Here is a 56,821-nt window from a genome sequence, read left to right as displayed (position 1 = left end):
TGCTGTGGTCCATGCCAGCCATGTTGCCGTGATCCATCCCGCCCATACCCATGTCCTCCATGCTGACCAGGGGGCGCGGGTCCAGCGGTGGCACTGGCGCGGACAGGCCAGGCTTCATCGCAAGGCTGCCGCGGGCGTAACCGGTACGGTCCATCGATTGAGCGAACACGGTGTAGGCGGTGTCAATCGGCTCGACAATCACGTCGAAGGTCTCGGCCACGGCAATGCGAAATTCGTCGACGCTCACAGGTTTGACGTGCAGGCCATCGGCCGCGACAACGGTCATTTTCAGGCCTGGAATGCGCACGTCGAAGTAGCTCATGGCCGAGCCGTTGATGAAGCGCAGCCGCAGTTTTTCGCCGGGACGGAACACACCGGTCCAATTGGCGTCCGGCGCCTGTCCGTTCATCAAGTAGGTGTAGGTGGCGCCGCTGACGTCGGCCAGATCGGTGGGATTCATCTTCATTTCAGCCCACATCTTGCGATCGGCAACGGTCGCGCCCCAACCGTTGGCGCTGACGTCGTCGATGAAATCGCCCACGGTGCGCTTGTGGTAGTTGTAGTAATCGGATTGCTTTTTCAGAGTCTTCATCAGGCTGGCCGGGTCTTCGTCGGTCCAGTCGGTCAGCATCACCACGTAATCGCGGTCGTACTGGAAAGGCTCCGGTTCACGGGCGTCAATCACCAGTGGACCGTAGACGCCGGATTGTTCCTGTAGCCCCGAATGGCTGTGATACCAGTAGGTACCGTTTTGTCGGACTTTGAATTGGTAGGCAAACAGCCCGCCGGGGTCTATGCCCTTGAAGCTCAGCCCTGGTACGCCGTCCATGTTGGCCGGCAACAAAATGCCATGCCAGTGAATGGAGGTGCTGTCCTTGAGTGCGTTCTTCACCCGCAAGGTGACCGTATCGCCTTCGCGCCAGCGCAGGAGAGGGCCGGGAAGGCTGCCATTGATAGTCATCGCGGTGCGCGGATTGCCGGTGAAGTTGACAGGGGTTTCACCGATGAACAGCTCGAAATCGCTGCCGGCCAGCACTTGCGGTTCGCCGGGGCTGGTGATCGCCCAGACGGACGGGCGCCATAATCCGAAACCGCTCAGCAGTCCGCCTGCGGCCAGACCTTTGACGAAGGTGCGTCGTGAAGTGTTGGAGTGCATGCCGATTATCCCGTCCGTCAGCCTGGTGAACTTGTCGACGAGACTAACGAACAGTGCCTTTCAACAGGCTGAGGCGAAGATTACAGTTTTGTCAGGTGGATGATGTTTACTGGCGCTTGGTAGGTTTGTCGGACGAGGCCACGGTGCCGCCGCTGCAGTTAATGTAGGACGACGACTTCAGCCAGCGCTGGTCAGGGTAGTAGGAGAACAGCAGCTGCCCGTCCTTCATCGAATCGATCAGTCGATGGGCAATCGCCGGCCGGACGGCCGGGCAACCGAGGCTTCTGCCGATCCGGCCGTTGGCCTTTGCCAGCACGGGACTGACGTACGGCGCGCCATGAATGACGATTGCGCGGTCGAAGGCGTTATCGTTGAAGCCCGGTTCCAGGCCTTCCATGCGCAATGAATAGCCGTTCTGGCCGCGATAGCTTTGCTGGGTCCGGAACAGGCCCAGGCTGGTGGCGAAGCTTTCGTTCTGATTGGAGAACTGGGTGGCCATGTTTTCGCCGCTGTTGCGGCCATGGGCAACGAGCTCCTGGAACAGCAATTTGCGTTTTTTCAGATCGAACACCCACAGGCGCTGTTCGGTCGAAGGCAGGGAGTAATCGATCACTGCTAGTCTCTGTGCCGGGGCTGCGCCTTGGACGCGGGTGCATTGGGTGGCACGGACTGCCAGGGCAATAACCTTGGCATTGGCATTTGGAGCAGCTTTGGCCAGCGCGACTTCAAGCGAATCGGCGTAGGCTGTTGAAAGGGAAGCCGACGTCAACAGCACAGCTGTGTACAGAAAGCCAAAGCGATGTAGCGCCATAAAAATGTCTCATCAGGAATATTTCGAGTCTAGCAGCGAGTTGGACGCTAGCCCTTTGATTGCGGGAGATTAAGGATTATCCATGGGTCAATTAACAAGGTTATTCGTCATAAGCCGTGTATTTTTTATGGTCTTTCTGATCAGCGGCACTGCGTTGGCGGAAACTTCGCCGATCATGCCGGTAACTGCGCCAAGCAGCCCAGCGGCCGCCGCACCGGATGATGTCGTCGGTCAAGCGATCCAGGCGGTGCTGGAACCGCTGCAATCTTCGTTCCCGCCGCTGCTCACTTCGCGCAAGCATCAACGGGTGGATGTCGGCCGGGTAGTGATGGATTTCTATTCCCATCGTCATTTTCGTGCCGCCTGGACGGACGGGCGGGACGTTGCGCAGTTAATCAAAAGCCTGAACGAAACAGAAATCGATGGCCTTGTGCCGACGGATTTCCGGGTGGCGGAGTTGGCCCAGGCACAGCTGGCGCTTAATGCGATTGCTCCGACTCCGGCGCAGGCGGCAGCTTTTGATCTCGCGGCTACTCGCACGTTCATCACCGCGCTGCTGCAATTGCGGCGTGGCAAGGTCGATCCGGCACGCCTGGATTTTCACTGGAATTTCGATCCGGTCGGTGTTGATCCTCGCGAGGACGTAAACGGCTTCTTCGCTGCCCTGGACGATCACGACGTGGCCCGCGCATTTGCTCAGGCGCCACCGCAGGAGGCGGTTTATCGCAACATGCGTGTGGCCTTGGCGCAGTTGCGCCAGGTCAGGGATGCCGGCGGCTGGCCAAAAGTGACGGAAGGGCAATCGCTCAAGCCCGGCATGGACGGTGTGGCAGTGACGCAATTGCGTGCCCGCCTGACGGCGGGTGGCTACCTGGAAGCGCAACCGGGCAAGCGCACGGATTACGACGAGAAAGTCATCGCGGCGGTGAAGAAGTATCAGGCTGAGCAGTATCTGGGCGCGGACGGTGTCGCGGGGGCGGCGACTCTGTCGGCGTTGAACGTGCCGGTGGAAGCGCGGATCGATCAGGTCCGGGTGAACATGGAGCGGGCGCGGTGGTTGCTGTACAAACTTCAGGGCACGTTCGTCATCGTTGATATCGCCGGATACAAGGTCGCGCTGTATCGCGATGGCCAACCGATCTGGCGCTCCCGGGTGCAGGTCGGCAAGCCGTTTCGCAGCACGCCGGTGTTTCAGTCCGAAATTACCTATGTCACGTTCAACCCGACGTGGACGGTGCCGCCAACGATTCTGGTCAAGGACATGCTGCCCAAGATTCAACAGAATCCGGGCTATCTGGCCGCCAACCGGATCCGGGCCCTCGACCGGGAGGGCAATGTGCTCGATCCGGCGGGCATCGACTGGTACAACGCTCGCGGCATCACGTTGCGCCAGGATGCCGGTCCGGAAAACTCCCTGGGCCAGGTGGTCATTCGCTTCCCCAACGATTACGCCATTTATTTGCACGACACGCCGCACCGCGAGTTGTTCGCCAAGTCCATGCGTGCCACCAGTTCCGGCTGTATTCGGGTGGAGAATCCGTTGCAGTTGGTCGAACTGTTGTTCAACGATCCGGTGCACTGGAACAGTGAAGGCATAAAAAAGCAATTGGCCAACGGCAAGACCGAAAACATCAAGCTGCCGGTCAAGGTGCCGGTGTTGTTGGCTTACTGGACGGTCGATATGAGCAACGATGGACGGGTGACATTCAAGCCCGACGTCTACGGCTATGATTCCCCCGTGTTACGCCGGTTGAACATGCCGACGGAGTTGCCCGCGCTGGACTTGCAGCAGGCGGCAACGTCTGTGGTTGTGTCCGGGCAGAACAACTGATCGCCCGGGAATAGCGGCGGTTAATCCGTTTAATAACGGCCAAACGCTCTAGTTCGGCCTTTGTGCTCCGTCGCAAATTTGCGAACTGGCAGCGCAAGGCGGTTGGCTCACGTGTTTAAAACTATCACAATGAAAGTAGGTCACAGGTGACCGGGCTAAATGGGATAGGAAATTCAAGATGGATGTTGTGCAAAAAAAATCGTCACTCACCGCGGGTCCACTTCATGTGCATGACCTTGATGAGTGCCGCAACATTCAGAAAGGAGCAGTGTTTATTGTTGCTTCAGGGGCGTCCGCCAAAGACTTTCCAGTGGAAAAGTATGCAGACGTACCCATGATCACCATGAACGGTGCGATCTCGAAGTTCGTTGGAACAGGGATCAAACCGTTTTTTTATGTGTGTACCGACCTGGGTTTTCCCCGGCAGCAACCCGACTTGTTTTCCCAGGCCATGTGTATCAGTGAGCGAGTCGCACTCGGGGAAGATCATCTCTGGGGCAATCAGGCCGAGCCTCAGGGTGAGTTGTATCTGCTGGGGCGGGCACCCAAACAGTCCTGGAGTGATTTGTTCCGCACGGATCAGGAGTTGGTCAGAAGTCGCAAGTTGGGCACCGGACGCACTCGCAGCCTGGGTTTCAGCAAGAATCTCAAACGCGGTTTTTTTGACGCTCGCACGGTGGCCTATCTGGCGTTACAGCTTGCCTATCACCTGGGGTTTACCAAGGTGGTTCTGGTGGGCGTCGACTTGAATGAAACGGTCAGTCGTTTCTACGAAAAGCCTGGCGCCATGACATCACCTTGCCGGCTCGATCAGCATTTTTATACGAGAATTCTGCCGTCGTTGGAGATTCTGTCGAAGTACGTCGTGAATGAAGACTTTCAGGTCTACAACCTGTCGCAGACTTCGAGGATTCCAGTGGAGCTTGTGCCCCGGGTGACGTTGGAACAACTCGACGCACTGATCTGACCGCGGTCGCAGGAGAATCGGGCTTAGGTGGTCGATAGCTCTCCTCGCAAAAACGTGACCAATGCCTGCTGTAAACCGCTCAGCGCTCCATCGCGGCTGATCAGCGCCAGTTCCGTCGGTGGCAGTGCCGGCAGATCGGTGCAGACGCTGTGTTCAGGCAATACCGCCGAGGCGGGCAACACCGAAATACCCAGCCCGCAAGCCACGGCGGCTTGAATGCCTGTCAGGCTATGACTGCCGAAGGCGATTCGCCAAGGCCGTTGCGCGACATCCAGCAATCGGATGGCGCGCTGACGATAGATACAGCCCTGCGGAAACAACGCCAGCGGTAATACGCCGTCGGTGGAATCAATATCCGCACCTTTGACCCACACAAGTGCTTCCGGCCAGGCGTCCCAGCAAGGGCCGCTGCCGGGTTCGCGCTTGACCAGCGCAATATCGATGTCGCCGCTGGCGAGTTGCTGTTTAAGGTCGGTGCTCATGCCGCTGACCGTTTCCAGACGTGCCTGGGGTTTCTCCCGCTTGAACCCGGCCAGAATGGTTGCCATGCGCCGGGCGTCGAAATCCTCCGGGACACCGATGCGCAGGATCTCCAGATCAACCTCGCTGGCCAGGGCTTCGACTGCTTGCGACGACAGCGCCAGCAAGCGCCGGGCATAGTGAATCAGCATTTCGCCATGCTCGGTGACGCTGATGTTTTGCCCGGTGCGATCGCGCAACAACAGGGCATGCCCCACCGATTCTTCGAGTTTGCGCAGCTGTTGACTCACCGTCGATTGTGTTCGATGCACACGCTCGGCGGCGCGGGTGAAGCTGCCTTCATCCACCACGCAAACGAAGGTTTTGAGCAGTTCGAGATCGAGCATGGCGATTCCTTTGATATTTGAATCACAACTAACAAGTGGCTATTAATTTAATTTCACACTATCACGCTGCGTTCATAAGCTGAAGATCACCGTTCAGAGGATGATTCCATGACACTGCAAAACACTCCACGCCCCGAATGGCTGACCTTCGATTGCTACGGCACGCTGATTCAGTGGGATGAAGGCTTGAAAGCCGTGGTGGCCGCTATTCTGCGCGACAAAGGCGAACATGCCGTGGATGTCGAGCGCCTGATCGAGGTCTACGACCGCCACGAGCATCGACTGGAGCAAATCCCGCCGCATCGCTCGTTCCGCGAATTGAGTACTCAAGGCTTGCAACTGGCCCTGGAAGAGCTTGGGCTGACGAGCGACCCACAAGACAGTCTGCGACTGGCCTCGGCCATCCCGCGGATGCCGCCGTTCCCCGAAGTCATTGCGACACTGGCGCAGCTCAAGGCCATGGGCTTCAAGCTGTGCATCGTTTCCAATACCGACGACGACATCATTACCGGCAACGTCGCGCAACTTGGCGGGCATATCGACCGGGTCATCACCGCCCAGCAGGCCGGCGCCTACAAACCCGATCCGCGCTTGTTTGACTACGCTCACCAACAGCTTGGTGTCACTCGCGAGCAGGCGGTGCACATCTGCGCCAGCCCGATGCTGGATCACACCGCCGCCCGGGACATGCACTTCCGGTGCGTCTGGATCGACCGTGGCACCGGCCGGCAATTGCTGCCGGATTATCGACCTGATGCGATATTGAACACGCTGGATCAGGTCGTGCCCTTGTTTAAATCCCTTGGCTGGTAACACACGGAGTCGTCGACATGGCACACACGCTTGCAGGCCGTTCCCGGGGTTCGTTTTACGCTGATCTCAATCTGGACTCAGAGGCTGTCATCACCGCTCGCACCGAGTTGGCGGCGTGCTTTCGACTGGCGGCGCGCCACGGTTTGGAGGAGGGCATCTGCAACCATTTTTCGGCCATGGTGCCGGGGCGCGACGATCTGTTTTTTGTGAACCCGTATGGCTACGCGTTCGAAGAAGTCAGCGCCGACAACCTGCTGGTCTGCGACTTTCACGGCCATGTGATCGACGGCGAAGGCCAGCCGGAAGCGACGGCGTTCTATATTCACGCGCGGCTGCACAAGCAACTGCCCCGGGTGAAAGTGGCGTTCCACACGCACATGCCGCATGCCACGGCGTTGTGCCTGCTGCAGGGGCCACCGCTGTTATGGTTGGGCCAGACTGCCCTGAAGTTTTATGGCCGAACGGCGGTGGACGAGCATTACAACGGCCTGGCCCTTGATGAATCCGAAGGCGACCGGATTGCCGGCGTCATGGGCAACGCCGACATCCTGTTCTTGAAAAACCACGGGGTGATAGTCGCCGGGCCGACCATTGCCGAAGCCTGGGACGATTTGTATTACCTGGAGCGCGCAGCACAGGTGCAATTGATGGCGATGGCAACCCAGCGGGAACTCAAACCCGTGCCCCATGAAGTCGCCCAGCGGGCCTATGAGCAAATGCGCCTGGGCGATGCCGAGAGTGCGCGGGCGCATTTGCACAGTGCGATGCGGCGATTGCAGCGTTCGGGCTGATGCGGCGCTGTATCAAGCCAAGCACGCGGGGCGCAATCGCTCGGCGGTGCTGTCGATGGAGGGAAATGTTGAGGCGCTGATGCGTCCTGACCGCTAAGTCGGAATTCGCCTCTGTTTCACGAAAGCAACACCTCGGCCAACCGGCGGTCCGCCTGTCGGGTCTTGTTCATTTGATCGTCTAGAGTTCCGATAGCTCTGCCAAATCCGGCAGATCTCCCCAACGCACGGACGATCGCCATCATGTTGATAACTCACGCATTGACAGCTGTTGCCATGACCGTTGTCACCGCAGCCATGTTTCCGCTGGCCAGTCAGGCTCAATCGAAAATCACACCCGAAGAAGCTCACGCCATTGGCGTCGAGGCCTACGTTTATTTCTACCCGTTGTTGACCATGGACATCACCCGCAAGCAGTTCACCAACATCGAGCCGGGCAAGGAGTTCGGCAAAGGCCCGATGAACATGTTTGTGAGTGTGCCGCAGTACCCGCCCGCGGATTTCAAAGGGGTGGTGCGCTCCAATTTCGACACTCTGTATTCCATTGCCTGGCTCGACTTGACCAAGGAACCGCTGGTCATCGCCGCGCCGGACACCGCCGGGCGCTTCTATTTGCTGCCGATGCTCGACATGTGGAGCGACGTTTTCGCCTCACCGGGCTGGCGCACCACGGGTACCGAAGCCGCGCAATTTCTGGTGACGCCACCGGGCTGGACCGGCACGGTGCCGGCCGGGCTGAATCATCTGCCGGCGCCGACGCCTTTTGTCTGGGTCATCGGCCGGACCAAAACCGACGGGGCGGCGGACTATGCGGCCGTGCACAAGATCCAGGCCGGCTACACCGTGACGCCGTTGTCGCGACTGGGCAAAGAAGCCGAGCCGGTCAGCGTAAAAATAGATTCGTCGGTCGACATGAAAACGCCGCCGAAGATTCAGGTCGACTCGCTGTCGGCGGCTGACTACTTCGCCTATGCCGCCGAATTGCTCAAAGTGCATCCGGCCCACAGCACGGATCAGCCAATGCTGGCGCAGATCAAACGCATTGGTATCGAGGCCGGCAAGTCGTTCGACATGGGCGCGCTGGAACCTGGAGTCAAAGCTGCGCTCGACACCGTGCCCGCAGAAGCGCAGAGCCTGATGAAGTGGAAGGTGGAAACCCTGGCGCGCGTCGTCAACGGCTGGTCGATGAATACCGACACCATGGGCGTCTACGGCAACTACTACCTTAAACGCGCGATCGTCGCCCAGGTCGGGCTCGGCGCCAACTTGCCCGAGGATGCGATTTATCCATTGAACATGGGCGACGCGGCCGGCAAGCCGCTCGACGGTACGAACCAGTACGTGTTGCATTTTGACAAGGGCGATACGCCGCCGGTGAACGCTTTTTGGTCGATTACGCTGTACGACCCTGAAGGGTTCCAGGTTGGCAATGCGCTCAATCGTTTTGCGGTCAGCAGCTGGATGCCGTTCAAGAACAACGCCGACGGCTCGCTGGACCTTTACTTCCAGAACGAAAGCCCCGGCAAAGACCTTGAAGCCAATTGGCTACCTGCACCCAAAGGGCCATTCAACCTGACGATGCGTTTGTACGGCCCCAAGGCGGAAGCGTTGAACGGTAAATGGAATCCACCGGCTGTCAGGCAGATTTAGCTCTCCGGCAGCAGGCAGCCGACGGTGTCTCACCATCGGCAAGTCTGCGAGGTCACAGCCAGGACAGCCAGGCATATGGAGCGTGGGTCATGAAAAAACTGCGAATCGCGACGTTCAACGTCAACGGCATGCGCGCCCGGTTGCCAAACTTGCTGGCCTGGCTCGAGCGCGAGAAACCGGACATCGCTTGTTTGCAGGAGCTGAAGTCGGTGGACAGCGCATTTCCTGCCGCCAAGCTTGAGGCCATTGGCTACGGTGCGATCTGGCAGGGGCAGGCGTCCTGGAACGGGGTGGCAATTCTGGCGCGGGATGCGCAGCCGCTGGAAAGTCGACGAGGGCTGCCGGGTGATGACAGCGACAATCACAGCCGCTATCTCGAGGCTGCCGTGCATGGGGTTCTGGTGGGGTGCCTGTACCTGCCCAACGGCAACCCGCAGCCGGGTCCGAAGTTCGATTACAAACTGGCGTGGTTCGAGCGACTGATCCGCTACGCCCAGGCACTGCAGAGCAGCGAGCACCCGGTGGTGCTGGCCGGCGACTACAACGTGGTACCGACAGACCTGGACATCTATAACCCGCGCTCCTGGCTCAAGGATGCGTTGCTGCAACCGGAGAGCCGCGAGTGTTATCAGCGACTGTTGGACCAAGGCTGGACCGACTCCCTGCGACATCTTTATCCGGAAGATCGGCTCTACACCTTCTGGGATTATTTTCGCCAGCACTGGCAAAAAAACTCCGGGTTGCGCATCGACCATCTGCTGCTCAATCCGGCCTTGAGTCCTTATCTGGTCGAAGCGGGTGTCGATGCGTGGGTGCGCAACGAACCGCATGCCAGTGACCATGCGCCGACCTGGATTCAACTGGGTTCGCGCAAGCGTCGTTGATTTGTCCTGCGCAGCGATTGGCTAAATCAATTGTCGTGCACAGCGGTTCATCCCTTATACATAGCGGCCATTGGCGGAGCGATCCGCCGCTTGCGTGCATAAGGACTGAACGATGAGCAAACCCCGCCTGACCAATCGAGCGCTGTACCTGCAACGGCTGGGCTTCGATGCGCCGCCGGCGCCGACCCTGGAGACCTTGCGTCAGCTCCAATTGCGCCACACCGGCGTGTTCCCGTTTGAAAACCTGACCACCTTGTCCGGCGAGCCGGTGCTGATCGATCTTGCGTCGATCGAACAAAAAGTCCTGGATCAGGAACGCGGCGGTTACTGCTACGAACTCAATTACCTGTACCTGACCTTGCTTCAAGAGCTGGGTTTCGATGCGCATGGCATCAGTGGCCGCGTGGTCATGGGCCAGCCCGAAGGCGCCTGGACAGCACGCACCCATCGCTTGAGTGTGGTGACGCTGGGTGGCGTGCGCTACATCAGCGATGTTGGCTTTGGCGGCATGGTGCCCACCGCGCCGCTGTTGCTCGACAGTCCCGCTGAGCAAACGACCCCTCATGAGCCTTATCGCATCGAACAACACGTGGACGGCTACACCCTTCGCGCCAAGGTCGGCGACGAGTGGCGAGCGATGTACATCTTCGACCTGCAGCGCCAGGAAGACATCGATTACAGCGTCGGCAACTGGTACGTCTCGACTCATCCGCAATCATCCTTCGCCAGGCAGCTGATGGTGGCGCGGACCGGGGAGGGGTGGCGTCGTACGCTCAACAACGGCAGCTTCGCCATCCACCGCATCGGCCACGACAGCGAGCGTCGGCAGGTGGCCGATTTGCAGGCGTTGCTCGGCGTGCTGGAAGGGGAGTTCGGTATTCGGGTGCCGACCAATGCGACGTTAATGCGCACACTCGAGGGTCTTATCCAGCCGGAATAGCACCATATCGTGTGCACAAGAAAGGGGCGGATTGAATCAATCTGCCCCTTTTTGTTGGCCTACGGCCGAGCATCGGGCTTCATCACACGATGAATTTCATTCAGGGCCTCCAGCAGTTTTTTCTCCAGGCTTTTCAACTCGGTGGCCGTGATGCCCGGTTTTAAATGCCCGGTCGTCTTCGGCTCGGTCGCTTTGTTCAGATCGCTGAGCAATGTCCGTCGCAGGATGTTGTTGATGACGGTCTGATAGCCGTATCCCTCAGTTTCTGCCAATTCGCGTGCCGCCTCGATGACCACTTCATCGAGCATGATGGTGATTCGGGTTTTGCCTTTGCCCGAAGCAACGGCCCCGCGCTTGGCATTGCTGAAGTCGTATTCGTCTTTCATGGATCAAGCCTCCAGATACTGGCGTCGCTCGGCTTTGCTGGCGAGGCGCGCAGAAATAATTCGAACGAAATTCGGATCACGATAGGTGTACGCAACGACCAGCGAACGCCCTTTGCCATCCAGCCCCATGGTCATCCAGCGTTGTTCGTCATGGTCTTCGTCCTGAAGGGTCAGGACGTGCTCGTCATGGAATACCGGTTCGGTCTCGGCGAGGCTGATGCCCTGGTGCTTGAGCTTGTTGGCTGCGTTCTTTGCCTTGTGGTACTGAATTTCGAATGACTTCATTATGCATACTTTATATGTATATGGAAGAAGGCGACCTCTACCGATGGTCGCCATGAATTCAAAAGCCTAGTGGCTGCAGGAGAATGGCTCGGCTGGGTGTATTGCAAGGAATTCGGCAAGGCAGGGACGCGGTGGCACACAGTCTGCATGACCGACCGTTCATAATTTGACGGGCAAGTTGTATACAACTCTATAGACATTTGTCCTGAGTCTTGCATACAGTGTGCGCATAACAAAAACCAGGGAACCCCCTAACATGAAAACGCCCCATGTTTCACACCAACGGCCCGAAGACGAAAACCTCGGGATCGGCGCGAATATGGCTTACGGCCTGCAACATGTTCTGACCATGTACGGTGGCATCGTTGCGGTGCCTTTGATCATTGGTCAGGCGGCCGGGCTGTCGCCGGCGGACATTGGTTTGTTGATTGCTGCTTCATTGTTTGCGGGGGGGCTGGCCACGTTGCTGCAAACCCTGGGTCTGCCGTTTTTCGGTTGTCAGTTGCCGCTGGTACAGGGCGTGTCGTTTTCCGGCGTCGCGACCATGGTGGCGATTGTCAGCAGTGGCGGCGAGGGTGGGTTTCAGTCGATTCTGGGGGCGGTGATAGCGGCGTCCCTGATCGGGTTGCTGATCACGCCGGTGTTCTCGCGAATCACCAAGTTCTTCCCGCCGCTGGTCACGGGCATTGTAATCACCACCATCGGCCTGACGCTGATGCCGGTGGCGGCGCGCTGGGCCATGGGCGGTAACAGCCATTCCCCAGAGTTCGGCAGCATGGCCAACATCGGCCTGGCCGCCATGACGCTGGTGTTGGTGCTGTTGCTGAGCAAGATTGGCAGCGCGACCATCTCCCGTCTCTCGATCCTGCTGGCAATGGTCATCGGTACGGTCGTCGCGGTGTTCCTGGGCATGGCGGATTTCTCATCCGTTGGCGAAGGTCCGATGTTCGGCTTCCCGACCCCGTTCCACTTCGGCATGCCGACTTTCCACTTCGCGGCGATCCTGTCGATGTGCATCGTGGTCATGGTGACTCTGGTGGAGACCTCGGCGGACATCCTGGCAGTCGGTGAAATCATCGACACCAAGGTGGACTCCAAGCGTCTGGGCAATGGTCTGCGCGCTGACATGCTGTCGAGCATGATCGCGCCGATCTTCGGCTCCTTCACCCAAAGCGCCTTCGCCCAGAACGTCGGGCTGGTGGCGGTGACCGGGATCAAGAGCCGCTACGTGGTCGCCACGGGTGGTCTGTTCCTGGTGATCCTCGGCCTGTTGCCATTCATGGGACGGGTCATCGCGGCCGTGCCAACCTCCGTCCTTGGCGGCGCCGGTATCGTGCTGTTCGGCACCGTAGCCGCCAGCGGCATCCGGACGCTGTCCAAGGTCGACTACCGCAACAACGTCAACCTGATCATCGTCGCGACCTCGATCGGCTTCGGCATGATCCCGATCGCTGCACCGAACTTCTACGATCACTTCCCTAGCTGGTTCGCCACGATCTTCCATTCGGGCATCAGCTCTTCGGCGATCATGGCCATCGTGCTCAACCTGACCTTCAACCACCTCACCGCCGGTAACTCCGACCAGCAGTCGGTATTTGCGGCGGGCACCGAGCGGGTCCTGCGTTATCAGGATCTGGCGGCGTTGCGCGAAGGGGATTACTTCAGCGACGGCAAACTGCATGACTGCGATGGCAAGGAAGTTCCGGTGGTCGAGGTGGACCACGGGCATGGCGAGCCACGGGCGGCGCATGCGAAAACCAGTGAGCATGTCTGACGTTTGAGTGAATGCAAAAAGGCCGATCCGTTGAATGACAGATCGGCCTTTTTCATTGTCGGTTTCTATTGCGCGCTTTGCGTCCAGCGGTCCATCAACGTATTGGACGGCAGTTGTTCATCCAACAGCTTTCTCGCCGTTTCCACCCCTGCCACCGGCAGCCCTTCAGGGTTCAACAAGCCAATTTGCACCAGCACACTGGCCTGGTCCCAGTAGATATGCTCGTGGTACAGCTTGTCCCCTCGAAACTTGATCACCCCCAGCATTGGAATCTCCACGTACTTCCCGGTCGGAGCCACGTTGGGCAGCATCCAGTCGATTTCGCTGCTGTGGGTGAAGCACATGATGAATTCGTCGACGATCTGCAGGGCGCCGATGGTGCGGGAGATGGGGATGAGCTTCATGTCTGGCGGATTGCCGTGGACAAAATGGTGTTGGTAGAAGCGGCTGAGTTCCCTGGCGCCGACGCCGCCGGTCATGGTCGGAATATGGTTGACGTAGGGTTCGGCGACCATGGTCGCCATGGTGGCGGGCACGTCGCGGGTGTCGAACTCGTGGCGGATGTGTTCTTCCCACAGGGCGGACAGGTTGAAGTGCGGGCCGATCTCGCGCTTGAGTGCGGCGATGCTGCGTTCATGGGCCATCAGCGAGGCCGGCTTGTCGTAGTGTGAACTTCCGGCCCGGGCGAAAGCGTGGTCGACGCCTGGGTAAACGTAGATTTCCGCTTTGTCGTTGCCGGCCAGGTGTTCACTGATCAGGGTGCGGGCACTGGCGTCGCAGTAGCCATCGTTTTCGGCAAAGTGCAGGACCAGCCGACCCTTGAGATTTTCCGATTCGTGCAACAGGTGTTCGATGCCCATGCCGTAGTAACCGACAGCGCAGGCCACGTCGGTGCGCGTGGCGGTCAGCCAGGCCAGTTTGCCGCCCATGCAGAAGCCGACATAACCCAGGCCCGGGCCTTCCACCTCCGGCAATGCACGCAGGGCTTTGAAGCTGGCGTCGATGTCGCTGACGGCCTTGTCCACGTCCAGGCGCTGGAACAGGTCGATGGCGACGGCGAAATCCGCTTCGGTGTAGCCCAGGTCAACGCCCGGCTGCAGGCGCCAGAACAGGTCCGGCACCAGCGCCAGATAACCTTCCTCGGCATAGAAATCGGCCACCGCGCGCATGTTGGCGTTGACCCCGAATATTTCCTGGCCGATCACCACGCCGGGGCCCTTGCCGCTGGCCGGCAGGGCCAGGTAACCGCTGAACGTGGCGCTGCTGTCCGTTGCCCGGATCTCAATCATTTTGCCCATGTCATCTTCCTCATTCGGTTATCAGGATTTATTGGCTGTCACGGTGTTGCTGAAACCACACGCGCGGCGACACGCCACGGTCGGGCCCGAGAATCGAAAAGCCGCCGTCCACCGGCAAGTCGACCCCGGTCATCCAGCCTGCACCCGGGCTGCACAGAAAGGCCACCACGCTGCCGATTTCATGGCCACGGCCGATGCGTCCGAGCGGGTGAAAGGGTGCCCCGACCCGGTCGGCCAGTTGCGGGTCGTTGTTGCTGAAGTCGGCGACGCTGGGCGACCAGGTCCAGGCCGGGGATACGCTCAGCACCCGGATCTGTTCCGGGGCCAGGGTCATGGCCAGGTTTTTCGTCAGTTGCAGGATGCCGGCCTTGGAAGCCGGGTAGAGCGCGCGCCCGGCCGCGCCGAACTTGCCGCCCGTGCTGCCGATGTTGATCACCACGCCGCCACTGGGCAGATGCACGGCCGCCTTCTGGGTAAAAATCGCCGCCGACACCAGATTGACGTTCAGGGTTTTCAGCCACTGTGCGCGGTCCGAGGCCAGCCCCTGATCGGCGTACAGGCAGGCGTTGTTGACCAGAATGTCGAGCCTGCCGAAGCGGGCCAGCGTGGCAGCGATGCACGCGTCGATATCTTCGTCGCGCTCCACGTCGCACGCTGAAAACCCGCAATCGAGTTCTTCCGCCAACGCTTGGCCACTGTCGGCGTTGCGTCCCACCAGCATCACCCGCGCACCTTCGGTCAACAACTGCCGGGCGATGTCCAGGCCCAGCCCTTGGGTACTGCCAGTGACAATCGCCACTTTGCCTTCGAGCATCATGCGAAATCCTCCAGTGCTGCCTCGACGTGGCTGATGCGGGCGATCAGCGCCATGCTCGCCAGCGAGGCCGTGTGTGTGCCGCTGTCCGCGCTGGCGCAGGCATCTGCCGCCACCGTCACTTCGAAACCGCAGTCCACGGCGTGACGCACCGTGCTTTCCACCACCGAGTGGGTCGCCACGCCCGCGATCAACAAATGCGAAGGATTGAACTGGCGCACCAGGCTTTCCAGCGGTGAGCCATAAAAGGCATTGATCCGGTTGTGGGTGACGACGAACTCCTGGCGGCTGACCTTTGGTGCCAGGGCGCTGTAGAACTCCGCGCCCCAGCTGCCTTCCCGGACAGCGCCAAGGCTGGCGACAGCGCGCAGGATCGGCGCGTTCTGGATCAGGTCGGCGTAGTCCGGGCGGAACGCCACGCGCACGTGGATGATCGGCCAGCCCTTGGTTCGCGCGCCGGCGAGCAGCCGCCCGGCAGCGTCGAGCAGCGCAGCGCGCACGAGGTCATCGGCCCCCAGCCCGACCCGAATCTTGCCCTCGGGGTGCAACACGTCGTTCTGATAGTGCAGGGCGATCAGCACCGGCGCGCTCATCACACGAACACCTCGAGGTTGGCGAACACATCGTTGCAGTTGATGAGGTCCACGCGCTTGAGCTGGATCTGCCAGCCACCGCTTTCCCGAGCGGCCAATTTATAGGTGTAGCGCCCGGCGAGCTGGCGTTGCTCCAGGCGCCATTCGCTGTACTGGAAGCTGGCGCTGACCACCAGCAAGCCCTGGGCATCGAGACCCTCGACCATCACGTTGCCCACCAGATGCGCGGTTTGGGTCTGCGGTTGCTGGGACCAGTTGCGGGCGTTTTCCACCCGGCGGATCCGCACCTCGCGCAGCATGCGGTTTTCCCAGAACAGCGAGATATGGTCGAACGGGTTGGCTTGCTCGTGCTTGTGCGGCACCCAGTACATGCCGGTGTCGGTGAACAGCTTGTCCCACTCCCAGAAACGCCGCTCATCCAGCAGGCGCGCTTCCTGGTAAAGAAACTGTTCGATCTGGCGCAGGGTCTCGACGGGAACCTGTGCGGGGGTCAATTGGCGGGTGTCGACGTCGATTCGGCGGTCAAGCAGCATGGGTGCTCTCCTTGGCGATCAGGGTGGCGGTCATGAACTGTTTCCAGGCGGCGAACTGGTTGCGCATCGGCAATTCGCTGGTGCCGTTGGTGGACACCGCGCCGTCTTCCAGCGGCTTATCGGTACCGACGTAGCGGTGCATGCTGATCCACTCGCCGCCGCGGGTCATGTTGCCTTCCTGGCAGCGAGCATAGACTTCGACGTCGTCGGGCATCACGTTGGAGGAGGGCGAGTTGATGACGTTGGCGTAGGTCAGTGCGCGGTCGAACACGGCATCCGGGGCGCCTTTACAGCGGAAGGTCTGGATCTCGACCATGGTCTGGTCCACGGCGATGGGGCGGATCACCCGGAACTGCATGAACACCGTGTGCGGCGAACCGCTGCCGTAGATCACCGTGTTGTGGCGGTTCATGCCGAGGATTTCCTTGGCGCGCTGGTCGCCGTAGGCCTGGCTCAGACATTCGAAGTGTGCGCGGGAGACCTCGTCGCGCTCGGCGGCGGCCGGGTCGAAGATCGCTTCCATGTAGCCATGGCCGTTGTGGTAGGCGCGCAGTTCGAGTTTTTCCCAGAAGTCATAAGGCTCGCCGTTGCCGTCCATGATCAGCAGCTCGAAGGGCATTTCACCGATGGCTTGGGCTTCGTCACGCGCAGCGTCTACCGACGATTCGTGGGTCACGCGGGCGTGCATGGTGTCGTGCAGGTTCTCGTAGAACACTTTCCAGTTGGAGCGCTGCTGAACGCGGAAGATACCGCCCGCCACCTCGACCTCACCGACGGGCGATCGATCGCAGAGGTTGTCGATGGAGGTGATGACGCCGCCCAGAAATGTTTTCAGGTCCGGTCCGAACGCCGCCTGGCTGGCAAACACAAAGCCGCGATAGGCCTCGACGCGAGCGACGCTGACCATGGAAAAATCCGGGTGCTTGGGGTCGTAGCAGGTGCCTTCGAAACCGCTCTTGAGCGGCGCCGACAAATGCTGGCCGTCGAGCTTGAAGGTCCAGGCGTGGTACGGGCAGCGGAAGAATTTGCCAACACTGCCGTCACCGTCAGCCACCAGTTTGGCGCCTTTGTGCGGACAGCGGTTGTACAGCACGCTGACCTGCTGGTTGGCGCCGCGCACCATGATCACGTCCTGATCGCCGATGCGCGTGGTGTGGTAGTCGCCGGGGTTCTTGACCTGGCTTTCATGGCCGACGTAGATCCAGGCGTTGCCGTAGATGCGCTCCATCTCCAGCTTGAACAGGGTCGGGTCGGTGTAGACGCTCTTGTGAACGCTGTCCTCGCGGATCAAGGCAGCGATTTGCTCGTTGGTCGGTATCACGGGATGTCCTCGGCTTGTCACAGATCGAGTACCAGCAGCGCGCTGCTGGCACGGGAGACACAGGTGCAGAAACTGCCGCTGGCGCGGTCGCGCTCCGACAGGCAGATGTCGCGGTGGTCGGGCTGACCGTCGATGACCTGGGCGACGCACACGCCGCAGTCACCCCGTCGGCAGTCGAACATCGGGTCGAGGCCGGCCTGAAGCATGGCGTCCAGTACGCTTTGCCCGGCGGCCACTTGCAGGTTCACGCCGCTTTCGCGCAGGTGCACCTCGAAGCCCTGGTCGCCGGCCATTTCCAGCGCGCCGCTGAACAGTTCGTAATGCAAGTGATCTTCTGCCCAGCCCTGTTCGCGAGCGCAGGCCAGCACGCTGTTGAGCAGGGCGGTCGGGCCGCAGATGTAGAGGTGCAGGCCGGGTTTAGGCGCAGCCAGAATCGCAGCGGCAGGCAAGCGCTTCTGCGGGTCGCCGTCGCTGATCCAGCAATGGTTGTCGAGGCAGGCGCGCGCTTCGGGCAGATAGGCCATCTGTGCTTCATCGCGACCGGCATAGTGCAGGGTGAAAGACTTGCCCGCCGCTTGCAGCGACCGGGCCATGCTCAGTATGGGCGTGATGCCGATGCCACCGGCAATCAGCAGCGCGTGTTCGGTGTTGTCACAGAGTGGGAAGTGGTTGCGTGGCGCATCGGCCAGCAGTTCATCGCCGACCTTGAGCGAGTGCACCCAGCGCGATCCACCGGTGCTCGTTTCTTCGAGCTGGACGGCGATTTCGTAGTGTTCGCCGTCGGGCAGGTTGACCAGCGAATAGGCACGGCGTTGAGCGCGGCTGCCAGGTACATGCAGCTCCAGATGGGCGCCGGCAGTAAAGCCCGGCAGTGGCTGGACGCCGCTGGACACCAACAGCACGCGGCGGATTCTGGGGGTCAGAGGCTCGATCTGTTGGACCCTGAGCGAGAGGCTGGACATACGCAATTCCTGTCTGAATTCGTAGCCACTGTATGAAGCCTGCGAGGGTCAAAAAAGCCGCAAACGGCAAACCGGTATCCACTTCTGGCGAGAGTGATTTTCCAGGAGCAATGCGTGCTCCTACGGGGTCAGGTGCTCAAGCAAGGCCCGCACGTGTTCGCCATCCACCCTGGCCAGATCGTCCAGCACCGCGAAGTGATGACACTCGGCAAGCTCGACAACGCGCACGGCCTGCCCAGCCTCGCGGCAGGCACTGGCGTACTCGCGCGAATGGCGGATCAATTCCGGCAACTCGTCCCCGCCCACGGTCACCAGCAACGGTGCGCCATCGCCGATCAGCCGTTGCGGGCTATAGCGCTGGATGTCGTCTGCGCTCAGGCGCAGCTTGTCGTTAAGCCAGCAGCGGCTGATGGGGTCAAGCTCCATCAGGCCGCTGATCGGCATGGCCAGGGTCACCAGCGGATGGCGGCGATACAGCGCGGTCAGATGGCCACCCGCCGAGTGCCCGCACAGCACCACCTGCTGACCGATGTTCAAGGCGTCGCGATGCGCCAGCAGATAATCCAGCGCCTTGCCGATCTGTCCGACGATGGTGCCCATGCTCGCTTCGGGCGCCAGGGTGTATTCCAGCAAGCCGACATTGAAACCGGCCTCGATCAGGCCCTCGGCGATAAAGGCGTAGTCGTCCTTGTCCGACGCCTGCCAGTAACCGCCATGAATGAACAGCAGCGTCGGCGCCCCGGCATCCGCCTGGGCGTACCAGTCGAAACGCTCGCGCATGGCAGTGCCATACGCCAGGTCACGCTGCCAGGCGTGGCTCGCGTAGGTCCGGGCACTGCGTTGGCGAAAACGCTGCATGATCTGTGGAAAATTACCCACGGCCGCGACGTTGTTGTAAGCCTGATCGAGGTCCATGTCCGTTCATACTCCCAGGTAGCGTTGCGACAGTTCGGGTTGTGCCGCCAGCTCCACTGGTGTGCCATCCCAGACCTGGCGCCCCTTCTCGATGATGTGATGGCGGTCGACCACCCGCGCCATTTCCTTGAGGTTCTTGTCGATCACCAGAATCGTCTCGCCCTCGGCCTTGAGGGTGGCCAGGCAATTCCAGATCTGCTCGCGGATGATTGGCGCCAGGCCTTCAGTGGCTTCGTCGAGAATCAGCAGGCTGGGGTTGGTCAACAGCGCGCGGCCGACCACCAGCATCTGCTGCTCACCGCCCGACAGGGTGCGTGACAGCTGGTCCTGGCGCTCCAGCAAGCGCGGGAACAGTTCATAGACCCGCGCCAGATCCCACTTGCCCCGCGTGGCGGTGGCCAGCAGATTTTCCCGCACGCTCAACGTGCCGAAGGCGCGTCGGCCCTCCGGCACCAGCCCCAGGCCGGCCTTGGCGATGCGGTAGGGCGCAGCGCCACGCATTTCCGTGCCATTGATGCGAATGCTGCCGGCGCTGGGCTTGAGCAAGCCCATGATCGATTTGACCGTGGTGGTCTTGCCCATGCCGTTGCGGCCGATCAGCGACACCACCTGGCCCTGCTCGATGCTCAGGTGCATGTCGAACAGCACCTGGCTCAAGCCATAGCCCGCTTTCAAACCTTGAACCTCAAGCATGTTCTTCTCCCAGGTAAGCGGCCCGCACTTGCGGGTCGTTGCGCACTTGTTCGACGCTGCCGGTCAACACCGTCTGGCCGTACACCAGCACCGTGATGCGGTCGGCGAGGGCGAATACCGCGTCCATATCGTGCTCGACCAGCAGGATCGCGTAACGGCCCTTGAGGCTGTGCAGCAGCTCGGTCATGCGCGCGGACTCGTCGGCGCCCATCCCGGCCATCGGCTCATCGAGCAATAGCACCGAAGCTTCCTGAGCCAATGCCAGGGCGATCTCCAGTTGCCGTCGTTCGCCATGGGACAGTTCGTGGACCGCATCTTGCGCGCGAGGGCCCAGGCCCACTTGCTGCAAGTAGCCCAGCGCCGGTTCCAGCAGGCGGGTGTCGCGGCTCAGCGGACGCCACATGCCGAACGCCTTGCCGTCGCGGGCGGCGATGGCCAGCGCGACGTTCTCCAGCAGGGTGAACTCGGTGTACAACTGGCTGACCTGGAAGGCCCGCGCCAATCCCAGGCGAGGACGTTGCCAGGCCGGTACGCGGGTGATGTCCTGGCCATTGAGATGGATCTGGCCCTGGTCGGGGAAAATCTCGCCGGCAATCTGCGCGATCAAGGTGGACTTGCCGGCACCGTTGGGGCCGATGATGGCGTGCAGTTCGCCCTTGGCCAGTTCAAGGCTGGCGCCGTTGGTGGCTTTCACCGCGCCAAAGGCCTTGTGCAGATCCCGAATCGATAGCTGTGCGCTCATGGGCGTGCCTCCACGGCGGCATTCGGTTTGATGGCAAGTGCCTTGGGTTTGCGTTGCAGCAGGCTGAGCAGCAATCCGTAGACGCCTTTCTTGCCGAACAGCACCACCAGCAACAGCAGGGGGCCGAAGATCAGCATCCAGTGCTCGGTCCACTGGCTCAGCACCTGTTCAAGTCCCAGGTAAGTGGCCGCGCCCAGCAGTGGGCCGAGCAGGGTGCCGACGCCGCCGAGAATCACCATCGCCATCAGCTCGCCGGACTTGTGCCAGGCACCCATGTCGGGGCTGACAAACAGCGCGTAGTTGGCCCACAGAATTCCCGCCAGACCACCGCCGGTGCCGGCGATCACAAACGCCGTGAGGCGATAGCGCAAGGGTTTGAGGCCGAGGCTGACGCTGCGCCGTTCACTCTGCTTGAGCCCGCGCAGGACAAAACCGAATCGCGAATTGACCAGCCGCCGGCACAGCAGCAACCAGCCCGCCAGCAAGACCACGCACAGGTAGTAGAAGTGGTTGGCGTCACCCAGGTCCAGCACGCCAAGGGTATTGCGCTCGTTGAGCAAAATGCCGTCGTCACCGCCGTACAGCGACAGCGAGCCGAGCACGAAGTAGAGCATCTGGCCGAACGCCAATGTGATCATGATGAACTGCACGCCGCTGGTGCGCAGCGACAGATAACCCACCAGCAGCGAAAGCAACGCGCACACCAGCAGCGCCAGTGGCCACACCACCAGCGCGCTGTTGCTGCCTTCCCAGCCCCACAACGGCATGCCTTGCGAGGTATGAAAGGCCACGATGCCGACGATATACCCGCCCAGGCCGAAGAACGCCGCGTGGCCGAAACTGACCATGGCGCCGTAGCCGATCAGCAGGTCCAGGCTGATGGCCGCCATGCCATAGATGGCGAGGCGGGTGAAGAAGCTGACCAGGTAAGGCTCGTGCAGCCAGTGGGCCAGCAGCGGCATGCAGGCGAAGGTCGCCAGGCACGCAAGGTCGATGATGAGGCGTGGTGACATAGGGTTCTCCTCAGGCGCGGGCCGGCAGCAGGCCGCGCGGGCGCACCAGCAGCACCAGGGCCATGACGATGTAGGCGCTGGCGGAAATCAGCCCGGCGCTCAGGGTGCCGCTGGTCTCGCTGGGCAGCAGTTGGTCCAGCAGCGGCGGGATGTAGGCACGGCCCAGGCTGTCGACCATGCCGATCAGCAAGGCCCCCACCAACGCACCGCGCACCGAGCCGACACCGCCGACGACGATGACCACGAAGGTGGTGATCAGGATCTTTTCACCCATGCCGATTTCCACCGACAGCAGCGGTGCCGCCATGAAACCGGCCAGGCCGCACAGCACGCAGCCGAACACGAAGACCAGGGTGTACAGCCGGGCGATGTTGACCCCCAGTGCGCCGACCATTTCATGGTCATCGGCACCGGCGCGAATCAGCATGCCCAGGCGCGTGTGGTTGATCAGCAGCCACATGCCGACCGCCACGATCAGCCCTGCGGCGATGAACAGCAGCCGGCTGACCGGGTACATCAATCCGGGCAGCACTTCGACAAAACTGGAATACCACTCGGGCGTGGGCATCGCCGGTGGGCTGCGGCCGAAGATCAGGGTCAGCAGTTCGTTGCTGAAAAACACCACGGCCAACGTCGCCAGCACCTGATCCAGGTGATCGCGATTGTAGAGGCGGCGCATGATCGCGGTTTCGATCAATGCACCGTAACAGGCCGAGCCGATCAGCGCGGCCAGGCCGCCCAGCCAGAACGACCCGGTGGCCATGGCGGTGTAGGCGGCACAGAACGCGCCGACCATGTAGAAGGCGCCGTGGGCCAGGTTGATCACGCCCATGATGCCGAAAATCAGGGTCAGGCCTGAGGCCAGCAAAAACAGCAACGCGCTGTATTGCAGGCCGTTGAGAATCTGTTCGAGCAATAACATGACTGCGTTCCTCACGAAAACGCCCCGCAGCGGTACTGCGGGGCGAGGACAGGGCTCAGGTGCCGGTCAGATCGAGCATTGAGCGGCGTAGCTGTCGACGTGGCGGGTCGCCAGGGTCCTGATCGGCACTTCGACCAGCTTGCCGTCGGCGCCGGTCTGCACTTGCAGCAAGTACCAGTCGATCACCGGGTGCTGGTTCTGGGCGAAGCTGAAGTCGCCGCGAATGGAGTCGAACTGGACGTTCTTCATCGCCGTGCGGAAGGCCGGCTGGTCCTTCAGATTGCCCTGGGAGGTTTTCAGGGCGGCACCGATCAGGCGTGCCGTGTCATAAGTCTGGGCCGCATACACCGTCGGGGCGCGCTTGTATTTTTCGGTGAAGGCTTTGATGAAAGCCTGGTTGGCCGGGTTGTCCGATTGCGGGTTCCAGAGGGTGACGACGTTGGTGCCCTTGGCCACATCGCCGACGGCGGCGAGCATGCGTTCATCCATGGAGAACACCGGCACCACCATCGGGATGTGCGCCGACAGGCCCGAGCCGCCGTATTGCTTGGCAAAGTTGATGCCGCCGCCACCCGGGTGAAACTGGAAAATCGCATCCGGCGTCAGTGAACGTACGCGCGCCAGTTCCACCGAGAAATCCAGCTGGTTGAGCTTGGTGTAGATCTCCGTCACCTCGCCCTTGAAGGTGCGCTTGAACCCGGCCAGTGCGTCACGGCCGCCCTGATAGTTGGGCGCCAGGATCACCATTTTCTTGTAGCCCAGTTCGTTGGCCGCGACACCGGCCATTTCGTGAGGGGTGTCGTTCTGGTAGGAGCCGACGAAGTAGTTGGCCATGCACTTTTCACCGGCCAGGGTCGAGGGCGCGGTGTTGTTGCTGACGTAGAAACCGTCCTTGGTGGCGGTGTTGATCACGGCCGCCAGCACGTTGGAAAAAATCACCCCGGTGTACAGCGAGATGCCGTCCAGGCTCATGCGGTCGGCGATCTGCTTGGCCTTGGCCGGTTGCAGGCCATCATCTTCCACGATGAGTTGCACCGGCACGCCGCCGAGCTTGCCGCCTTCCTGATCGATCGCCAGTTGGAAGCCGTCACGCGAGTCTTCGCCCAGGTAGCCGGCGGGGGTGGAAAGGGTGGTGATGAAGCCGATTCGGACAGGCTCCACGGCCTGGGCAGCCGTCGCTGCGCAGAGGGAGGTTGCCAGACATGCACGCAATACCAGGTTTTTCATGAGGCGGCCTATGAAGTAGGTCGTGCCAACGCACGGTAGATGTCGATGAGGGCAGTGATTCAGTATTCGGACGGGCCGATTGATTGTTGTTATGGGGTGCTGCGTCAGCTGTTGCTCTCGGTGAACTTCTCCAGGTAAAGGCGGCTTTGGTCCAGGCCGTGCTGCTGGCGCCAGTCCTTGATCGACTCGACCATTGGCGGCGGGCCGCACAGGTACAGGTCGAACGGCTGGTCGCGCATTTCGGCCAATTCGAGGTGTTCGGCGATGTAGCCGGTCTTGCCCGGCCAGTCGGGGTTTGGATTGCTGACCACGGGCGTGAAACGGAACCCCGGGATCCGGGCGGCATAGGCCTCGATGCGCGAAACCTCGCACAGGTCCTCGGCCTCGCGCACGCCGTAATACAGGTGCACAGGGTAGCCGCAGCCTTGCTGCTCGGCAATCTGGTCGAGCATGCCAAGGAACGCCGACAACCCGGTGCCGCCGGCGACCATCACCAGCGGCCGGTCGATATGGCGCAGGTAGAAAGCGCCCAACGGCGCTTCCATGTGGATCACGTCGCCGACCTGGCAACGATCGCGCACGTAGTCGGTCATCACGCCGCTGGGCAGCAAGCGAATCAGAAACTGCAGGTTGCTGCTGCCCGGTGCGCAGGCAAAGGAATACGAGCGCCGATGTTCGGTGCCCGGTACTTTCAGGCGAGCGTATTGCCCCGGCAGATAGTCCAGCGCCGCGCCCGCTGCGCCGACTTCCACGTGCACGATGGCGGTGGTCGGCGAGACCTGCCGCACCTCGCTCACAATGCCTTGCAGACTGCTCGGGCCGTTACTGCCGCAGAGGCTGGAATCGAAGTCGAAGTAGAAGGCCGCGTCCGACTGCACGCGCGTCTGGCAGGTCAGCACCTTGCGCTCGGCCAGGTCGCTGGCCGACAAGGCTTCATCGTCCACGTAGTCCTGGGTGTACTGCCCGGATTCACAGCGGCCCTGGCAGGTCGCGCAAACCCCTTCGCGGCAATCCAACGGAATCTTGATCCCGCTGCGCAGGGCCGCGTCGAGCAGGATTTCATTGTTCTGCACGTTGCAGAAGCGTGTTTTGCCGTCGGCGAAACTGAAGGCGACCTTGTACGTCATGAGCGTTAATCCGCAGGGTTCAGAGATGGTAGAAATCGAGCACGGAGTTGATCGTGTCGTTGAGCAGCACCACGTGTTTGCGGGCGATTTTCCAGCTCTCGCCGTCGGGGCGCAGACGGTACGTGGCGTGGCCGAAGAACTGCTCGGCGGTCTGCATGCGGTAATAGAGGGTGCTCCAGTTGACGCGCACCTCCAGCTCATCGTCCTGCAGCGGCGCGATGCGCACGTTGCTGATCAGGTGCAGGGTGCGCGGCATCGGAATGGTCGACGCCGCCTTGCCGGTACGAATGCGGAACACCCGGTCCTCCAGGCCGCCGCGGTTGGGGTAATAGATCAGCGACATGCCTTTTTTCGGATCGGTGGTGTAGACGTGTTCGGAGTCCCATTGCGGCAGGTGGAATTCGCTGTCGTCGCTGAACATGTCGAGGTAGGTGTCCCAGTCCTGGGCATCACAGGCCTCGGCCTTGCGGTAAAGAAATTGCTCGACGCGGTATTGCAGTTGCGAATTCATGTTCACACCTCACGCAGTTTCAACGGTTGTTGTTCGGCCGCTTTGCGCTCCAGGCCTTCAAGCAAAAAGCGCTGCCAGTTGGCGTGCTGGTTGACGTACAGGCCTTCATGGGTGAACTCGGTGCCGGTCAGGGCTGGAGCGATGCCAATGGTTTTGCTGTTGCGGGTCGGGCCTTCGACCCACTTGCCCTGACCGCGGGAAATGTCGCTCCAGCGCTCCAGGCGTGCCTGGAAGCCACGCTGGGCTTCACGGAACTCCACCAGGTCATCGGGGGTGCCCATGCCGGACACGTTGAAGAAGTCTTCGAACTGACGAATGCGGTTTTCCCGATCCGCGTCCGACTCGCCGACGACGCCCAGGCAGAAGCTGTTGATCTCGGTCTTGTTCCAGGCCAGCGGGCGGATGATCCGCAACTGCGAGCTGATCTGGTCGAGGAAGAACATGCTCGGGTAGACGTTGAGGTTGCGCAGGCGGTGCATCATCCATTCGGCTTTGCCTTGGCCGTGTTCCTCGACCAGGCGCGGCATGATGCTGGCGTAGCCCGGGCGCACGGCGGGGTTGGGCATGTCGCTGAACAGCACGCTGTGGCCGTTGTGGAAGGCGAACCAGCCGTCATCGGTTTCCTTGTCGCCCGCGCCCAGCTTGCTGTAGTCCAGGGTGTCGCTGGCGGTCAGGCCTTTCTCGGCGTTGACCTGCTGGCGATGCTGAACGGTGGCCACGTAGTTGTAGTGGACGGTGCTGACGTGATAACCGTCCAGACCGTTCTCGTTCTGCAGTTTCCAGTTGCCGTCGTAGGTGTAGGCCGACTTGCCCGGCAGCACTTCGAGCTGACCGGTCGGCGACTGCGCCACCATCATGTCGAAGAACACCTTGGCGTCACCGAGGAAGTCTTCGAGGGTGTCGGTGCCTTCCACGTTGAGGCTGACGAACACAAAGCCGTTGTAGCTTTCGATACGGGCCTTTTTCAGGCCGCGGGTGGCCTTGTCGAAACCTTCGGGGTATTCCCCCGGCGCCTTGACCTTCACCAGGCGGCCGTCGCTTTTGTAGCACCAGGCGTGGAAGGGGCAGGTGAAGGTCGACTGGTTACCTTTGCCGACGCGGGTGAGGGTGGTGCCGCGGTGCTGGCAGGCGTTGATCAGGGCGTTGAGACGACCTTCACCATCGCGCGTGATGATCAGCGGCTGACGGCCGGCGCGCATTGTCATGAAGTCGTGATTATTGGCGATCTCGCTTTCGTGGCAGGCGTAGATCCAGTTCTTCTCGAAAATCAATTCCATTTCCAGATCGAACAGTTCCGGGTCGGTAAACATATCGCGGGCAATGCGATAAACACCGTCTTGCGGGCGGAAGTCCAGGCAACTTTCTATATAACTTTTCCACTGTTCGACACTTCGTGCAGTTGTCATTTCCCAGTCCTCGGCCAATGGGCTAATTCACGCCTTCATTTAATGCCGTCGTAGCCGACAGGGTCTATCCGCTTATTAGTGGAAACTCATCCGGAAAATAAGCAGTCACCTCGGTTGTTGGCGATAGAACCCCCGTAATTACTGGTTGTTGCCGCGCCAAGCGGCTGAGCAAGTGGCTATTTGTCATTTAGTAACGGGATAGCCGCTGACGAACTTGTTGCGGCTTAATTTCAATCGAAGCACCAGCAGAGTGTCTCGCTTCAGGTCACTAAAAACTGCCATTACTCATGGCCCAGGGTTCTGTACCCGAAGTGCCTTCTATTCATGCGCTGCTCAATAAGCGGCAGGGGGAAGAAATAATATGTTGCATAAGTCGTGGCTAGTTCGGGGAGTTCAAACAGTTGGCTTGTTGACACCCTTATTGGCGCAGGCGGATGTCGTCAATGACAGCAAGCTGAGCCTGGGCACCCGTAACTTCTACATTGATCGGGACTTCAAGGGCGACAACCCGCCCCGTTCGCGAGTGGGCAGTTGGACCCAGGGTTTCGACCTGCGTTTCGCCTCCGGCTACACCGAAGGCCCGGTGCAGTTTGGTGTGGATGCGGAGGTGCAATACGCCTATCGACTGGACGGCGGTGGCGGGCGGGGCGATGACACCATCATCCCTTACAGCCAAAGCCGTCAGGAGCAGGCCGATGAATATGGCCGCGGCGGTGCAACGCTGAAAATGCGCTATTCGAAAACCGAGTTGAAAGTCGGTGAGCTGCGACCGTTTCTGCCGGTGGTGATCATTGACGACTCTCGCCAATTGGTCACGACCTATCGCGGTGGCCTGCTCGAATCCAAGGAGATCGACGGCCTGACGCTGACCGCCGGACGGCTGACGGAAATCGGTGCGCGTAACTCTTCCAACTACGAAAAGCTGTACCTGCAGACGGGCTCCGGTGTGCGCCACGGCAGTGACGGCCTCAACCTCGCCGGTGCCAGCTATGCCTTCACCCCGTCGCTGACCGGTTCTTACTTTTATGCGCAACTGGAAGACATCTACCAGCAGCACTACCTGGGCATCACCCATCTGGCAGACCTGGGTAACGGTTATGGCCTGAAGACCGACCTGCGTTACTTCAACAACAACGAAGAGGGCGACGCCCTTTACGGCGACATCGACAACAGCTCCTATGGCGCCATGACCTCGCTGAAAAAGGGCGGGCACCGGTTCGGCGTGGGCTACCAGCGCATGCTTGGCGACAGCAACTTCCCGACCCTGGGCGGTTATGTACCGCAGCCGTTTCTGGTGAACTGGTCGCGGGTGGGGTTCATCAAGCCCAACGAAAAATCCTGGCAGGTTCGTTATGACTACGACTTTGCCGCGATGGGCGTGCCAGGCCTGAATTTCATGACCCGCTACTTCAAGGGGACGTCGGTGGACCGAGGCGACAACCTCAGCCAGGCGGCGGAACAGGAACGCGACCTGGTGCTGTCGTATGTCGTGCAAAGCGGGCCGCTCAAAGGTGTGGGCGTGGAGGCCGGCAACGTCGTTTCCAAATTCAGCCACGGCAATGACTGGGTAGAGAACCGCCTGATCACGACCTACACATGGAAATTTTGGTAACGTCCTGCCCTGAAATGGCAAGCCGTTGTGCGCTGAAGTGACGCCTTGGGTAGCGTTTTACCCGAGGCGTCGACCCGTTATGGCACCCTGGCTGTGCACATCAACGCCGCGCAACGCGTTCAATATCCGGATAGTGTCCGATTGTTAGCCGAAAAGTGCGGATTTCGCCTGTTCGCACCGGCTGGGCATAGCCCTTGCAAACCCAATGAGAATACGCGCCGAAGAGCGTGTCGATGTCCATTGCCGTGGGTGTACTGACATGACCGAACCAAATGTTGTTCAGTTTCGAGATATCCGCATAGATCGCTACGACCTGGCCGGTGCCCGTGCGTGGATGGCCGGCATTTGCGGGCCGCATGAATTGCAGACCAGCCAGCCGAACCGGATTCAGTTTCACCACAAGGCCAATGTGTTCAAATCCATGTCCACGACCCTGGGTCGCATGGAATACGGCACCGATGTGACCATCGGCGTCGAGGACGCTGAACACCTCAACTGCTATAGCCTCAGCCTGCCGATTCGCGGCGAGCAGGAGCTGATCAAGGATGGCCGCCGGCTGCACTCCAATCAGGATCAGGGGCTGATCGTGACGCCCCACGAAACCCAGTCACTGAGCATGGCCGGTGACTGCCACAAGATTTCCGTGGTGATCACCCGCATGGCCATGCGCCAGACTCTGGAAGGCATGCTGCAACGTCCGCTGGACATGCCGGTGAAGTTCGATCCGGTGATGGACGCAGTCAACGGCGCCTCTGCCTCCTGGTGGCGACTGGCCCGTTACTACATCGATGAGATGGAGCGCGGCCATGACCTGTTCAATCAGGTGTTCTTCACCCGCGATATCGAAAGCGCGCTGATCAAGGGCCTCATTCTTTCCCAGCCCAACAACTACAGTGCCGAATTGCGTGAGCAACTGGGCGTGAAGTTGCCGTATTACCTGGTGCGCGCCAAAGACTTCATCGAAAGCAACGCCCGCGAGGACATTCACCTGGAAGACATCGAAGCGGCGGCAGGTGTGTCGCGCTTCAAATTGTTCGAGGGTTTTCGCAAGCACCTGGGCGTATCGCCCATGGCTTACCTGAAAAAGTATCGCCTCGGCGCCGTGCGCCAGGAAATCCTCGAAGACGCCTCGGTGCGCAATATCTCCGTGATCGCCATGTGCTGGGGGTTCTCGCATCTGGGCCGGTTCGCCAGCGAATACCGCAAGCTGTTCAACGAAACGCCCAGCGCCACCCTGCAACGCAGCGAAGCCCGTCGCAACCGGTCGCTTTGAAATGACGACTCTACACGCGGCCACCGCCAACAGTGTGGGCCTGAACTTGTCGCTGATGTGCCGCGAGCCGGTCTTCACCAGTCGCTCGGCGCAGGAAACCCAGCGCTTGATGAGGCAAGTGCTGGTGGAACATGAACTGGATTGGCCGCGGGGCGGTGTCGATACGGCGTTCTATCGTGGCCAGGTCGCCAGTTGCGAACTGTATGCGCTGCGCTACGGCGGCCAGGTAGAAATCCGCCCGCAGCCGTTCGAAGATTTCGTGCTGGTACAAATGCCGCTGCGCGGCAGCGCCACCCTGGAGTCCGACGGCATGAGCTATGGCGTCAGCCCTGGCGAAGTGGCGATCCTGTCCCCGCGTGAGCAGGCGCGAGTGGTGTGGGAGGAGGGCTGCGAGCAACTGATCCTGAAACTGCCGCGGGCGTTGCTCGACGCCAGCCAGAACGCACTGGGCGATGATTTGCCAGCGGGCTTCACCTTGGCGCCGGTCAGCCGCTTGCAACGGCCACTGGCGATGCGCTGGTTTCGACTGGTCAGCGAGTTGCTGGAGCATTTGCCCGAGGGCGAGGCGAGCGCGACACCTTCGCGCTGGTTGCAGCATCTGGAGCAAAGCCTGCCGCTGTTTCTGCTCAGCCATTGTGGCGTTGCGCAACACGACTCGCCTTCGCCACGACAGCCCACGCGCCAGCTGCAAAAAATCGACGCGTGTATGCGCGAGCACCTTGTCCAGGGCATTACCCTGGCTGAACTGGCGGTTGCCACCGGGGTGAGCATTCGCAGCTTGAACACTTTGTGCCAGCGCGAATACGGTCAAAGCCCGATGGATCGCCTGCGCGGATTACGCCTTGAAGCGGCCCGGGAATGCTTGCTGGCGAAGCCGCATTCCAGCGTGACGGAAGTGGCGCTGGAGTTCGGCTTCGGGCATGTGGGGCGATTTGCCAATTACTATCGGCAGCGGTTTGGAGAGTTGCCGAAGCAGACGATGAAGTCTCAGGCGTGAGCAGGAAACGCGAGCACAAAAAAACCCGCCATAAGGCGGGTTTTTTGTTGTCCGGAGATGTTGATCTCCAAACCTTATATGGCTCCACGACCTGGACTCGAACCAGGGACCCAGTGATTAACAGTCACTTGCTCTACCAACTGAGCTATCGCGGAATGGCGCCTATGTTACTGATTCAAAAAGAGAAGTCAAGCGCCTGATAGCTAGTTGACGGATTCATCGGGACAGACGGTGGTTTATCGGTGATTGGCGGTTACCGTAATCGTCCCAGGGGGCTAACATGACGACCCGGAAGTGGTAACACGCGCTGCCGGCCATTCGCCGAAAAGGTACGCGCCATGACCCGTTTGACCCCTACAACGTCTCGAAACAACGAGGTGCTCGCATGAGCATCGCTCAGATCAGTCTGCCCAAAGGGGTCGGCCCGCATGCCGAAAAACTCTTCGACGCGATCACTCAGGCTAGCACCGCCGATGAGTTGAATCGCGCAGGAGGCAAGGCCGAGGGATTTGTCCTGGGCCTGGAAAGCACCAAGGCGATCAAGAGCCAGGTCGCGGAATCGCTTTACGTCGCCTATGACGACGCCGCCAGCCAGCGCGCGACCGAGTTGGCTTAACCGCCGAAAGTGATCGTGCCCATCATCAGTTTGGCGTAGAGCGCCGTGGCGCCCAGTTGCACCAGCCACAGGGCCAGGCCGCCGAGAAACACGCCGGCAGCGACTTGCATCACCAGGTTGTTGCTGCGTTGTTTGGCCGGGGCGCGAGGAGTAAAGCGATCCAGGTCGTCAAGGTCATCGCGGTCTGCGCGAAGGTCATCGTTTTTCATGTGGGTTCTCTTTCGAATTCTCGGGTGTACACAAAACCTGCAGGAGCCGGCTTGCTGGCGAAGAGGCCATAACATTCAACATGGATATTGACTGATCGCCATCGCCAGCAAGCCGGCTCCTACAGCAGATAGCGTGCAGTTTAAGGGCTCGGTCGCCGCTTTGAGATTTATCTGCGACAAATAAAAAACGGGAAGCCCAATGGCTTCCCGTTTTTCGCATCACGGCGCGGTTCAGATCACCTGAACGATCGCGTCCGTCACAGCCTTGATGTTGCTCTGGTTCAACGCAGCCACGCAGATACGACCGGTGTCCAGCGCGTAAATGCCGAACTCGTTGCGCAGACGGTGAACCTGCTCAACGCTCAGGCCGGAGTACGAGAACATGCCACGCTGACGACCGACGAAGCTGAAATCACGCTGCGGTGCGTTTTTCGCCAGGGTCTCGACCATCTGGGTGCGCATGCCGCGAATGCGCAGGCGCATTTCGGCCAGTTCCGCTTCCCACTGGGCGCGCAGTTCCGGGCTGTTCAGTACCGCGGCAACGATGCTTGCACCGTGGGTCGGCGGGTTGGAGTAGTTGGTGCGGATCACGCGTTTGACTTGCGACAGCACGCGCGCGCTTTCTTCTTTCGATTCGCTGACGATCGACAGGGCGCCAACGCGCTCGCCGTACAGCGAGAACGATTTGGAGAACGAGCTGGAGACGAAGAAGGTCAGGCCCGATTCCGCGAATAGACGCACGGCAGCGGCGTCTTCGTCGATGCCATCGCCGAAACCTTGATACGCCATGTCGAGGAATGGCACATGGTTTTTCGCTTTCACGACGTCCAGAACGTTTTTCCAGTCCGCCGGGCTCAGGTCAACGCCGGTCGGGTTGTGGCAGCAAGCGTGCAGCACAACGATCGAACCGTTTGGCAGGGCGTTCAGGTCTTCCAGCAGGCCGACGCGGTTCACGTCATGGGTCGCGGCGTCGTAGTAGCGATAGTTCTGCACCGGGAAACCGGCGGTTTCGAACAATGCGCGGTGGTTTTCCCAGCTCGGGTCGCTGATCGCCACAACCGCGTTCGGCAGCAGTTGCTTGAGGAAGTCGGCACCGATTTTCAGCGCGCCGGTACCACCAACAGCCTGGGTGGTGAGGACGCGGCCGGAAGCGATCAGTGGCGAATCATTGCCGAACAGCAGTTTTTGCACGGCCTGGTCGTAGGCGGCGATGCCGTCGATTGGCAGGTAGCCACGGGAAGCGTGTTGAGCGACGCGAATGGTTTCGGCTTCGACAACGGCGCGCAGGAGTGGAATTTTCCCCTCCTCGTTGCAATAAACACCGACGCCCAGGTTGACCTTATTGGTACGGGTATCGGCGTTGAATGCTTCGTTGAGGCCCAGGATTGGATCGCGTGGTGCCATTTCGACAGCGGAGAACAGGCTCATTTTTGCGGCGGCTCTGAATGGAGAATGGAGGGACGTGTCGCGCTCCAGCCGAATGCACTAGAGCGGTGCACAAACGGGGAGCTAGTATAGAGGCCATCTGCGATCGATGGCGACAGACGATTCGGCTTTTAAGGTAAGTTTTTCCGATTATTTTTCGACCGTTAGTCGATTGGTGTCGTCCAAGGCTTTACGTGATGTAAGACGTTTGCCTTGAAAGCGATGGCAATCGGCTCCACATTGAGCGCAATCCAGTTTTTTCCTCGGGCGACATCGGTCGTTTGCGGTCTTTCTCGTTCGCGCCGGTTTTGCCGGCAAGCGTGATCCCAGAGGTTTTACATGTCTGAATTTCAGCTAGTCACCCGTTTCGAGCCCGCTGGCGATCAGCCGGAAGCCATTCGCCTGATGGTCGAGGGCATCGAAGCCGGGTTGGCGCACCAGACGCTGCTCGGTGTGACCGGCTCGGGCAAGACCTTCAGCATCGCCAACGTGATCGCCCAGGTGCAGCGTCCGACGCTGGTGCTGGCACCGAACAAGACCCTGGCGGCGCAGTTGTACGGGGAGTTCAAGGCGTTCTTCCCGAACAACGCCGTGGAGTATTTCGTTTCCTACTACGACTACTATCAGCCTGAAGCCTACGTGCCGTCCTCGGACACCTTCATCGAGAAAGACGCCTCGATCAACGATCACATCGAACAGATGCGACTTTCCGCGACCAAGGCGTTGCTTGAGCGCAAGGACGCGATCATCGTCACCACCGTGTCGTGCATCTACGGTCTGGGTAGCCCGGAAACCTATCTCAAGATGGTGTTGCACGTGGATCGCGGCGATCGGCTCGACCAGCGTGAATTGCTGCGCCGTTTGGCGGACCTGCAATACACCCGCAACGACATGGATTTCGCCCGAGCGACTTTCCGGGTGCGTGGCGACGTGATCGATATCCACCCGGCGGAATCCGACTTCGAAGCGATCCGCATCGAACTGTTCGACGACGAGGTGGAAAGCCTGTCGGCCTTCGATCCGCTGACTGGCGAGGTCATCCGCAAACTGCCGCGTTTCACCTTCTACCCGAAAAGCCACTACGTGACGCCACGGGAAACCCTGATGGGCGCCGTCGAGGGCATCAAGGTCGAATTGAAGGAACGCCTGGAATACCTGCGCTCCAACAATAAATTGGTGGAGGCGCAGCGCCTGGAGCAACGCACCCGATTCGACCTGGAGATGATCCTCGAGCTGGGCTACTGCAACGGCATCGAAAACTACTCGCGCTACCTGTCCGGCCGTGAAGCCGGCGCGCCGCCGCCGACCCTTTACGATTACCTGCCGGCCGACGCCTTGTTGGTGATCGACGAATCCCACGTCAGCGTGCCGCAGGTTGGCGCGATGTATAAGGGTGACCGCTCCCGTAAAGAGACGCTGGTGGAATACGGTTTCCGCCTGCCATCGGCGCTGGACAACCGGCCGATGCGTTTCGACGAATGGGAAAGCATCAGCCCGCAGACGATTTTCGTCTCGGCGACACCGGGCAACTATGAAGCCGAGCACGCCGGGCGTGTCATTGACATGGTGGTGCGTCCGACCGGTCTGGTCGACCCGCAAATCGAGATCCGCCCGGCACTGACCCAGGTCGACGATTTGTTGTCGGAAATCACCAAGCGCGTCGCGCTGGAAGAGCGGGTGCTGGTCACCACGCTGACCAAGCGCATGGCCGAGGATTTGACCGACTACCTGGCCGATCACGGCGTGCGCGTGCGCTACCTGCACTCGGACATCGACACCGTGGAGCGGGTCGAGATCATCCGCGATTTGCGCCTCGGTACTTTCGATGTGCTGGTGGGGATCAACTTGCTGCGCGAAGGCCTGGACATGCCGGAAGTCTCGCTGGTGGCGATTCTCGATGCCGACAAGGAAGGCTTCCTGCGTTCCGAGCGTTCGTTGATCCAGACCATCGGCCGGGCGGCGCGTAACCTCAACGGTCGGGCGATTTTGTATGCCGACCGGATCACCGGCTCCATGGAGCGGGCGATCGGCGAAACCGAGCGTCGTCGCGACAAGCAGATCGCCTTCAACCTGGCCAACGGCATCACGCCCAAAGGCGTGTTCAAGGACGTTGCCGACATCATGGAAGGCGCCACCGTGCCGGGTTCGCGCAGCAAGAAGCGCAAGGGCATGGCCAAGGCCGCCGAAGAGAACGCCAGGTACGAAGCGGAACTGCGCTCGCCGGGCGAGATTGCCAAGCGCATCAAGGGGCTGGAAGAGAAGATGTATGCGTTGGCGCGTGATCTGGAGTTCGAAGCCGCAGCGCAGATGCGCGATGAAATCACCAAGTTGCGTGAGCGGTTGATCACTGTTTGATCTTTACCGCCTGACGGGGCCTCATCGCGGGCAAGCCCGCTCCCACTGGGTCTGGGGGACACAGAATTTGTGAACACCCGTAATCATGGTGGGAGCGGGCTTGCCCGCGATGGGACACTACGGTCTTAGTGCGCCTCGCCAGCCTTCAATCCTTCCGGCAGCTTCTTGGTCAACAACACTGCCAACATGCTGATCCCCAGCGCAATCCCGACAAAGTGAAACGCATCGTTGTAAGCCATGATCGACGCCTGTTGATGGGCAATCTCGCTGAGCTTGCCCAGCGCCGCCGTCTCATTGCCCAAGCGGTCGGTGAGTGACGCAATACGTTCGGCAACCTGCGGGTTGCTCGGCACGATGGATTCGCGCAAGTAGTCAAAATAGGTCTTGGTGCGCGCATCCAGCAGTGTGGCGAGGAGGGCGATGCCAATGGCGCCGCCGAGGTTGCGCAGGATGTTGAACAGGCTAGAAGCGGACCCGGCGTCTTGCGGCAGGATGTACGCGGTGGCGATCAACGAAATGGTGACCATGATCAGCGGCTGGCCCAGGGCGCGGATGATCTGGATCTGATTGAACTGTGGCCCGGCAAAGTCCGGGTTCAGCACCCCGGACGAAAAACTCGCCAGGCCGAACAACCCGAAACCCAGCGTGCACAGCCATTTCGGCGAGATGTATTTCATCAGCTTGGGCACCAGCGGAATCAGAAACAGCTGCGGTACGCCCATCCACATGATCACTTCACCGATCTGCAGGGCGTTGTAGTTCTGGATCTGCGCCAGGTACAGCGGCAATAGATAGATAGAGCCATACAGCCCGACACCCATCCCGATACTGGAAATACTCGACAGGCCGAAATTGCGATTGCCGAGGATGCCCAGGTTGATCAACGGATTGGGTTTGGAAAACTGCACGATCACAAAGGTGATCAGACTGATCAGCGCGATGCTGCCCAGGCTCACGATCAGGCTCGATTCAAGCCAGTCCTTGCGATGGCCTTCCTCCAGAAACACCTGCAGACAGCCGAGACCGACGCCCAGGGTGACGATGCCGGCGTAGTCGGTGCTTTTGAGCAGTTCCCAGTGCGCTTCTTTCTTTTCCAGACCGTACAACAGGCCGGCGATCATGATCAGCCCGGGTGGAATGTTGATGTAGAAGATATATTCCCAACCCCAGTTCTCCGTCAGCCAGCCGCCCAGTGTCGGGCCGATGGAGGGCGCGAAGGTGGCGGTCATGGCGAACATGGCCATGCCTTTGGCGCGGTGATGCTCCGGGAGTTTGATCAGTGTGAGGGTGAACGCCAGCGGAATCAGCGCGCCGCCGGTGAAGCCTTGAAGGGCGCGGAAGACGATCATGCTTTCCAGGCTCCAGGCCATGGAACACAGCAAGGACGCGACCAGGAAACCGAGGGACACCCACACCGCCAGGCGCCGCGCCGACAATAGCTGCACCAGCCAGGCGGTCAGCGGGATCATGATGATTTCCGCCACCAGGTACGAGGTAGAAATCCATGAGCCTTCTTCCAGGGTGGCCGACAGTGCGCCCTGAATGTCCTTGAGCGAGGAGTTGGTGATCTGGATATCCAGCACCGCCATAAAGGCGCCGAGCATCACGCTCATCACCGCAATCCAGTCCCGCCGCGTCGGTTCCCCGACCGGGCGGATCAGTTGATCACCGGCCATCGACAGGGGAGTCTTTGATGTTCACTTTTGCGGTGACCGACATGCCCGGGCGGATTTTGCCATGCAGTGGATTATCGGCGGCGAAGGTCAGTTTGACCGGAATCCGTTGAACGACCTTGGTGAAGTTGCCGGTGGCATTGTCCGGCGGCAACAGGCTGAACTGCGCGCCCGAGGCGGCGAACAGGCTGTCGACCCGCGCTTCGATCGGCGTGTCGCCATACGCATCGAAGGTCAGCTCGGCTTTCTGGCCGGGCTGCATGTGGCCGATCTGGGTTTCTTTGAAATTGGCCTGAATCCAGATGTCTTCATCAGGCACGATCGACAGCAGATAAGCGCCAGCCTGCACATATTGGCCATTGCGCGCGGCACGCTGACCGATCAGGCCGCTGATCGGCGCGTGGATTTCACTGCGCGTCAGGTTCAGCTCGGCCTGGGCCAGGTCAGTCCTGGCGTTGGCGATTTGGGCGTCGAGGCGTTTGATTTCAGCGTTCAGCGCATTGATCTGCTGGCGCTGGCCCTGGGCATCCGCCTGGGCCTTGGCCAATTGCGAGCGGGCAATGTGGTTATCGGCGGAGAGGGTGGTTACGCGCTCCTCTGAGATATAGCCAGGTTTACGTAAGGTTTCGGCGCGGGTCAGGTCGATCTGTGAACGACCAAGGCTGGCCTGGCTGGACGCGACTTGCGCATCGCTGGCGGCAATCAGGCTGCCTTGTTGGGTCAGCTTGCTCTGGGCTTGCAGACGTTCGGCCTGGCGGGTGGCAAGGGTTGCGTTGGCGCGGTCGACGGCGAGGCGGAAGTCATCGCCTTCGAGCTTGATCAGTAACTGGCCTTTCTCGACGTGCTGGTTGTCCTGCACCAATACTTGATCGATGCGCGCGCCCAATTGGCTCGACACACGGGTGATCTCGCCCTGCACATAGGCGTTGTCAGTGCTTTCATAAAACCGTCCCTTGAAGAACCAATGGGCAAAGAAGCCCCCGGCAATCAGTAGGACGATCAACAGGAAAATGGACAGGCGACGCTTGAGTTGGGCAGGCATGGGGCAAACTGTAGTCGAGAATATGTAAGGAAAGTTATCAGCAGGTCAATCTGGCATACAGCCGATAAACGGTAAATGGCATCGGCTGATATCCAGCCATTCACCGCGCCATACGGGGGCTGGAGACGCAACCTTGGCTTAAATGCCCTGTTCGCTGGAGCGGGGCGTACGTCGCCTGTTACCATTCGGCTCTTGTTTGAAGTTCGCTTTGATCTTCGCTTTTTATTCTTTTCGAGACATGCCATGACCACCGTCCGCACTCGCATCGCGCCATCGCCTACCGGGGACCCCCACGTAGGTACCGCTTACATCGCACTGTTCAACTACTGCTTTGCCAAGCAGCATGGCGGTGAGTTCATCCTGCGGATCGAAGACACTGACCAATTGCGTTCGACCCGCGAGTCCGAGCAGCAGATTTTCGACGCCCTGCGCTGGTTGGGCATCGACTGGAGTGAAGGCCCGGACGTCGGCGGTCCGCACGGTCCGTATCGTCAAAGCGAGCGCGGCGACATTTACCAGAAGTACTGCCAGCAACTGGTCGACATGGGCCATGCCTTCCCGTGCTTCTGCACCGCCGAAGAGCTGGACCAGATGCGCGCCGAGCAAATGGCTCGCGGCGAAACCCCGCGTTACGACGGTCGTGCGCTGTTGCTGTCCAAGGAAGAAGTCGCTCGTCGTCTCGCTGCCGGCGAGCCGCATGTGATCCGCATGAAAGTGCCGAGCGAAGGTGTCTGCGTAGTGCCTGACATGTTGCGTGGCGACGTGGAAATCCCGTGGGACCGCATGGACATGCAGGTCCTGATGAAGACCGACGGCTTGCCGACGTACTTCCTGGCCAACGTGGTCGACGACCACTTGATGGGCATCACCCACGTATTGCGCGGTGAAGAGTGGCTGCCATCGGCGCCGAAACTGATCCTGTTGTACGAGTATTTCGGCTGGGAACAACCAGAGCTATGCTACATGCCGCTGCTGCGTAACCCGGACAAGAGCAAGCTGTCCAAGCGCAAGAACCCGACCTCGGTGACCTTCTACGAGCGCATGGGCTTCATGCCTGAGGCGATGCTCAACTACCTGGGCCGCATGGGTTGGTCGATGCCGGACGAGCGCGAGAAGTTCTCGCTGCAGGAAATGGTCGACAACTTCGATCTGAAACGCGTTTCCCTTGGCGGGCCGATTTTCGACATCGAGAAGCTCTCGTGGCTCAACGGCCAATGGCTGCGCGACCTGCCGGTGGAAGAATTCGCCGCGCGCGTGCAGAAATGGGCATTCAACTCCGACTACATGATGAAGATCGCGCCGCACGTGCAGGGCCGGGTTGAAACCTTCAGCCAGGTTGCACCGCTGGCCGGGTTCTTCTTTGCCGGTGGCGTGAACCCTGATGCCAAGCTGTTCGAATCGAAGAAGCTCTCGGGTGATCAGGTTCGGCAGTTGATGCAGTTGATCCTGTGGAAGCTCGAAAGCCTGCGTCAGTGGGAGAAAGACAACATCACCGCGACCATTCAGGCTGTGGTGGAGTCCCTGGAGCTGAAGCTGCGTGATGCCATGCCACTGATGTTCGCCGCGATTACCGGTCAAGCCAGTTCGGTATCGGTGCTCGATGCGATGGAAATCCTCGGTCCGGACCTGACCCGTTTCCGTCTGCGCCAGGCCATCGACCTGTTGGGTGGCGTGTCGAAGAAAGAAAACAAAGAGTGGGAAAAGCTGTTGGGCGCTATTGCCTGATCCCACGTGCCTGACCTTGTAGGAGCCGGCTTGCTGGCGAAGCGACCTTGCAGCTTGCATCGATCCTGCGGCCGCCTTCGCTGGCAAGCCAGCTCCTGCAGTTGAGGGAAACCCCGATTTTTCGGGGGGAGGGCGGTAAGTGGTTGTTATGCCGACAAAAAATTTTGAAATTTTTCAAAAATAAGTTTGACAGGCTTTCGATACGCCCTTAAGATTCGCCCCGTCCTCAGCGATGACATCAACGATGAGGGGCTATAGCTCAGCTGGGAGAGCGCTTGCATGGCATGCAAGAGGTCGACGGTTCGATCCCGTCTAGCTCCACCAATTTACACTTCAAGGCCTGGCCACACCGGCCTTGAAGCGATCAACACTCAGCGTTGATCAGTTGTATAGAAGGGTTTGCGTCCCCTTCGTCTAGTGGCCTAGGACACCGCCCTTTCACGGCGGTAACAGGGGTTCGAGTCCCCTAGGGGACGCCAGTTTTACAGAAGTGATGTTGCAAAATGTCGCTCCGCCGCGAGGCGAAAAATCCGGGGCTATAGCTCAGCTGGGAGAGCGCCTGCATGGCATGCAGGAGGTCAGCGGTTCGATCCCGCTTAGCTCCACCAATTTTACAGTTCAAGGTCTGGCCACACCGGCCTTGAATCGATCAGCTCTCAGCACTGATCAGTTGTATAGAAGGTTTGTGTCCCCTTCGTCTAGTGGCCTAGGACACCGCCCTTTCACGGCGGTAACAGGGGTTCGAGTCCCCTAGGGGACGCCACGATTACCCGCTCTGCGGGATTTTATAAGGGTCATTCAATTATTGAATGGCCCTTTTGTTTGTCTGGCGTTTGGCCAAATCCCCCCAATTCTTTCAAACTGTTCTTCAGACCAGCGGTCACATCCACGACTTGCAGAAAATTATTATGAGAATAATATTCTAGTCGTAATATTCGGAGGCAACGATGAACGATAAAAAAGCTCAAACCCGCGAACGCATCCTCAAGGCCGCCAGCGCAGCGCTGATCCAGCGCGGTCCGGCGGAACCGAGCGTTGGCGAAGTGATGGGCGCAGCGGGCCTGACGGTCGGCGGCTTTTATGCGCACTTCGAAAGCAAGGACGCGATGATGCTGGAGGCGTTCAAGCAATTGCTCGGCCACCGTCGCGGCCTGATTGCCGATATGGATGCCGAGTTGACCGGCGAAGAGCGTCGCGCCTTGGTGGCGGCGTTTTATCTGTCGCGCAAACACCGTGACTCGTCCGAATCGGCGTGCCCGATTCCTGCGTCGGTCGGTGAGCTTGGGCGACTGCCGGAAGCGTTTCGTATCGCCCTGAATGAGCACGTGGAAATGATGGTCGCGCAACTGGCGGCCAGCCCGGAAGACACCGACAAAGCCCTGGCTGACATGGCGTTGATGGTGGGTGGTCTGGCTCTGGCGCGGGCGCTGGGGCCGGGAGAGTTATCCGACCGTTTACTTCGCGCCGCTAAATCAGCGGTGCTGTGACCTGAAGGCTGCGGCCTGGGGAGAATGCGATGAGCACGTTGAAGTGGGTTCGTGGCGTGAATGGCACCTTGGGTTGGTTTGCACCGAAACTGGTGGCAAGCAAGATGCGCCTGGCGTTCATGACGCCGAGGGATTTGCCGCCGCGTGACTGGGAGTTGCCACTCCTGGCGAAGTCCGAGCGGATTACCTTGCGGTTCGGGCTGTCGGCGTTGCGTTGGGGGCAAGGCCCTGCGGTATTGCTGATGCACGGCTGGGAAGGTCGGCCGACGCAGTTTGCCAGCCTCATCACTGCGTTGGTCGACGCCGGTTACTCGGTGGTCGCCCTCGATGGCCCGGCCCACGGTCGCTCACCCGGCAGCGAAGCGAATGTGGTGCTGTTCGCTCGCGCCATGCTTGAGGCCGCCGCCGAATTGCCACCGTTGCAAGCCGTCATTGGTCATTCAATGGGAGGCGCCAGTGCCATGCTTGCAGTGCAACTGGGCCTGCGCACCGAAACACTGGTCACCATTGGCGCGCCCGCCCGAATCCTTGGCGTGTTGCGCGGGTTTGCCCGCTATGTGGGTCTGCCGCCCAAGGCTCGTTCGGCGTTCATTCGCCAGGTCGAGAAAGATGTCGGGATGCGCGCCGCCATGCTCGACGTCGCCCACTATCAACTCGACATGCCCGGCCTGATCGTCCACGCCGAGGATGATAACTTTGTCTCGGTCAAGGAATCGCAACTGATCCACGAAGCCTGGTTCGACAGCCGCCTGCTGCGCCTGCCAGAGGGCGGTCATCAGCGGGTGATGGCTGACCCTCGGGTGATTGATGGCGTGTTATCACTGCTGGCGGGCCGCAGCCTGCAATCGCGCCAATCGGCCTGAGCTTCCGTTACACTGCCCCGGTCGAAATAATCTGACCGGGAGTAGGGCATGGGCTGGGATCGGGCAACGCCGTTTATCATTGATCTGCAAGTGGGCGCCGAAGACATCGACGGGCTGGGCCACGCCAATAATGCGGTGTACGTGACCTGGCTCGAGCGCTGTGCCTGGCGCCATTCCCAGCGCCTGGGCCTGGATCTGGTCGAATACCGTCGCCTGGACCGGGCCATGGCCGTGGTGCGGCACGAGATCGATTACCTGGCCGCTGCCTACGAAGGTGATGAGCTGCAATTGGCGACCTGGATCGTCGATTGGGATCAGCGCCTGAAAATGACCCGACACTTTCAGTTGAAGCGCCCCAGCGACAACGCCACATTGCTGCGTGCGCAGACCACGTTTGTCTGCATCGAACTGTCCACGGGCAAGCCCAAACGCATGCCGGCCGAGTTCATCGACGGTTATGGCCCGGCCTTACAGGTCCTGATTTGACAAGACGGTGTGGCAAGTCTTTCGCTCGATAATCCAGTAAACTGCCGCACGTTTTTTCCTTGAGTAGTGTTTTCCCCATGCAAATTGCCTTGGCGCCCATGGAGGGGTTGGTCGACGACATCCTGCGCGACGTGCTGACCCGAGTGGGCGGCATCGATTGGTGCGTGACCGAGTTCATTCGGGTCAACGACCAGTTGCTCACGCCGGCCTATTTCCACAAGTTCGGCCCAGAGCTGCTCAACGGCGCCCGCACGGCCTCCGGTGTGCCACTGCGCGTGCAACTGCTGGGTTCCGACCCGGTGTGCCTGGCGGAAAATGCCGCGTTGGCCTGCGAGCTCGGCTCCGAAGTGATCGACCTCAACTTCGGCTGCCCGGCCAAGACCGTGAACAAATCCCGTGGCGGTGCGGTGTTGCTCAAAGAGCCCGAGCTGTTGAACCGGATCGTCGAGCACGTCCGTCGTGCCGTTCCGGCGCACATTCCCGTTACCGCCAAGATGCGCCTGGGCTTCGACAGCCCGGATGGTTCGCTGGTCTGCGCCACGGCGCTGGCCGAAGGCGGGGCGGAACACATCGTGGTGCATGCGCGGACCAAAGTGGACGGCTACAAGCCGCCGGCGCACTGGGAGTGGATTCCGCGGGTGCAGGACGTGGTCAAGGTGCCGGTGTTCGCCAATGGCGATATCTGGAGCGTCGAAGACTGGCGCCGTTGCCGTGAGATCAGCGGCGTGGAAGACATCATGCTCGGCCGTGGCCTGGTTTCGCGCCCCGATCTGGCGAAGCAAATCGCCGCCGCGCGGGCCGGTGAAGAGGTCGTGGAAATGACCTGGGCCGAGCTGCTGCCGCTGATCCAGGACTTCTGGCTGCAAGCCAAGGCGCAGATGACAGCGCGGCAATCGCCGGGCCGCTTGAAACAATGGTTGGCGATGTTGACCCGCAATTATCCCGAAGCTGTCGAGCTGTTCACCGTCCTGCGTCGCGAGACCGAACTGGATAACGTCTCGCGTTTGCTGGGCCTGCCGGTGGCTGAAGCGGCCTGAAAAAATCTGAAAATAATCTCTTGAAATGCAATCAGCGGTCCCTATCTAAGGGTTACGCGATGCCGAATTCGGGTCGCGGAGACAAAAGACCTTGCTGATTGTTTTCAGGAGATTTGAACCATGACTACTGCATTTTCCCTGGCACCACTGTTCCGTTCCTCGGTAGGTTTCGACCGTTTCAACGACCTGTTCGAAACCGCCCTGCGCAACGAGCCAGGCAGCACCTATCCACCCTATAACGTGGAAAAACACGGCGACGACCAATACCGCATCGTCGTAGCGGCGGCCGGTTTTCAGGAAGAAGACCTGGAACTGCAAGTCGAGAAGGGCGTGCTGACCATCAGTGGCGGCAAACGCGATGCCAATGAAGGCGTGACTTTCCTGCACCAAGGCATTGCCCAGCGCGCGTTCAAGCTGTCGTTCCGTCTGGCGGACCACATCGAAATCAAGGCCGCCGACCTGAGCAATGGTCTGTTGAGCATTGACCTGTTGCGGGTGATTCCGGAAGAGGCGAAAGCCAAGCGCATCCCTATCAACGGGGCGCAAAAACCAGCTCTGCAACACTAAGCCGAGCAAAACAAGAAGGGCGCCAATTGGCGCCCTTCTTTGTGTCTGCGGTTTAACGTTGTCCGGTCACGGTTGCGGATTCCACCGCTCGCGGGTGCCGGGACGAAAACAGCAGGCCGCCAGCGATTTGCCAGATCACCGCAAACGCGCCGACCAGGAACACGACGTCGCCGAACGTCCGCACCCAGCGCAGGGTTTGCAGCAAGTCCTGCTGCATGAAAGCTTCGCTGCGGGCGTACCACAGTCCCTGGCTGGCGCTGGCGTAAAACTGCAGGATGCCGATCGGCAACAGGCTGGTGACGATCATCAGCATCAGACCGCCGTTGAGCCACCAGAAGCCGGTGTTCATCAGTCGGTCGTTGAACTGCAGATTCGGTCGCAGATAACGCAGGATCAACAGGCTGAAACCCAGCGCCAGGGAGCCATAAACCCCGAACAGGGCCGCGTGTGCGTGCAAGGGCGTGGTGTTCAGGCCCTGGATGTAATACAGCGCGATCGGTGGGTTGATCAGGAAACCGAACACGCCGGCACCGAGCATGTTCCAGAACGCGGTAGCGATGAAGAACTGCAGCGGCCAGCGCAGCCGTGCCATCCACGGCGCGCGCTCTTTCAGGCGCCAGTTCTCCCAGGCCTCATGCCCGAGCAATATCAGCGGTACCACTTCCAGCGCGCTGAAGGTCGCGCCGACAGCCATCACCGGGGTGGTGGTCCCGGCGAAGTAGATGTGATGGAACGTACCGGGCACACCGCCAAGCATGAACAGCGAGGCCGAGCCGAGGGTGGCGGTGGTGGCGAGGCGCTTGGAGACCAAACCCATGCTGGTGAAAATGAAGGCCAGGGCGGTGGTGGCGAACACTTCGAAAAAGCCTTCGACCCACAGGTGCACGACCCACCAGCGCCAATACTCCATGACCGACAAATTGGTGCGTTCGCCATAGAACAGGCCAGCGCCGTAGAACAGGCCGATAGCGATTACAGACGCGGCCAACAACGCCAGCAGGTTCCTGTCGCCAGGTTGACGCAGGGCCGGGACCATCGCGCGCAACATCAGCACCAGCCAGAACACGATCCCGGCGAACTTGGCGATCTGCCACAGACGACCCAGATCAACATATTCGTAACCCTGATGCCCGAGCCAGAAGCTCCATTGCGCCGGCATCAACTGGGCGATGGCGAGGAAGTTGCCGGCATACGAACCGACGACCACCAGCACCAGCGCCCAGAACAGTACATCCACGCCGAGCTTCTGCCATTTCGGATCTTTGCCGCCATTGATGAATGGCGCCAGAAACAGCCCTGCCGCGAGGAAGCCAGTGGCGATCCAGAACATCGCACTCTGCAAATGCCAGGTTCGGGTCAGCGAGTAGGGGAACCACTTCGACAGCGCCAGGCCATAGAAATCCTGGCCCTCGACCGTGTAGTGCGCGGTCACGCCGCCCATCAGGACCTGGAAGCCAAACAGTGCGCCGACCAGCAACAGGTATTTGCCCAGGGCTTTTTGCGAAGGCGTGAGTTTGATCAGGCTCAGCGGATCCAGGGGCGGGACTTTGGGTTGGCCTTCGTCGTGATTGCGCAGGAACGCCCAGCCCCAGACCAGGAAGCCAATACCTGCCAGTAGTACGACGATGCTGACAATCGACCAGACCATGTTTTCGGCAGTCGGCTGGTTGTCGATCAACGGCTCGTGGGGCCAGTTGTTGGTGAAGGTCGCGCTCTGGCCATCGCGTTCGGTGGCGGCAGCCCAGGCGGTCCAAAAGAAAAAGTGCGTCAGCTGCTGACGCCGAGCGGCATCGGGCAGCGTGTTTTCTTTCATGGCAAAGCTTTCGCGGCTGTGGTGCAGCGCAGGGTCATTGCCGAACAGGGCGTGGTAATACGCGGCGGTTTGCGCGATAGCCTGGATGCGGCGGTCGCTGAGCACCAGTGTGCCGTCGACCAGGCGGTTGGCGCGGTACTCGCGTTTGAGTTGATGGCGCAGCAGGGCCTGCTGATCGTCATCGATATCCTGGTAAAGCTTGCCATAAGTCTGCTGCGCCGCCAGGTCGAGCCAGGCGAGTAGTTCGCGGTGTAGCCAGTCGGCGGTCCAGTCCGGCGCCTGATAGGCACCATGACCCCAAATCGAGCCTAGCTGCATGCCGCCAATACCCTGCCAGGCCGTCTGGCCGTCGAGGATATCGTCGGCACGAAACAGGATCTTGCCCTCGACGCTTTGCACCTGATCGGGAATCGGTGGTGCCTGTCGATAGATCTCGTGGCCGAACCAGCCGAGCAGGCAGAAGGTCACGCCGAGGACGCCAATCAGCGACCACCAGAGTTTGCGGTATTCACCCATGGTTCACCTTAATGTCAAAAAAAAGCGCCCGCATAACGAGTATGCGGGCGCAGAAAACCCGGCCGTGTGATCGGGAAGAGACGCCGGGGTGTTGCTCAGGGAAAATGATCGGCTGCCATTGATCATTCATCGTCGGAGGCGGGGCGTTTGGCCGTCGTCCGATTGCGTGGGATCAATGTACGGGGCGGCCGGCATGGCGTCATTTGTACGCAGGGTCAGTGGCGTCACGTCTGGGTTTTAACGATTCATACGAAGGTATGAAAAACTGTAGGAGCTGGCTCGCCAGCGATCGCGGTTGGTCTGCCGCCATCATTGTTGAATGTGCCGGCCTCTTCGCTGGCAAGCCAGCGCCTATAAGGGGTTGATGTCACCTGAGGAGTTTTTGAAATTCTTCCACCGGCAATGGCTGGCTATGCAAATACCCCTGATAAAAATGGCAGCCCAGGCCCTGCAGGAACTCCAGTTGCTCAGCGGTTTCCACGCCCTCGGCAATCACTTTCAACTCCAGGCTGCGGGCCATGGCAACGATGGCGCGGATGATCTCGGCGTCATTGGGGTCGGTGGTGGCGTCGCGGATGAACGACTGGTCGATTTTCAACGTGTCGACCGGCAGGCGCTTGAGGTAGGTCAGCGATGAATAGCCGGTGCCGAAGTCGTCCATGGCGAAACTGACACCGAGTTTTTTCAGGCGGCGCATTTTGCCGATGGTGTCTTCCAGGTTCTGGATGACGATGCCTTCGGTGATTTCCAGCTTGAGCAGCGAGCAGGGCAGGCCGTAGCGAGCAAGGCTTTCTTCGACACGCTCGACGAAGTCGGTCTGGCGAAACTGCCGTGGGCTGATATTCACGCACAGACTGAAATCGAGTGGGTCCACCAGGCCGTTGGAAACCATTTGCCGACAGGCCTTGCAAGCTTCGTCGAGAATCCAGGTGCCGACCTCCAGGATCAAACCGCTGTCTTCCAGCACCTTGATGAACTCGTTGGGGGACTGCGCGCCGAGTTCCGGATGGTTCCAGCGCACCAGGGCTTCGGCGCCGACGATGCGGTTGTCGCGAGCATCGAGCTGCGGTTGGTAATGCACACGGAACTCGCCACGGGACAGCGCCAGGCGCAAGTCGGTTTCCATGCGCAGGCGTTCACTCGCGGCCTTCTGCATGGTGTTGTGGTACATCTGCGCAGTATTGCGCCCCGAATCCTTGGCGCGATACAGGGCAATGTCGGCACGTTTGAGCAGGTCGGTAGGCGTTGAGCCGTGATCGGGAATCAGCGCAATGCCGATACTCGGCGTCACTTGCAGGCGCTGGCCGTCGAGGAACATCGGCTCCGACAACAATTCGCGCAAGGTGTCGGCCAACTGCCGGACCTGGGCGCTGACGTCATTGCGTGAGCCCTCAAGCCCGCTGAGCAGCACCACGAATTCATCGCCGCCCAGACGCGCGACGGTGTCTTCCATGCGTACGCTGGCCTCCAGGCGAGCGGTGATGATCTTGAGCACCGTATCGCCCACCGGATGGCCGAGGGAGTCGTTGATGTGCTTGAAGTGGTCGAGGTCGAGGAACATCAGCGCGCCACGTAGATTGTGGCGTTTGAGCAGGGCAATCTGTTGGCTGAGCCGATCCATCAACAAGGCGCGGTTGGGCAGGTTGGTCAGCGGATCGTGGTAAGCCAGGTGGCGGATCTGCGCCTCGGCGTTTTTCAGCAGGCTGACGTCCCGCGCGGTCAGCAACAGGCACGCGGTTTCGTTGAGGGTGATCGGCTCCACCGAGACCTCGACGGTGAGCAACTCGCCACGCTTGTTACGGCCGAGCATTTCCAGATGATGAACCCGACCCTTGATCTGCAACTCGGCCAGCAACGCCGAGCGTTGTTTTTCTTCGGCCCAGATTCCCACCTGATACACCGTGCGGCCAATCACTTCGTCGGCGCGGTAACCGGTCAAGCGTGAGAAACCATCGTTGACCTCCAGATAGCGCCCGGTGTCGCGTTCGGTGATGGTGATGGCATCGGGGCTTGAGTGAAACGCCTTGGCGAATTTCTCTTCGCTGGCCTTCAGCGCCGCTTCCGAGCGTTGTTGCTGGGTGATATCGCGCAGGGTGGTGACGATGCACGGCTGGTCGCCGACGCTGATCTGCCGGCTGGAAATCACGCAGGTCAGGGATTGCCCGTTCTTGTGCTGGACGACGATCGCCACGTTATTCAAGCCTTGTTCGCGAATCACCTGCTCGATCCGCTGCAAACTTTTTGCCGAGGCGTCCCACAGTCCGATTTCATCGGCGCTGCGACCGATCACATCGGCGGTGGTCCAGCCGAAGGTCTGGGTGAAGCTGGAATTGATCTCGATGAACTGGCCGGTGTCCTGGCGGGTCACGCAGATCGGGTCCGGACTGACCTGGAACAGCGTGGCGAATTTCTCTTCGGAGGCCACCAATCGTTGCTCGCGTTCGACCTGATCGGTGATGTCGAGCAAGGTGCCGGCCATGCGCAGCGGCAGGCCGTTTTCATCGCGGTAGAGGCGGGCGCGGCTTTCCAGGTAGCGCGAGCTGCCATCGGGCAGCTGCACGCGGTAGGTCAGCTGATAGTTGCCGGCCGGGCCTTCGCGCAGGCTGCGATAGGCGTCGCGCATGGTGTCGCGTTCTTCGCCGGGCACGCCTTCGAAAAACTCGTCGAAGGACTCATGGAAAGGCTTGGCTTCCAGACCGTGCAACTGCGCGGCGCGGGCCGAGCCATAGAGCATGCCGCTGGGAATGTGCCAGTCCCAGGTGCCCAGTTGCGCAGAGTCCAGCGCCAGGTCGAGGCGTTCCTGGCTGTCCTTCAAGGCATGCTCGGCGATTTTGCGGTCGGTGGTGTCGAGGAACGTGCTCAGCAGATAGGGCTGGCCCTCGAGCTCGACCTTTTGCGCGCTGAGGATGCCATCGTGGATTTGCCCGTTGCTGGCGCGAAATTGCACCTCCATGTTGGTCAACTCGCCTTTGGCCTTGGTGGCCTTGACCAACTCCGCCCGTTGCTCGGGGTGCACCCACAGGCCCAGTTCCAGGGTGGTGCGGCCGATGGCGTCTTGCACCGGCCAGCCAAACAGGCTTTCAAAATACTGGTTGGCCTCGGTGATCAGACCGTCGTCCTGACGGGTCAGCAGGACCATGTTGGGGCACAGGTGAAACAGCGTGGCGAAACGCTTCTCCGAGCTGCTCAGCGCCTGCTCGCGCTGGCGCTGATGGGTGATCTCGCGGATCACGCCGATCATCCGCGGCCGGCCGTGTTTGTCCGGCAACAGGCTGCCGTTGATCTCCAGCCAATGCAGGCTGCCGTCGGGCCAGCGAATGCGATGGTGCATCGCCCGTTCCAGCGGTGCACCGGCAATCACCGCGTGGAAGGCGCGAACGGTTTTCGCCCGGTCCTCGGGCGGCAGCAGATCGAGGTATTCGAGATCTTCCGGCAGCGGTACTCGGGGATCGTACCCGAACAGCGCCTGCGTGCCCCGCGACCAACTGATCTGCCCCCGTTCGATATCCCAATACCACGCACCCAAACGCGCGCCGTTCAGGGCAGCCAGCAATTGCGGAGCACTTTCCCAGCTCTGCTCGGAGCTTTTGGGGTCAAGTGCCTGGATACGCGGCATCGGCGGAACACGGTCAACAGATTTCGGCATTGGCAGGCCTTAGACTGAATTGAGCATTGGGCACAGGATTTCGCGGCTCTATAGGAGTAGCACAAGTTAGCCTTGAGTCCCTGGCAGATCGATTTGCGCATCCAGCAGGGCCATGAAGGCCCGTGCCGCATTCGACAACGTCCGTTCTGTGTGCAGGATATAGCCTAGCTGGCGAGAGAGCTGTATGCCCGGCAAAGGTATCCGCGCAACTTGATCGTCGAGCATGGTGCGTGGCAACACGCTCCAGGCCAGGCCGATCGAGACCATCATCTTGATGGTTTCCAGGTAGTTGGTGCTCATGGCGATGTTCGGCGTCAGGCCCTGGGCTTCGAATAGACGCTGGACGATATGGTGGGTGAAGGTGTTTCCGCCGGGGAAAACCGCCGGGTGCCGGGCGATGTCCGCCAGGTTGACCGCGCTGTTGCTGAGCAGCGAATGCTCCGGGGCTACCACGAAATCCAGCGGATCGTCCCAGACCGGCGTGGCCTTGACCAGTCCGTGGGGCTCCGGCGCCAGGGTAATGACCGCCAATTCGGCACGGCCATGGAGGATTTCTTCGTAGGCCACTTCCGAATCGAGAAACTGAATGTCCAGTGCCACTTCGGGATAACGCCGGGTGAACTCCCTTAATAAGGGCGGCAAACGGTGCAGACCGATGTGGTGACTGGTGGCCAGGGTCAGACGACCGGTCACTTCGCCCGTGAGATTGGTCAGGGCACGGCGCGTATCATCGAGGACGTTCAAAATCTGGTAGGCCCGTGGCAGCAGGGCGCGACCGGCCTCGGTCAACCCGACCTCGCGGCCCAGTCGATCGAACAGTCGCACCTTCAATTGCTGCTCCAGCCCGGCAATGCGTTTGCTGATCGCCGGTTGTGTCAGGTGCAGCCGTTCGCCCGCGCCAGAGAAGCTTCCGGTCTCGGCGATGGCAATAAAGGCATTCAGGTTGGCCAGGTCCATGGTCGCATTCCAGTTGGTTATCCAAAGCATAAAAAATATGAATTTGAGTTATTTAATGTAACCCCATAGGATCAGCCTCACAAGCCAAAGGGTTATTGAAAACTTCAAAGCCCGGGGCATAGAAACAAGCTGATGAGGAACCGTCTGATGGCCGGCAAAACGCTCTACGACAAGCTCTGGGATTCGCATTTGGTCAAGCAGCGCGACGATGGCTCCGCGCTGATCTACATCGATCGTCACATCATCCACGAAGTGACCTCGCCGCAAGCCTTCGAAGGTCTGCGTCTGGCCGGGCGCAAGCCTTGGCGTATCGATGCCAACATCGCGACCCCGGACCACAACGTACCGACCACTCCGGAGCGCAAGGGCGGCATCGAAGCCATTGCCGACCAGGTCTCGCGTTTGCAGGTTCAGACCCTCGACGACAACTGCGATGAATACGGCATCGTCGAGTTCAAGATGAACGACGTCCGCCAAGGCATCGTCCACGTCATCGGCCCGGAGCAGGGCGCTACCTTGCCGGGCATGACCGTGGTCTGCGGCGACTCCCATACCTCGACCCACGGCGCATTCGGCGCTTTGGCTCACGGTATCGGCACCTCCGAGGTCGAGCACGTGCTCGCCACCCAGTGCCTGGTCGCCAAGAAAATGAAGAACATGCTGGTCTTGGTCGAAGGCCAATTGCCGTTCGGCGTGACCGCCAAGGACATCGTCCTCGCGGTGATCGGCAAGATCGGCACCGCCGGCGGTAACGGCCACGCCATCGAATTCGCCGGCAGCGCGATTCGCGACTTGTCCGTCGAAGGCCGCATGACCATCTGCAACATGTCCATCGAGGCTGGTGCCCGCGTTGGTCTGGTCGCGGCTGACGAGAAAACCGTGGCCTACGTGAAGGGCCGTCCATTCGCTCCGAAAGGCGCGGAGTGGGACCTGGCTGTCGAAGCGTGGAAAGACCTGGTGTCCGATAAAGACGCCAGGTTCGACACCATCGTCGAGCTCGACGCGACCCAGATCAAGCCGCAAGTCAGCTGGGGCACCTCGCCCGAGATGGTGTTGGCTGTGGATCAGAACGTGCCGGACCCAGCGAAGGAAACTGACCTGGTCAAGCGCGGTTCCATCGAGCGCGCGTTGAAGTACATGGGTTTGACCGCCAATCAGGCGATCACCGACATCCAGCTCGACCGCGTATTCATTGGTTCCTGCACCAACTCGCGCATCGAAGATTTGCGCGCAGCAGCCGTGATCGCCAAGGGCCGCAAAGTGGCCTCGACCATCAAGCAGGCGATTGTGGTGCCGGGCTCGGGTCTGGTGAAGGCTCAGGCTGAATCGGAAGGCCTGGACAAGATTTTCCTCGAAGCCGGTTTCGAATGGCGTGAGCCGGGTTGCTCGATGTGCCTGGCGATGAACCCGGACCGTTTGGAGTCCGGCGAGCATTGCGCCTCGACGTCCAACCGAAACTTCGAAGGCCGTCAGGGCGCGGGTGGTCGTACTCACCTGGTCAGCCCTGCCATGGCCGCCGCCGCCGCTGTGAACGGTCGTTTCGTCGACGTCCGTGAATTGATCTAAGGAGCACAGCATGAAAGCTTTTACCCAGCACACTGGACTTGTCGCGCCTTTGGATCGTGCCAACGTCGACACCGACCAGATCATTCCAAAGCAGTTCCTGAAGTCGATCAAGCGTACCGGTTTCGGCCCGAACCTGTTCGACGAGTGGCGTTACCTGGATGTGGGTCAGCCGTATCAGGACAACTCCAAGCGTCCGCTGAACAAGGACTTCGTGCTCAATGCCGAACGTTACCAAGGCGCCAGCGTGTTGCTGGCCCGCGAGAACTTCGGTTGCGGTTCCAGCCGCGAACACGCGCCGTGGGCGCTGGAAGAATACGGTTTCCGCAGCATCATCGCGCCGAGCTACGCCGACATCTTCTTCAACAACAGCTTCAAGAACGGCTTGCTGCCGATCATTTTGAGCGATGCCGAAGTCGATGAGCTGTTCAAGCAGGTCGAAGCCGATCCGGGTTATCAGTTGCAGATCGATCTGCAAGCCCAGACCGTGACCCGCCCGGATGGCAAGGTGTTGAGCTTCGAAATCGACGCGTTCCGCAAACACTGCCTGCTCAACGGCCTGGACGATATCGGCCTGACGTTGCAGGACCATGAGGCGATTGCGACGTTTGAAGGCAAGCACCGTGCGAGCCAGCCGTGGTTGTTTCGCGACGCTTGATTCTCGGTAGTCAGTGCAGCCAGCTCCCACAGGTTTTGTGAGCGCCGCAAATCACTGTAGGAGCTGGCTTGCCAGCGATAAGACCCGGACAGACATCACAAGACTAAACCCTGAAAAAGGAAGTCCCCATGACCCGCACCGCCCAGCACAGCCAAGTAGTGCAGAAGCAATTCGGTGAACAGGCTTCGGCCTACCTGAGCAGCGCCGTACACGCTCAAGGCACTGAATTCGCGCTGCTACAGGCCGAACTGGCGGGGCAGGGCGATGCCCGGGTTCTGGATTTGGGTTGCGGCGCCGGCCACGTGAGTTTTCACGTAGCCTCGCTGGTGAAGGACGTGGTGGCTTATGACCTGTCGCAGCAAATGCTCGACGTGGTGACGGCCGCTGCTGCCGATCGTGGCTTGAGCAACGTGTCCACGGTCAACGGTGCCGCCGAACGCCTGCCGTTCGCCGATGGCGAGTTCGACTTCGTGTTCAGCCGTTATTCGGCGCATCACTGGAGCGATCTTGGCCTGGCCTTGCGGGAAGTGCGTCGGGTATTGAAACCGGGCGGTGTGGCGGCGTTCATCGACGTGTTGTCACCGGGTAGCCCGTTGTTCGACACTTACCTGCAAAGCGTCGAGGTGCTGCGCGACACCAGTCATGTGCGCGATTATTCCGCCGGCGAGTGGTTGCGTCAGGTCAGCGAGGCGGGGTTGCATACCCGCAGCACCACGCGGCAGCGGTTGCGTCTGGAATACAACAGCTGGGTCGAGCGCATGCGCACACCAGAAGTGATGCGCGCCGCCATCCGTGAATTGCAGCAGTCGATGGGCAACGAAGTGCGCGAATATTTTGAGATTGAGGCCGACGGTTCGTTCAGCACCGATGTGTTGGTACTGTTTGCAGAAAGATAGGTACAGATCGATAGAATTTTTCCGGGGGCGCCCAAGGGCGCACCGACTGATGACATGAGGAAAGCATGAGCAAGCAGATTCTGATTCTCCCAGGTGACGGTATTGGCCCGGAAATCATGGCCGAAGCGGTCAAGGTGCTGGAATTGGCCAGCAACAAGTTCGACCTGGGCTTCGAGCTGAGCCACGACGTGATTGGTGGCGCGGCCATCGACAAGCACGGCGTGCCGCTGGCCGACGAAACCCTGGAACGTGCCCGCGCAGCCGATGCGGTGCTGCTGGGCGCCGTTGGCGGCCCGAAATGGGACACCATCGAGCGTGACATCCGTCCTGAGCGCGGCCTGCTGAAAATCCGCGCGCAACTGGGCCTGTTCGGCAACCTGCGTCCGGCGATCCTGTACCCGCAACTGGCCGAAGCCTCCAGCCTGAAGCCGGAAATTGTGGCGGGCCTGGACATCCTGATCGTTCGCGAGCTGACCGGCGGCATCTACTTCGGCGCGCCACGTGGCACCCGTACCCTGGAAAACGGCGAGCGTCAGTCCTACGACACCCTGCCGTACAGCGAAAGCGAAATCCGCCGCATTGCCCGCGTCGGTTTCGACATGGCCATGGTCCGTGGCAAGAAGCTGTGCTCGGTGGACAAGGCCAACGTATTGGCCTCCAGCCAGTTGTGGCGTGAAATTGTCGAGGAAGTGGCCAAGGATTACCCTGAAGTCGAACTGAGCCACATGTACGTCGACAACGCCGCCATGCAACTGGTGCGCGCGCCGAAGCAGTTCGACGTGATCGTCACCGACAACATGTTCGGCGATATCCTGTCCGACCAGGCTTCGATGCTCACCGGTTCCATCGGCATGCTGCCGTCGGCGTCCCTGGACACCAACAACAAGGGCATGTATGAGCCGTGCCACGGTTCGGCGCCGGACATCGCAGGCAAAGGCATTGCCAACCCGTTGGCGACCATTTTGTCGGTCTCGATGATGCTGCGTTACAGCTTCAACCAGCAGGCCGCGGCCGATGCCATCGAGAAAGCCGTCAGCCTGGTGCTGGATCAGGGCTTGCGCACGGGCGACATCTGGTCGGCCGGTTGCACTAAAGTGGGTACGCAGGAAATGGGTGACGCAGTAGTCGCCGCGCTGCGGAATCTGTAATCTCTCGGGCCCGCTGCCCATTTCACCCCCGAAAGCAGCGGCCCACATTTCAAGAAGGTGTAGTTGCGATGAAACGTGTAGGTCTGATCGGTTGGCGCGGTATGGTCGGTTCCGTGCTCATGCAGCGGATGCTGGAAGAGCAGGATTTCGATCTTATCGAGCCGGTGTTTTTCACCACTTCCAATGTCGGTGGCCAAGGCCCGTCCGTGGGCAAGGACATTGCTCCGCTCAAGGACGCTTACAGCATTGAAGAGCTGAAAACCCTCGACGTGATTCTGACCTGCCAGGGTGGCGACTACACCAGCGAAGTCTTCCCGAAACTGCGCGAAGCCGGCTGGCAGGGTTACTGGATCGACGCTGCTTCCAGCCTGCGCATGCAGGATGACGCGGTCATCGTCCTGGATCCAGTCAACCGCAAGGTGATCGACCAGCAACTGGACGCGGGCACCAAGAACTACATCGGCGGCAACTGCACTGTCAGCCTGATGCTGATGGGCCTGGGCGGTCTGTTCGAAGCCGGTCTGGTGGAGTGGATGAGCGCCATGACGTATCAGGCGGCCTCCGGTGCCGGCGCGCAGAACATGCGTGAACTGATCAAGCAGATGGGCGCCACCCACGCCGCTGTTGCCGATCAACTGGCCGACCCGGCCAGCGCGATCCTCGACATCGACCGTCGTGTGGCCGAAGCCATGCGCAGCGACGCGTACCCGACCGAAAACTTCGGTGTACCGCTGGCCGGCAGCCTGATCCCGTGGATCGACAAGGAACTGCCAAACGGTCAGAGCCGTGAAGAGTGGAAGGCCCAGGCCGAGACCAACAAGATCCTCGGTCGCTTCAAGAGCCCGATCCCGGTCGATGGCATCTGCGTGCGCATTGGCGCCATGCGTTGCCACAGCCAGGCGCTGACCATCAAGCTGAACAAAGACGTGCCGATCGCCGATATCGAAGGGCTGATCAGCCAGCACAACCCTTGGGTCAAGCTGGTACCGAACAACCGCGAAACCAGCATTCAGGAGCTGAGCCCGAACA

At 60.4% G+C, this 56,821-nt stretch carries 51 protein-coding genes and 5 tRNA genes (2 of these 56 cut by a window edge); 28 read left to right on the top strand and 28 right to left on the bottom strand.

Annotated features, from left to right (window positions below; genetic code table 11):
* Positions 1-1,156 carry the 5' portion of a copper resistance system multicopper oxidase gene (locus KHO07_RS18540; RefSeq protein WP_212625157.1) on the bottom strand. The gene continues 542 nt to the left of window position 1, outside the view, so 1,156 of the gene's 1,698 nt are visible here — the first part of the coding sequence; it begins with the start codon at positions 1,154-1,156; its stop codon lies off the left edge, out of view.
* 106 nt (positions 1,157-1,262) lie between these two features.
* On the bottom strand, positions 1,263-1,967 hold the full coding sequence (locus KHO07_RS18535; protein ID WP_212625156.1) for a murein L,D-transpeptidase catalytic domain family protein: 705 nt from the start codon (positions 1,965-1,967) through the stop codon (positions 1,263-1,265).
* Between the two features lie 82 nt (positions 1,968-2,049).
* Here KHO07_RS18535 and KHO07_RS18530 point away from each other — a divergent pair, with 82 nt between their 5' ends.
* Together KHO07_RS18530 and KHO07_RS18525 are read left to right on the top strand one after the other, a co-directional pair.
* Entirely contained in the window at positions 2,050-3,798 is a 1,749-nt protein-coding gene (locus KHO07_RS18530) for a L,D-transpeptidase family protein (RefSeq protein ID WP_212625155.1), read from the top strand.
* Between the two features lie 178 nt (positions 3,799-3,976).
* On the top strand, positions 3,977-4,765 hold the full coding sequence (locus KHO07_RS18525) for a lipopolysaccharide biosynthesis protein (RefSeq protein WP_150733339.1): 789 nt from the start codon (positions 3,977-3,979) through the stop codon (positions 4,763-4,765).
* A gap of 23 nt (positions 4,766-4,788) precedes the next feature.
* On the opposite strand, the gene KHO07_RS18520 is transcribed toward KHO07_RS18525, so the two are convergent.
* Positions 4,789-5,631, bottom strand: a complete 843-nt coding sequence (locus KHO07_RS18520) for a LysR family transcriptional regulator (protein WP_212625154.1) — start codon at positions 5,629-5,631, stop codon at positions 4,789-4,791.
* Positions 5,632-5,739: 108 nt separating this feature from the next.
* On the opposite strand from KHO07_RS18520, the gene KHO07_RS18515 reads away from it, so the two are divergent.
* The 5 genes from KHO07_RS18515 to KHO07_RS18495 all read left to right on the top strand — a co-directional run bounded on the left by KHO07_RS18515 (position 5,740) and on the right by KHO07_RS18495 (position 10,706).
* Positions 5,740-6,444, top strand: a complete 705-nt coding sequence (locus KHO07_RS18515; protein WP_212625153.1) for a haloacid dehalogenase type II — start codon at positions 5,740-5,742, stop codon at positions 6,442-6,444.
* Positions 6,445-6,461: 17 nt separating this feature from the next.
* Positions 6,462-7,235: an aldolase gene (locus KHO07_RS18510; RefSeq protein ID WP_212625152.1), complete on the top strand. Its 774-nt coding sequence runs from the start codon at positions 6,462-6,464 to the stop codon at positions 7,233-7,235.
* A 240-nt stretch (positions 7,236-7,475) separates the two neighbouring features.
* Positions 7,476-8,882 (top strand): DUF1254 domain-containing protein, encoded by a 1,407-nt coding sequence (locus tag KHO07_RS18505; protein WP_212625151.1) that lies wholly within the window; start codon positions 7,476-7,478, stop codon positions 8,880-8,882.
* Positions 8,883-8,971: 89 nt separating this feature from the next.
* The gene (locus KHO07_RS18500) at positions 8,972-9,766 is read left to right on the top strand and encodes an exodeoxyribonuclease III (RefSeq protein WP_212625150.1); all 795 of its coding nucleotides are present in this window, start codon (positions 8,972-8,974) and stop codon (positions 9,764-9,766) included.
* 112 nt (positions 9,767-9,878) lie between these two features.
* Positions 9,879-10,706: an arylamine N-acetyltransferase gene (locus KHO07_RS18495; protein ID WP_212625149.1), complete on the top strand. Its 828-nt coding sequence runs from the start codon at positions 9,879-9,881 to the stop codon at positions 10,704-10,706.
* Between the two features lie 59 nt (positions 10,707-10,765).
* Here the strand turns inward: KHO07_RS18495 and KHO07_RS18490 are convergent, their stop codons facing one another.
* Both KHO07_RS18490 and KHO07_RS18485 read right to left on the bottom strand, forming a co-directional pair.
* Positions 10,766-11,092 (bottom strand): BrnA antitoxin family protein, encoded by a 327-nt coding sequence (locus KHO07_RS18490; RefSeq protein ID WP_212625148.1) that lies wholly within the window; start codon positions 11,090-11,092, stop codon positions 10,766-10,768.
* A gap of 3 nt (positions 11,093-11,095) precedes the next feature.
* A complete protein-coding gene (locus tag KHO07_RS18485) occupies positions 11,096-11,377 on the bottom strand; it encodes a BrnT family toxin (RefSeq protein WP_212625147.1) in 282 nt (93 codons plus the stop codon).
* A gap of 256 nt (positions 11,378-11,633) precedes the next feature.
* Between KHO07_RS18485 and KHO07_RS18480 the strand changes: the two genes are divergently transcribed.
* Positions 11,634-13,151 carry a nucleobase:cation symporter-2 family protein gene (locus KHO07_RS18480; protein ID WP_212625146.1) on the top strand — a complete coding sequence of 506 codons (1,518 nt, stop codon included), beginning with the start codon at positions 11,634-11,636 and terminating at the stop codon, positions 13,149-13,151.
* Positions 13,152-13,216: 65 nt separating this feature from the next.
* Here the strand turns inward: KHO07_RS18480 and KHO07_RS18475 are convergent, their stop codons facing one another.
* The 15 genes from KHO07_RS18475 to antA all read right to left on the bottom strand — a co-directional run bounded on the left by KHO07_RS18475 (position 13,217) and on the right by antA (position 27,228).
* Entirely contained in the window at positions 13,217-14,449 is a 1,233-nt protein-coding gene (locus tag KHO07_RS18475; RefSeq protein ID WP_212625145.1) for a dienelactone hydrolase family protein, read from the bottom strand.
* 28 nt (positions 14,450-14,477) lie between these two features.
* Positions 14,478-15,266 (bottom strand): SDR family oxidoreductase, encoded by a 789-nt coding sequence (locus KHO07_RS18470; protein ID WP_212625144.1) that lies wholly within the window; start codon positions 15,264-15,266, stop codon positions 14,478-14,480.
* On the bottom strand, positions 15,263-15,856 hold the full coding sequence (locus KHO07_RS18465; protein WP_150733350.1) for a cysteine hydrolase: 594 nt from the start codon (positions 15,854-15,856) through the stop codon (positions 15,263-15,265). Before KHO07_RS18465 ends, KHO07_RS18470 begins: the two co-directional genes overlap by 4 nt.
* The gene (locus KHO07_RS18460; RefSeq protein ID WP_150733351.1) at positions 15,856-16,389 is read right to left on the bottom strand and encodes an aromatic-ring-hydroxylating dioxygenase subunit beta; all 534 of its coding nucleotides are present in this window, start codon (positions 16,387-16,389) and stop codon (positions 15,856-15,858) included. The genes KHO07_RS18465 and KHO07_RS18460 overlap by 1 nt, the downstream gene beginning before the upstream one ends.
* Positions 16,379-17,710: an aromatic ring-hydroxylating dioxygenase subunit alpha gene (locus tag KHO07_RS18455; RefSeq protein ID WP_150733352.1), complete on the bottom strand. Its 1,332-nt coding sequence runs from the start codon at positions 17,708-17,710 to the stop codon at positions 16,379-16,381. The genes KHO07_RS18460 and KHO07_RS18455 overlap by 11 nt, the downstream gene beginning before the upstream one ends.
* Before the next feature lie 17 nt (positions 17,711-17,727).
* Entirely contained in the window at positions 17,728-18,672 is a 945-nt protein-coding gene (locus KHO07_RS18450) for a PDR/VanB family oxidoreductase (protein ID WP_212625143.1), read from the bottom strand.
* Positions 18,673-18,792: 120 nt separating this feature from the next.
* Positions 18,793-19,587, bottom strand: a complete 795-nt coding sequence (locus KHO07_RS18445; RefSeq protein ID WP_212625142.1) for an alpha/beta hydrolase — start codon at positions 19,585-19,587, stop codon at positions 18,793-18,795.
* A gap of 6 nt (positions 19,588-19,593) precedes the next feature.
* A complete protein-coding gene (locus KHO07_RS18440; protein WP_212625141.1) occupies positions 19,594-20,280 on the bottom strand; it encodes an ABC transporter ATP-binding protein in 687 nt (228 codons plus the stop codon).
* Positions 20,273-21,022, bottom strand: coding sequence for an ABC transporter ATP-binding protein (locus KHO07_RS18435; protein WP_150733355.1), 750 nt, complete (start codon positions 21,020-21,022; stop codon positions 20,273-20,275). Before KHO07_RS18435 ends, KHO07_RS18440 begins: the two co-directional genes overlap by 8 nt.
* Positions 21,019-22,035: a branched-chain amino acid ABC transporter permease gene (locus KHO07_RS18430; RefSeq protein WP_150733356.1), complete on the bottom strand. Its 1,017-nt coding sequence runs from the start codon at positions 22,033-22,035 to the stop codon at positions 21,019-21,021. Before KHO07_RS18430 ends, KHO07_RS18435 begins: the two co-directional genes overlap by 4 nt.
* Before the next feature lie 10 nt (positions 22,036-22,045).
* Positions 22,046-22,957 (bottom strand): branched-chain amino acid ABC transporter permease, encoded by a 912-nt coding sequence (locus KHO07_RS18425; RefSeq protein ID WP_034147842.1) that lies wholly within the window; start codon positions 22,955-22,957, stop codon positions 22,046-22,048.
* Positions 22,958-23,023: 66 nt separating this feature from the next.
* Complete coding sequence (locus KHO07_RS18420; RefSeq protein WP_150733357.1) at positions 23,024-24,184, bottom strand: ABC transporter substrate-binding protein; 1,161 nt, start codon at positions 24,182-24,184, stop codon at positions 23,024-23,026.
* 104 nt (positions 24,185-24,288) lie between these two features.
* Positions 24,289-25,311, bottom strand: a complete 1,023-nt coding sequence (antC, locus tag KHO07_RS18415) for an anthranilate 1,2-dioxygenase electron transfer component AntC (protein WP_212625140.1) — start codon at positions 25,309-25,311, stop codon at positions 24,289-24,291.
* Between the two features lie 19 nt (positions 25,312-25,330).
* A complete protein-coding gene (gene antB, locus KHO07_RS18410; protein ID WP_150733359.1) occupies positions 25,331-25,822 on the bottom strand; it encodes an anthranilate 1,2-dioxygenase small subunit in 492 nt (163 codons plus the stop codon).
* A 2-nt stretch (positions 25,823-25,824) separates the two neighbouring features.
* Positions 25,825-27,228, bottom strand: coding sequence for an anthranilate 1,2-dioxygenase large subunit (gene antA, locus KHO07_RS18405; protein ID WP_212625139.1), 1,404 nt, complete (start codon positions 27,226-27,228; stop codon positions 25,825-25,827).
* 361 nt (positions 27,229-27,589) lie between these two features.
* Here antA and KHO07_RS18400 point away from each other — a divergent pair, with 361 nt between their 5' ends.
* The 3 genes from KHO07_RS18400 to KHO07_RS18390 all read left to right on the top strand — a co-directional run bounded on the left by KHO07_RS18400 (position 27,590) and on the right by KHO07_RS18390 (position 31,110).
* Complete coding sequence (locus tag KHO07_RS18400) at positions 27,590-28,840, top strand: OprD family porin (protein WP_150733361.1); 1,251 nt, start codon at positions 27,590-27,592, stop codon at positions 28,838-28,840.
* A 259-nt stretch (positions 28,841-29,099) separates the two neighbouring features.
* Positions 29,100-30,113, top strand: coding sequence for an AraC family transcriptional regulator (locus KHO07_RS18395; RefSeq protein ID WP_150733362.1), 1,014 nt, complete (start codon positions 29,100-29,102; stop codon positions 30,111-30,113).
* Position 30,114: 1 nt separating this feature from the next.
* Positions 30,115-31,110 (top strand): AraC family transcriptional regulator, encoded by a 996-nt coding sequence (locus KHO07_RS18390; protein WP_212625138.1) that lies wholly within the window; start codon positions 30,115-30,117, stop codon positions 31,108-31,110.
* 79 nt (positions 31,111-31,189) lie between these two features.
* Here KHO07_RS18390 and KHO07_RS18385 read toward each other — a convergent pair.
* Positions 31,190-31,265 (bottom strand) — tRNA-Asn (locus tag KHO07_RS18385).
* A gap of 230 nt (positions 31,266-31,495) precedes the next feature.
* Here KHO07_RS18385 and KHO07_RS18380 point away from each other — a divergent pair.
* Positions 31,496-31,726, top strand: a complete 231-nt coding sequence (locus KHO07_RS18380; RefSeq protein ID WP_008007186.1) for a hypothetical protein — start codon at positions 31,496-31,498, stop codon at positions 31,724-31,726.
* Here the strand turns inward: KHO07_RS18380 and KHO07_RS18375 are convergent.
* Positions 31,723-31,935 carry a hypothetical protein gene (locus KHO07_RS18375; RefSeq protein WP_150733364.1) on the bottom strand — a complete coding sequence of 71 codons (213 nt, stop codon included), beginning with the start codon at positions 31,933-31,935 and terminating at the stop codon, positions 31,723-31,725. The two genes, KHO07_RS18380 and KHO07_RS18375, sit on opposite strands and share 4 nt — an antisense overlap.
* A gap of 231 nt (positions 31,936-32,166) precedes the next feature.
* The gene (locus tag KHO07_RS18370) at positions 32,167-33,363 is read right to left on the bottom strand and encodes an amino acid aminotransferase (protein ID WP_034150900.1); all 1,197 of its coding nucleotides are present in this window, start codon (positions 33,361-33,363) and stop codon (positions 32,167-32,169) included.
* 336 nt (positions 33,364-33,699) lie between these two features.
* Here KHO07_RS18370 and uvrB point away from each other — a divergent pair, with 336 nt between their 5' ends.
* The gene (gene uvrB / locus KHO07_RS18365) at positions 33,700-35,715 is read left to right on the top strand and encodes an excinuclease ABC subunit UvrB (protein WP_150733366.1); all 2,016 of its coding nucleotides are present in this window, start codon (positions 33,700-33,702) and stop codon (positions 35,713-35,715) included.
* Positions 35,716-35,840: 125 nt separating this feature from the next.
* On the opposite strand, the gene KHO07_RS18360 is transcribed toward uvrB, so the two are convergent.
* The gene (locus tag KHO07_RS18360) at positions 35,841-37,331 is read right to left on the bottom strand and encodes an MDR family MFS transporter (protein ID WP_191635227.1); all 1,491 of its coding nucleotides are present in this window, start codon (positions 37,329-37,331) and stop codon (positions 35,841-35,843) included.
* Between the two features lie 49 nt (positions 37,332-37,380).
* A complete protein-coding gene (locus tag KHO07_RS18355; protein WP_212625137.1) occupies positions 37,381-38,430 on the bottom strand; it encodes an HlyD family secretion protein in 1,050 nt (349 codons plus the stop codon).
* 243 nt (positions 38,431-38,673) lie between these two features.
* On the opposite strand from KHO07_RS18355, the gene gltX reads away from it, so the two are divergent.
* From gltX to KHO07_RS18305, 10 genes are all read left to right on the top strand, one after another.
* Positions 38,674-40,155: a glutamate--tRNA ligase gene (gene gltX / locus KHO07_RS18350; RefSeq protein ID WP_150733369.1), complete on the top strand. Its 1,482-nt coding sequence runs from the start codon at positions 38,674-38,676 to the stop codon at positions 40,153-40,155.
* A 248-nt stretch (positions 40,156-40,403) separates the two neighbouring features.
* A tRNA-Ala gene (locus tag KHO07_RS18345) sits at positions 40,404-40,479 on the top strand.
* A gap of 79 nt (positions 40,480-40,558) precedes the next feature.
* A tRNA-Glu gene (locus KHO07_RS18340) sits at positions 40,559-40,634 on the top strand.
* Positions 40,635-40,687: 53 nt separating this feature from the next.
* Positions 40,688-40,763: transfer RNA gene (locus KHO07_RS18335), tRNA-Ala, on the top strand.
* Positions 40,764-40,842: 79 nt separating this feature from the next.
* A tRNA-Glu gene (locus KHO07_RS18330) sits at positions 40,843-40,918 on the top strand.
* Between the two features lie 184 nt (positions 40,919-41,102).
* A complete protein-coding gene (locus KHO07_RS18325; RefSeq protein ID WP_056853720.1) occupies positions 41,103-41,642 on the top strand; it encodes a TetR/AcrR family transcriptional regulator in 540 nt (179 codons plus the stop codon).
* 29 nt (positions 41,643-41,671) lie between these two features.
* The gene (locus KHO07_RS18320) at positions 41,672-42,505 is read left to right on the top strand and encodes an alpha/beta hydrolase (protein ID WP_150733370.1); all 834 of its coding nucleotides are present in this window, start codon (positions 41,672-41,674) and stop codon (positions 42,503-42,505) included.
* Positions 42,506-42,553: 48 nt separating this feature from the next.
* Positions 42,554-42,991, top strand: coding sequence for a thioesterase family protein (locus KHO07_RS18315; RefSeq protein WP_212625136.1), 438 nt, complete (start codon positions 42,554-42,556; stop codon positions 42,989-42,991).
* A gap of 77 nt (positions 42,992-43,068) precedes the next feature.
* Positions 43,069-44,028, top strand: a complete 960-nt coding sequence (locus tag KHO07_RS18310) for a tRNA-dihydrouridine synthase (RefSeq protein ID WP_212625135.1) — start codon at positions 43,069-43,071, stop codon at positions 44,026-44,028.
* A gap of 120 nt (positions 44,029-44,148) precedes the next feature.
* Entirely contained in the window at positions 44,149-44,595 is a 447-nt protein-coding gene (locus KHO07_RS18305) for an Hsp20 family protein (RefSeq protein WP_150733373.1), read from the top strand.
* 52 nt (positions 44,596-44,647) lie between these two features.
* Here the strand turns inward: KHO07_RS18305 and KHO07_RS18300 are convergent, their stop codons facing one another.
* The 3 genes from KHO07_RS18300 to KHO07_RS18290 form a co-directional block, all read right to left on the bottom strand.
* Positions 44,648-46,924 (bottom strand): nitric-oxide reductase large subunit, encoded by a 2,277-nt coding sequence (locus KHO07_RS18300; RefSeq protein WP_212625134.1) that lies wholly within the window; start codon positions 46,922-46,924, stop codon positions 44,648-44,650.
* Between the two features lie 367 nt (positions 46,925-47,291).
* Positions 47,292-50,570 (bottom strand): EAL domain-containing protein, encoded by a 3,279-nt coding sequence (locus tag KHO07_RS18295; protein ID WP_212625133.1) that lies wholly within the window; start codon positions 50,568-50,570, stop codon positions 47,292-47,294.
* A gap of 66 nt (positions 50,571-50,636) precedes the next feature.
* Positions 50,637-51,527, bottom strand: coding sequence for a LysR family transcriptional regulator (locus tag KHO07_RS18290; RefSeq protein ID WP_150733376.1), 891 nt, complete (start codon positions 51,525-51,527; stop codon positions 50,637-50,639).
* A 147-nt stretch (positions 51,528-51,674) separates the two neighbouring features.
* On the opposite strand from KHO07_RS18290, the gene leuC reads away from it, so the two are divergent.
* The 5 genes from leuC to asd all read left to right on the top strand — a co-directional run.
* Positions 51,675-53,093, top strand: a complete 1,419-nt coding sequence (leuC, locus tag KHO07_RS18285) for a 3-isopropylmalate dehydratase large subunit (protein ID WP_212625132.1) — start codon at positions 51,675-51,677, stop codon at positions 53,091-53,093.
* A 10-nt stretch (positions 53,094-53,103) separates the two neighbouring features.
* Positions 53,104-53,748 carry a 3-isopropylmalate dehydratase small subunit gene (gene leuD, locus KHO07_RS18280; RefSeq protein WP_075945899.1) on the top strand — a complete coding sequence of 215 codons (645 nt, stop codon included), beginning with the start codon at positions 53,104-53,106 and terminating at the stop codon, positions 53,746-53,748.
* 128 nt (positions 53,749-53,876) lie between these two features.
* Positions 53,877-54,644, top strand: a complete 768-nt coding sequence (locus KHO07_RS18275) for a class I SAM-dependent methyltransferase (RefSeq protein ID WP_212625131.1) — start codon at positions 53,877-53,879, stop codon at positions 54,642-54,644.
* A gap of 65 nt (positions 54,645-54,709) precedes the next feature.
* The gene (gene leuB / locus KHO07_RS18270) at positions 54,710-55,792 is read left to right on the top strand and encodes a 3-isopropylmalate dehydrogenase (protein WP_150733379.1); all 1,083 of its coding nucleotides are present in this window, start codon (positions 54,710-54,712) and stop codon (positions 55,790-55,792) included.
* A 68-nt stretch (positions 55,793-55,860) separates the two neighbouring features.
* Positions 55,861-56,821: the 5' portion of an aspartate-semialdehyde dehydrogenase gene (asd, locus tag KHO07_RS18265; protein ID WP_057715575.1), read on the top strand. It continues 152 nt past the right edge of the window; 961 of the gene's 1,113 nt are visible here — the first part of the coding sequence; the start codon lies at positions 55,861-55,863; its stop codon lies off the right edge, out of view.

The sequence above is a fragment of the Pseudomonas sp. PP3 genome, assembly GCF_905336995.1.
GTDB classification, from domain to species: Bacteria; Pseudomonadota; Gammaproteobacteria; order Pseudomonadales; family Pseudomonadaceae; genus Aquipseudomonas; species Aquipseudomonas reinekei.
Note: the sequence above shows the minus strand (reverse complement) of the source record. Positions and strands in the feature narration are given on the sequence as shown.

Coding starts and splice junctions, on each gene's coding strand:
- KHO07_RS18535 (WP_212625156.1), bottom strand. CDS start 1,967: ATGGCGCTACATCGCTTTGGCTTTCTGTACACAGCTGTGCTGTTGACG.
- KHO07_RS18530 (WP_212625155.1), top strand. CDS start 2,050: ATGGGTCAATTAACAAGGTTATTCGTCATAAGCCGTGTATTTTTTATG.
- KHO07_RS18525 (WP_150733339.1), top strand. CDS start 3,977: ATGGATGTTGTGCAAAAAAAATCGTCACTCACCGCGGGTCCACTTCAT.
- KHO07_RS18520 (WP_212625154.1), bottom strand. CDS start 5,631: ATGCTCGATCTCGAACTGCTCAAAACCTTCGTTTGCGTGGTGGATGAA.
- KHO07_RS18515 (WP_212625153.1), top strand. CDS start 5,740: ATGACACTGCAAAACACTCCACGCCCCGAATGGCTGACCTTCGATTGC.
- KHO07_RS18510 (WP_212625152.1), top strand. CDS start 6,462: ATGGCACACACGCTTGCAGGCCGTTCCCGGGGTTCGTTTTACGCTGAT.
- KHO07_RS18505 (WP_212625151.1), top strand. CDS start 7,476: ATGTTGATAACTCACGCATTGACAGCTGTTGCCATGACCGTTGTCACC.
- KHO07_RS18500 (WP_212625150.1), top strand. CDS start 8,972: ATGAAAAAACTGCGAATCGCGACGTTCAACGTCAACGGCATGCGCGCC.
- KHO07_RS18495 (WP_212625149.1), top strand. CDS start 9,879: ATGAGCAAACCCCGCCTGACCAATCGAGCGCTGTACCTGCAACGGCTG.
- KHO07_RS18490 (WP_212625148.1), bottom strand. CDS start 11,092: ATGAAAGACGAATACGACTTCAGCAATGCCAAGCGCGGGGCCGTTGCT.
- KHO07_RS18485 (WP_212625147.1), bottom strand. CDS start 11,377: ATGAAGTCATTCGAAATTCAGTACCACAAGGCAAAGAACGCAGCCAAC.
- KHO07_RS18480 (WP_212625146.1), top strand. CDS start 11,634: ATGAAAACGCCCCATGTTTCACACCAACGGCCCGAAGACGAAAACCTC.
- KHO07_RS18475 (WP_212625145.1), bottom strand. CDS start 14,449: ATGGGCAAAATGATTGAGATCCGGGCAACGGACAGCAGCGCCACGTTC.
- KHO07_RS18470 (WP_212625144.1), bottom strand. CDS start 15,266: ATGATGCTCGAAGGCAAAGTGGCGATTGTCACTGGCAGTACCCAAGGG.
- KHO07_RS18465 (WP_150733350.1), bottom strand. CDS start 15,856: ATGAGCGCGCCGGTGCTGATCGCCCTGCACTATCAGAACGACGTGTTG.
- KHO07_RS18460 (WP_150733351.1), bottom strand. CDS start 16,389: ATGCTGCTTGACCGCCGAATCGACGTCGACACCCGCCAATTGACCCCC.
- KHO07_RS18450 (WP_212625143.1), bottom strand. CDS start 18,672: ATGTCCAGCCTCTCGCTCAGGGTCCAACAGATCGAGCCTCTGACCCCC.
- KHO07_RS18445 (WP_212625142.1), bottom strand. CDS start 19,587: ATGGACCTCGATCAGGCTTACAACAACGTCGCGGCCGTGGGTAATTTT.
- KHO07_RS18440 (WP_212625141.1), bottom strand. CDS start 20,280: ATGCTTGAGGTTCAAGGTTTGAAAGCGGGCTATGGCTTGAGCCAGGTG.
- KHO07_RS18435 (WP_150733355.1), bottom strand. CDS start 21,022: ATGAGCGCACAGCTATCGATTCGGGATCTGCACAAGGCCTTTGGCGCG.
- KHO07_RS18430 (WP_150733356.1), bottom strand. CDS start 22,035: ATGTCACCACGCCTCATCATCGACCTTGCGTGCCTGGCGACCTTCGCC.
- KHO07_RS18425 (WP_034147842.1), bottom strand. CDS start 22,957: ATGTTATTGCTCGAACAGATTCTCAACGGCCTGCAATACAGCGCGTTG.
- KHO07_RS18420 (WP_150733357.1), bottom strand. CDS start 24,184: ATGAAAAACCTGGTATTGCGTGCATGTCTGGCAACCTCCCTCTGCGCA.
- antC (WP_212625140.1), bottom strand. CDS start 25,311: ATGACGTACAAGGTCGCCTTCAGTTTCGCCGACGGCAAAACACGCTTC.
- antB (WP_150733359.1), bottom strand. CDS start 25,822: ATGAATTCGCAACTGCAATACCGCGTCGAGCAATTTCTTTACCGCAAG.
- antA (WP_212625139.1), bottom strand. CDS start 27,228: ATGACAACTGCACGAAGTGTCGAACAGTGGAAAAGTTATATAGAAAGT.
- KHO07_RS18400 (WP_150733361.1), top strand. CDS start 27,590: ATGTTGCATAAGTCGTGGCTAGTTCGGGGAGTTCAAACAGTTGGCTTG.
- KHO07_RS18395 (WP_150733362.1), top strand. CDS start 29,100: ATGACCGAACCAAATGTTGTTCAGTTTCGAGATATCCGCATAGATCGC.
- KHO07_RS18390 (WP_212625138.1), top strand. CDS start 30,115: ATGACGACTCTACACGCGGCCACCGCCAACAGTGTGGGCCTGAACTTG.
- KHO07_RS18380 (WP_008007186.1), top strand. CDS start 31,496: ATGAGCATCGCTCAGATCAGTCTGCCCAAAGGGGTCGGCCCGCATGCC.
- KHO07_RS18375 (WP_150733364.1), bottom strand. CDS start 31,935: ATGAAAAACGATGACCTTCGCGCAGACCGCGATGACCTTGACGACCTG.
- KHO07_RS18370 (WP_034150900.1), bottom strand. CDS start 33,363: ATGAGCCTGTTCTCCGCTGTCGAAATGGCACCACGCGATCCAATCCTG.
- uvrB (WP_150733366.1), top strand. CDS start 33,700: ATGTCTGAATTTCAGCTAGTCACCCGTTTCGAGCCCGCTGGCGATCAG.
- KHO07_RS18355 (WP_212625137.1), bottom strand. CDS start 38,430: ATGCCTGCCCAACTCAAGCGTCGCCTGTCCATTTTCCTGTTGATCGTC.
- gltX (WP_150733369.1), top strand. CDS start 38,674: ATGACCACCGTCCGCACTCGCATCGCGCCATCGCCTACCGGGGACCCC.
- KHO07_RS18325 (WP_056853720.1), top strand. CDS start 41,103: ATGAACGATAAAAAAGCTCAAACCCGCGAACGCATCCTCAAGGCCGCC.
- KHO07_RS18320 (WP_150733370.1), top strand. CDS start 41,672: ATGAGCACGTTGAAGTGGGTTCGTGGCGTGAATGGCACCTTGGGTTGG.
- KHO07_RS18315 (WP_212625136.1), top strand. CDS start 42,554: ATGGGCTGGGATCGGGCAACGCCGTTTATCATTGATCTGCAAGTGGGC.
- KHO07_RS18310 (WP_212625135.1), top strand. CDS start 43,069: ATGCAAATTGCCTTGGCGCCCATGGAGGGGTTGGTCGACGACATCCTG.
- KHO07_RS18305 (WP_150733373.1), top strand. CDS start 44,149: ATGACTACTGCATTTTCCCTGGCACCACTGTTCCGTTCCTCGGTAGGT.
- KHO07_RS18300 (WP_212625134.1), bottom strand. CDS start 46,924: ATGGGTGAATACCGCAAACTCTGGTGGTCGCTGATTGGCGTCCTCGGC.
- KHO07_RS18295 (WP_212625133.1), bottom strand. CDS start 50,570: ATGCCGAAATCTGTTGACCGTGTTCCGCCGATGCCGCGTATCCAGGCA.
- KHO07_RS18290 (WP_150733376.1), bottom strand. CDS start 51,527: ATGGACCTGGCCAACCTGAATGCCTTTATTGCCATCGCCGAGACCGGA.
- leuC (WP_212625132.1), top strand. CDS start 51,675: ATGGCCGGCAAAACGCTCTACGACAAGCTCTGGGATTCGCATTTGGTC.
- leuD (WP_075945899.1), top strand. CDS start 53,104: ATGAAAGCTTTTACCCAGCACACTGGACTTGTCGCGCCTTTGGATCGT.
- KHO07_RS18275 (WP_212625131.1), top strand. CDS start 53,877: ATGACCCGCACCGCCCAGCACAGCCAAGTAGTGCAGAAGCAATTCGGT.
- leuB (WP_150733379.1), top strand. CDS start 54,710: ATGAGCAAGCAGATTCTGATTCTCCCAGGTGACGGTATTGGCCCGGAA.